Below are 57,671 nucleotides of genomic sequence, written 5' to 3'. Positions count from 1 at the left end.
GTCGTAACAGCAAATCACGTTATTTGTCGCACGGAACAGCATATGGATGTGGTCGGCCGTAGTCGATGTACCCAGCGAAGCGACGGCGTAGTTAATACCGTATTGCGCCAGGGCGACGACATCCATATAACCTTCGACAACCAGCAGGCGCTGGGGTTCCGCGCTATGCTGCTGGGCTTCATAAAGGCCATAAAGCTGACGACCCTTATGGAAAATATCGGTTTCCGGGGAGTTGAGGTATTTCGGCGTATCGTTACCTAATACGCGGCCACCAAATCCAATCACCCGGCCTCGTTTGTCGCGAATCGGGAACATCACGCGATTGCGGAAACGGTCGTACGTTCTTCCCTGGTCGTTGTTGACCAGCATTCCGGCATCGAGCAGCAGCTTTCTGTTGTCGACATTACCGCCGAAACGTTTTAAGGCGTTATCCCAGCCTGGGGGTGCAAAACCAATAGCAAAACGCTGGACAATCTCGGCGCTAAGGCCACGTTGCTCCAGGTACTGGCGTGCAGGCTCGGCGATGGGTTGCGTGAAGGATTGCTGATAAAAATCATTTAATCCTTCCATGAGTTGATAGAGATTCTGTCGTTGATGACGTTCTATCTGGCTCAGGCCTGTTCCGGCTTCATACGGCACTTCAAGATTGTGCATGGCCGCCAGTTCTTCAACGGTTTCAACAAACTCGAGCTTGTCGTAGTTCATCAAAAAGTCGATGGCGTTACCGTGCGCACCGCAGCCGAAGCAGTGATAAAACTGCTTATCACCGTTCACGGTGAAAGAGGGGGTTTTCTCGTTATGGAACGGACAGCACGCATGGTAATTCTTGCCCTGCTTTTTCAGCTTCACTCGGGCATCAATCAGATCGATGATGTCGGTGCGTGCCAGCAGGTCATTGATGAATACGCGTGGGATTCGTCCAGCCATAAGCCCCGTTTATTTACACTTCATCCTTCAAACTGTCTCTGCGTTGGCTGCGTTCGTTCACCCCTGTCACTTACTGATGTAAGCTCCGGGGATTCACTCGCTTGCCGCCTTGATACAGCATGAATGATTTTGTGTAAATGCTGATTTATAAACGAAAACAAGCCGCGCATTCCTTTCGGAAGCACGGCCTTGCAACTACAACTCGGTCTGACAATTGAGAGCCGATGCTCTCAAGAGATTAGTACAGACGAGTACGGCGTGCGTTTTCGCGAGCCAGTTTCTTCGCGTGACGTTTCACTGCAGAAGCTTTAGCGCGCTTACGTTCGGTAGTCGGTTTTTCATAGAACTCACGACGACGAACTTCCGCCAGAACACCTGCTTTTTCGCAGGAACGCTTGAAGCGACGCAGAGCTACGTCGAACGGCTCGTTTTCACGTACTTTAATTACCGGCATGTGCCTCTCACCTTTGATTAATTCGGTTTGCTGCTGGCATCAGCGCCAGCTTATTTCAAAATGGTGCGGAATTTTACTGCAACTACTGCTGCTTTGTAAAGCACCGGAGCCTTTTTTGAAATGAACTTTTTAAGGGTGAGGAGTATACACGAGGCTGCTTCCTGGGGCGAACAATGTTTTACAAGCCGGGATAGAAAACCTAAACTGCGCGGTATTGAAACGAGGTAAATATAGCCATGCGTGTACTGGGTATTGAAACATCCTGCGATGAAACCGGCATCGCAATTTATGATGATGAAAAAGGTCTGTTAGCCAACCAACTGTATAGTCAGGTGAAATTACATGCTGACTACGGCGGCGTGGTGCCTGAACTGGCCTCGCGCGATCACGTGCGTAAAACGGTGCCCCTGATTCAGGAAGCCTTAAAAGAGGCCAATCTGACGGCGAAAGATATCGACGCCGTTGCCTATACCGCAGGGCCGGGTCTGGTCGGTGCGCTGCTGGTTGGCGCAACCGTGGGGCGCTCGCTGGCGTTTGCCTGGAACGTGCCGGCCATTCCGGTACACCATATGGAAGGTCACCTTCTGGCGCCAATGCTGGAAGATAATCCGCCTGAATACCCGTTTGTGGCGCTGCTGGTCTCCGGCGGCCACACGCAGTTGATTAGCGTCACCGGCATTGGTGAGTACACCCTGCTCGGCGAGTCGATTGACGATGCAGCCGGTGAAGCCTTTGATAAGACCGCGAAGCTGCTCGGACTGGATTACCCAGGTGGCCCAATGCTGTCGAAGCTGGCCTCGCAGGGCACGGAAGGGCGCTTCGTCTTCCCACGTCCAATGACCGACCGCCCAGGGCTGGACTTCAGCTTCTCCGGCCTGAAAACCTTTGCCGCCAATACTATCCGCAATAACGACGCTGACGATCAAACCCGTGCCGATATCGCCCGTGCATTTGAAGATGCGGTGGTGGATACGTTGATGATCAAGTGCAAACGCGCGCTGGATCAAACCGGTTTCAAACGTCTGGTGATGGCAGGTGGCGTGAGCGCCAACCGTACGCTGCGCGCGAAGCTGGCGGAGATGATGCAAAAACGTCGCGGTGAAGTGTTCTACGCGCGTCCGGAATTCTGTACCGATAATGGTGCGATGATTTCCTATGCGGGGATGGTGCGCCTGAAAACCGGCGTGAATGAGTCGCTGGGTGTGACCGTTCGTCCGCGCTGGCCGCTGGCTGAACTGCCTGCCGCGTAAGATATGGCCCCGGGCGAGGCGTTTACGCTGAACCCGGGAGTGCCCCGGCGTCGCTTCGCTCGGCCGGGCTACGTCAATTCCTTTGTTACTCTTCTTCTTTCTTCTGCTTACGCTTTTTCAAACGCGTCCAGATTTTTGTCTCCTGACGTCGCCATAGGCGCTGAATATTGTCATGATGACGCAACAGAATCAGACATGAGAGCATCGATACCGGGAAAGTGTACTGGGGTTTAAACCACCAGACGTAGAACGGTGCGACTAGCGCGCTGACGATGGCGCCGAGAGACGAATAGCCGCTGAGCAAAATGGTCAGCAGCCAGGTTCCGGCCATGACGCCGGTGAGATCCCAGCCGATAGGCGCAATGGCGCCAAACGCGGTGGCAACGCCTTTACCGCCCTGGAAATGGAAAAATACTGGCCAGATGTGGCCCAGACAGGCGGCGATCGCCACCAGGCCTAACCAGAATGGGGAGAGGCCAAGGGCGTAAGCGCCCCAAACGGGCAGCATCCCTTTCAGGACATCGAAAATCAGAACGGCTGCGGCTGCGCCTTTTCCGCCGATGCGTAACACATTCGTGGCACCGGGGTTACCGGAACCACTGTCGCGAGGATCGGGTAACCCCGCGATGCGGCAGACCAGAATGGCGCTGGAAATTGAGCCGCAAAGGTAGGCAAGAAGGATCATGCCAGGCTCGATTGCACTCATAACGCTGTTCCATTTTGAAAATGTCGAAGTATTCTCTGCATCTGTGGATAATACGCATAATTCGCCGGGAGTGGTATCCGGTTTAGCCTAAAAACCAAGCAGGTCGTGATGGATATTGTATTTATAGAGCAACTTTCGGTAATCACCACTATCGGTGTTTATGATTGGGAACAAACCATTGAACAGAAGCTGGTGTTCGATATCGAATTAGGCTGGGATAACCGCAAAGCCGCCGCCAGTGACAACGTAGATGACTGCCTGAGCTATGCTGATATCAGCGAAGCGGTAGTTAATCACGTTGAGGGTAGTCGTTTTGCGCTGGTTGAGCGCGTAGCGGAAGAGTTGGCTGAACTGTTGATGTCTCGCTTTAACTCCCCGTGGGTGCGTATCAAAGTCAGCAAACCGGGGGCGGTTGCCCGTGCGGCCAACGTTGGCGTTATCATTGAGCGTGGCCATAATCCGAAATAAAAGTATCACTCGTCATATTATTTAAACCAAAATGATTTATACCGGTCTTAGAGCCGGGTTTATTTTATTGTTTACTTTTTAAGGGTTTATTAATGAGCGATATACACTCGCTGCTGGTCGCGGCAATTTTGGGTGTGGTCGAAGGATTGACGGAGTTTCTGCCCGTATCCAGTACCGGTCATATGATTATCGTGGGCCACCTGCTGGGGTTTGAAGGTGAGACTGCGGACACTTTTGAAGTGGTTATCCAGTTGGGCTCGATTCTGGCCGTGGTGGTGATGTTCTGGCGTCGCCTGTTTGGGCTGATTGGCATCAACTTTGGGCGTCCACCGGTTCACGAAGGTGAAGGCTCCGGGCGTTTATCGCTAATTCATATTCTGCTTGGCATGATCCCCGCCGTGGTGCTGGGACTGGTGCTGCACGATAAAATCAAATCGCTGTTCAACCCGGTTAACGTGATGTACGCCCTGATTGTGGGCGGCCTGCTGTTAATTGCAGCCGAGTTGCTGAAGCCGAAAAAGCCTAGCGCGGTGGGCATTGATGATATGAGCTATCGTCAGGCCTTCGCGATTGGCTGCTTCCAGTGTCTGGCGCTGTGGCCGGGCTTCTCCCGCTCCGGGGCGACGATTTCTGGTGGTATGCTGATGGGCGTGAGCCGCTACGCGGCCTCTGAGTTCTCGTTCCTGCTGGCGGTGCCAATGATGATGGGCGCGACGGTGCTGGATCTCTATAAGAGCTGGCACTTCCTGACCGCTGCCGATATTCCGATGTTCGCGGTGGGCTTCGTGATGGCTTTCCTGGTCGCCCTGGTGGCTATCAAAACCTTCCTGCAGCTGGTGAAACGAATTTCGTTTATTCCGTTCGCTATCTACCGCTTCATCGTGGCCGCCGCTGTCTACGTGGTCTTCTTCTGATGAACTGCCCTCAGTCTTTGGGCTGAGGGCAACGTTTTTCCTTCCAGTTCGCAACCGCCTGAATTCGCCGACGCGTCAGCTCTTCACGAATCTCCGGCCCTTTAAAGCCATCGTCGATAACCTCTTTGTTGCCCACCGCTTTCGCCACCTGCCAGGCTTCACGCAGCAGACGGCCCTGCGGATAGTCGCAGGCTTCGAAGTGGGTGCGACCGCGCACATCCGCTTCGCTGGTTAGCGCAATCTGCTCTACCCGCTGCGGCTTGCGCCAGGCATCGATGGAGTCAAACAGCTTCACCAGGGTTTTGGGCTGCAGGATCGGCAGGGTATGGATGAGGTCGTGGAACTCGGCAACCAGCTTCGCCAGGTCGCGCATTTCATTTGGTACCTTCAGGCGCTGGCAAAGCTGTTCAACCAGCTTCACGCCCGCCGGGCCGTGGCCGTGATGGCGAGGCCAGAACTCCTTTGGCGTTAAGCCTTTACCTAAATCGTGGCACAGCGTTGCAAAGCGCACATCAATCTCCGGGCTCAGCATTGCCGCCATGGTCACCGTCATTAGCGTATGGACGCCGGTATCAATTTCCGGGTGCCACTTTTCCGGCGCCGGGACGCCGTACAGCGCATCAATTTCCGGGAACAGGACTTTCAGCGCGCCGCAGTCGCGCAGCGTCTGGAAGAAAACCTGAGGATTGCGGGTGCCGAGCGCGTTTTCCGTCTCTTTCCACACGCGCTCCGCCGTGAGATGCGCCAGTTCACCGGCGTTGGTCATCTCACGCATCAGCGCCATCGTTTCATCGGCAATACGGAAGCTCAGATGGGCATAGCGCGCGGCAAAGCGCGCCACGCGCAGCACGCGCAGCGGGTCTTCACCGAAAGCAGGGGAGACGTGGCGCAGAATGCGCTGTTGAAGGTCGGCCTGACCGCCGTAAGGGTCAATAATAGTACCGTCGGCATCCTGAGCCAGGGCGTTGACGGTTAAATCACGGCGCAGCAAATCCTGCTCCAGCGTGACGTCCGGGGCGGCATAGCAGGTAAAACCGGTATAGCCCGAGCCTGATTTGCGCTCGGTTCGGGCCAGCGCATACTCTTCGTGGCTTTCAGGGTGCAGGAAAACAGGAAAATCGCGGCCTACCTGCTGGTAGCCCGCGTCGAGCATTTGCTGCGGCGTGGCGCCGACCACCACCCAATCTTTATCTTTGACCGGTAGCCCTAACAACCCGTCCCGAACTGCACCACCGACCAGATAACTCTTCACGCCACGCTTCTCCTCGTCTCTTATCTTTGATGATGATACGAAAGAAGCACAGAGAACGCGAATCAGGGTTAGTTCATCCAGCGATCTTTACGCTTACGGCTTGGAATGATGTGTGGCAGCACCAGACCGAGGAGCAGGCCAACACCCAGCACGCCGCCGCCGTACATAAACCACTGCATAATGATGGTGCGCTGCTTGTCATCCAGCTGCAGGTTGGCGGCATTCACTTTTTTCTGCGCGACGATAAGCTCATTTTTCAGCTTCTGGTTTTCATTTTTTAAACCATTAATCACGCTATCGCTCTCAGCGACCTTTTTCTGCATTTCTGCGGTGCGCTGGTTCCAGGTGGTGTCGATATTATTGAGCTTGTCGGTCAGGGTTTTGACCTGATTTTCCAGATCCGGCACGCGAATACGCAGGCTTGGCGTGGCGGTCAGTTCTTTCAGCGGGATCCACGCGGTGCGGCCGTTGCTGTCGCGTACCTGGCCGTACTGGGTCGTGTCATTAGTCTGCAGCAGGGTGACTTCTTCGCCCGCGTTCAGGGAGCCTGCCAGACGGTAGTTATCGCCCGGGCCGCTGCGGACCCAGGTGTTCAATTCGTCGGAAACGTAGCGCTTTTCATCAGCATGAGCAATGGTTGAAGCGGTAAGTGTCAGTAAAGTAATGGCAATTAAGCGTAATTTTGGCATCAGATCATCGTTTTTGTCATAAAAGTGGAACGATAGTAGTGGCAACAGTCTGACGACGCAAAGCATTCTGCGGCAATCAGAATCCTCCAGGAGGAAAAAACGCCATCAGCGATTAGCCCGACAAATTGCGCATTGCATGGCAATTTGTCGCAAAATACTATCTACTGACAAAAAGAATACCTGTAAGTTCGCCGCAAAGGTATTTCCGGGCAACGAAACCACAAGAATTCAATCATGGCTCAAGAAATCGAATTAAAATTTATCGTCGATAACGCTGGCGTCGAGACGCTGCGTAACCACCTTCAGACCCTCAACGCCGAGCACACACCACCGGCTCAACTGCTGAATATCTATTATGAAACCGCCGATAACTGGCTGCGTCGCCACGATATGGGGCTGCGTATTCGGGGCGATAACGGTCGCTATGAGATGACGATGAAAATCGCCGGGCGCACCGTGGGCGGTTTGCATCAACGTCCTGAATACAATATTGATATCAGCACGCCTGAACTGGCGCTTGACAAACTGCCTGCGGAAGTCTGGCCGAACGGCGAGATGCCGCAAGGGCCGGCGGAGCAGGTTCAGCCGCTGTTCAGCACCGACTTCTTCCGCGAGAAGTGGGTGATAGCGCAGGGGAAAAGCCGCATTGAGGTCGCGCTGGATCTCGGCGACGTCAAGGCCGGTGAGCATCAGGAAGCCATCTGCGAGCTGGAGCTTGAACTGCTGAGCGGTGAAACCGCTGACGTGCTGACGCTGGCGAAACAGTTGGCGGAAACCGGCCTGCTGCGCCAGGGCAGCCTGAGCAAAGCTGCGCGCGGATATCATCTCGCGCAGGGCAATGAAGACCGCGTTATCAAACCGCTGACCATTCTCTCACTGCCGCCGAAAGCGACGGTAGGCCAGGCGCTGGAAGCGGCGCTGGAAGAAGCGCTTGCCCACTGGCAGTACCACGAGGAGCTGTGGCTGCGCGGCAACAAAAAGGCAAAAGTTGAAGTGCTAAATGCCCAAGGTCTGGTTCGCCATATCCTGACGCTGTTCGGCGGCATTGTGCCGCGTAAGGCGAGCGCCGCGCTGCGAGATGGCCTGACCCAGGTTGATGCGCTGATGGCGAGCGATGCGTCCGCACACGATGCGGTGTTCAGCCGTGAAACCGCGCTGACGAAGCTTGCCTATACCGAATGGCTGGTGCTGCGCGGCTGGGAGGCGTTCCTCGATGCCAAAGCAGAGGCCAAACTGGCGGACTCCTTTAAACGCTTTGCCGATATTCATCTGTCTCGTCAGGCCGCAGAACTGCGCACCGTCTTTGCCTACCCGCTGGGCGACGCCTACGCAGATCAACTGCCGCGCCTGAAGCGTGATATTAATACCGTTCAGCTGCTGGCCGGCTATTACGATACCGAGCAGGCCGATCGCTGGCTGGCGAATTGGCAGGGGCTGCGCCACGCTATCGAAACCCGCCAGCACATTGAAATTGAACATTTCCGCAATGAAGCTCTGTCGGTTGAGCCGTTCTGGCTACACAGCGGAAAACGTTAATTAACTTCAGGGAACCCGCGTATGACGCCGCTTTCTTCGCAGTTACAGCAGCACTGGCAAACGCTCGTTGAGCGTGCCCCGGAGGATTTTCCTCTCGAGGCGCTCGGTAGTGAAGCACAGGCTGTTTTCACCTTTAGTGATTTTGTTCAGCAAAGTTTAACGGCGCATCCTGAGTGGCTGGCGTCGCTGGAAAGCGACCCGCCGCAGGCGGATGAGTGGCGGCAATATGCGGGTTGGCTCCAGGCGGAGCTGGCAGAAGTCTATGATGAAACGGCGCTAATGCGCGCCCTGCGGCTATTCCGCCGCCGGGTGATGGTGCGGATTGCCTGGGCGCAGGCGCTGTCGCAGGTATCTGAAGAAGATACGCTACAGCAGCTAAGCCACCTGGCAGAAACGCTGATCGTCAACGCGCGCAACTGGCTCTACGAGGCCTGCTGCCGCGATTGGGGTACACCGTGCAGTGCCGAAGGCGTACCGCAGCCGCTGCTGATCCTCGGGATGGGCAAGCTGGGCGGCGGAGAGCTTAATTTCTCCTCCGATATCGACCTGATCTTTGCCTGGCCAGAACATGGCTGCACCCAGGGCGGCCGTCGTGAACTCGATAACGCGCAGTTCTTTACCCGTCTCGGTCAGCGTCTGATTAAGGTGCTGGACCAGCCGACGCAGGATGGCTTCGTCTACCGCGTTGATATGCGCTTACGGCCGTTTGGTGACAGCGGCCCATTGGTGCTGAGCTTTGCGGCGCTGGAAGATTATTACCAGGAACAGGGGCGCGACTGGGAGCGCTATGCGATGGTCAAAGCGCGGATCATGGGCGATGACGATGGCGTATACACCAGCGAGTTGCGGGCGATGCTGCGACCGTTCGTCTTCCGCCGCTATATCGACTTCAGCGTGATCCAGTCTCTGCGTAATATGAAAGGGATGATCACCCGCGAAGTGCGTCGCCGTGGCCTGAAGGACAACATCAAGCTCGGTGCGGGCGGGATTCGCGAAATCGAGTTTATCGTCCAGGTCTTTCAACTAATCCGCGGCGGGCGAGAGCCGATGCTGCAAAGCCGCTCACTGCTGCCAACCCTTAAAGCCATTGAAACCCTGAATCTGCTATCGGAAACCGACGCGCAGGCGCTGCGTGAAGCGTATCTGTTTTTACGTCGCCTCGAAAACCTGCTGCAAAGTATCAACGACGAACAGACGCAGACGCTGCCCGGCGACGACCTCAACCGCGCCCGTCTGGCGTGGGGGATGCATTTTGCCGACTGGGCCACGATGACCGCGCGTCTGGATGCGCTGATGGCCGAAGTCCGCCGCGTCTTTAACGAACTGATCGGCGACGATGAAGAGCCGTCGCAGGAAGAGCAACTTTCGGAATCCTGGCGCGAGCTGTGGCAGGACACCCTGCAGGAAGATGATTCTCCGTCGGGGCTGGTACACCTCAGCAGCGATGACCGCCATCGCGTGTTGTCGCAGATTGCCGATTTCCGCAAAGAGCTGGATAAACGCACCATTGGCCCGCGCGGGCGCCAGGTACTGGACTCGCTGATGCCGCATCTGCTGAGCGAAGTGTGCTCGCGTGAAGATGCCACGGTGCTGCTCACGCGCATTACCCCGTTGCTGAGCGGCATTGTCACGCGTACTACCTACCTCGAATTATTAAGCGAATATCCCGGCACCCTAAAGCATCTTATCCGCCTGTGCGCAGCTTCACCGATGGTGGCAAGCCAACTGGCGCGCTACCCGCTGCTGCTGGATGAGCTGCTCGACCCCAACACGCTTTACCAGCCGACGGCGACCGATGCCTATCGTGACGAGCTGCGTCAATATCTGCTGCGTGTGCCGGAAGAGGATGAGGAGCAGCAGTTGGAAGCCTTGCGCCAGTTTAAGCAGGCGCAACTGCTGCACATTGCTGCCGCTGATATTGCTGGTACGTTGCCGGTGATGAAGGTCAGTGACCACTTAACCTGGCTTGCAGAAGCGATGATCGATGCCGTTGTCCAGCAGGCGTGGGTGCAGATGGTGGCGCGCTATGGCCAGCCAACGCACCTGCGAGAGCGCCATGGTCGCGGTTTTGCGGTCATTGGCTACGGCAAGCTTGGCGGCTGGGAACTGGGCTACAGTTCGGATCTGGATCTGGTGTTCTTGCATGATTGCCCAATGGATGCGATGACCGACGGCGAACGAGAAATCGACGGCCGTCAGTTCTATCTGCGTCTGGCGCAGCGCATTATGCACCTGTTCAGCACCCGAACTTCGTCCGGGATTTTGTATGAAGTTGATGCGCGTCTGCGTCCGTCCGGTGCGGCGGGTATGCTGGTGACCACCGCCGAATCATTTGCTGATTATCAGCAAAACGAAGCGTGGACCTGGGAGCATCAGGCGCTGGTGCGCGCCCGCGTGGTTTACGGTGACCCGCAGCTGCAGCAGCAGTTTGACGACATTCGCCGACAGATCCTGACTACCGCGCGGGAAGGCAGCGCGCTGCAAACCGAAGTGCGTGAGATGCGTGAAAAAATGCGTGCTCATCTCGGCGGAAAACAGCGCGATCGTTTTGATATCAAAACCGACGCGGGTGGGATCACCGATATTGAGTTTATTACCCAGTATCTGGTGCTGCGCTACGCCCACGAGAAGCCGAAGCTGACCCGCTGGTCGGATAACGTGCGTATTCTCGAACTACTGGCGCAAAACGACATTATGGACGAGCACGAAGCACAGGCGCTCACCCGCGCCTACACCACGTTGCGCGATGCGTTACATCACCTGGCGCTTCAGGAGTTGCCGGGAAATGTCGATTTATCAAGCTTCGTTCGGGAACGTGAACTGGTCAGCGCCAGCTGGCAGAAGTGGCTGGTTCAACCGTGAAATGTGCTATTATCGCGCCAAAATTTTGATTCTCCCAGGAGACAAGAATGAAAGTAACGCTGCCGGAATTTGAACGCGCAGGAGTGATGGTGGTTGGCGACGTCATGCTGGATCGCTATTGGTATGGCCCAACCAGCCGTATTTCCCCGGAAGCCCCGGTTCCCGTGGTGAAGGTGGAAACTATCGAAGAACGTCCTGGCGGCGCGGCAAACGTGGCGATGAATATTGCGTCCCTGGGGGCGGGTTCGCGTCTTGTTGGTTTGACCGGCATTGATGATGCGGCGCGCGCGCTGAATAAAGCGCTGGCCGACGTTAACGTGAAGTGTGATTTCGTTTCGGTACCGACGCACCCAACCATCACCAAGCTGCGCGTGCTGTCGCGCAACCAGCAGCTGATCCGTTTGGACTTTGAAGAAGGCTTTGCCGGCGTGGATCCACAGCCGCTGCACGATCGTATTCAAAGCGGTCTGCCGAGCGTTGGCGCGCTGGTGCTCTCCGACTACGCCAAAGGGGCGCTGGAAAGCGTACAGCAGATGATCCAGCTCGCGCGCAAAGCGAACGTGCCGGTGCTGATCGACCCGAAAGGCACCAACTTCGAACGCTATCGCGGCGCAACGTTGCTGACGCCAAACCTTTCTGAATTTGAAGCCGTAGTCGGTAAGTGCAAAGACGAAACCGAAATCGTTGAACGTGGCATGAAGCTGATTGCTGATTACGATCTCTCCGCGCTGCTGGTGACACGCTCCGAGCAGGGCATGACGCTGCTGCAGCCGGGCAAAGCGCCGCTGCATCAGCCGACGCAGGCGCAGGAAGTGTACGATGTGACCGGTGCGGGCGATACCGTTATCGGCGTGCTGGCGGCGACGCTGGCTTCCGGCAAAACCCTGGAAGAGGCGTGCTTCTTTGCCAACGCCGCGGCGGGCGTGGTGGTGGGTAAACTGGGTACGTCTACCGTTTCACCTATCGAACTGGAAAACGCCGTGCGCGGTCGCGCGGATACCGGTTTTGGTGTGATGAGCGAAGAAGAGCTGAAGCAGGCGGTTGCCGCTGCCCGTCGTCGCGGTGAGAAAGTGGTGATGACCAACGGCGTGTTCGACATTCTGCACGCGGGGCACGTCTCCTATCTGGCGAATGCACGCAAGCTGGGGGATCGTCTGATCGTCGCGGTGAACAGCGATGCGTCAACCAAGCGCCTGAAAGGCGAAACCCGCCCGGTTAACCCGTTGGATCAGCGCATGATCGTGCTGGGCGCGCTGGAGTCCGTCGACTGGGTGGTGTCGTTTGAAGAAGATACACCACAGCGCCTGATTGCCGGGATCCTGCCGGATCGTCTGGTCAAAGGCGGTGACTATAAGCCAGAGCAAATTGCCGGTAGCGAAGAAGTGTGGGCGAACGGTGGTGAAGTGCTGGTGCTGAACTTTGAAGATGGTTGTTCTACCACCAATATTATCAAGAAGATTCAGCAGGACAGCGATAAATCGTGAATGCGGGAGGCGCATCGAACATTCCGTTTTTCCGCGCTCCTCGTGGTTGACGCTGCTGTTTTTTCGACCTAAAGTAAAGGAATAAGGGTGAGAGGGGATTTCTCCCCCCTCTGATTGACTGTTAGTAAGCTGGGAAACTTATCAGTAACAGCACAACCAGTATGATGACGAGCTTCATCATAACCCTTTCCTTATTAAAGCCCCTTCTTCGGGAGGGGCTTTCCCGTTTCAGCTCCTTGCTGACAGCGCGATTGTTCGCGAACGTCCTGACTGGTACAAGAGTTGCCCCTCTCTATTTTTTTATTACTGAAGCGTCCGCGCAAAAACAGCGAATCTGTGGCGCTGAAAGGGCGCGTCTGGGATAAAAAATCCCCGGCTTTTAGGGCCAGGGATGAGGTGTGTAACGGCTTTGCGAGGACGCGACTAGGCTTCTTTTTCGTGCGCAGTCGGTGAATTTAACGGTGTGGTCAGATTATTAAGCGAACCGCCGGACAGGCCGATCTCGTTTAACAGCGAATCGATCAGCGGTGCCTGGGTACGATAAGAGAGGGCGGCAGACAGCGCCTGCTCTGCCAGGTTGCCACCGCTTACGCCATTGCCTGCGGTGACTTCACCCACCGCGCCGCCGCGATTCAGGCCATCAACCTGAATGATCTTAATGCCGTCGATAGACTTCATTGGCTCAACGGACTTCTCAATGACGGCAGGCAGAGACTGCAATAACGCCAGCTTGAATTTGAGGCTGGTTTGTTCGTTGGAAAGTACGTTGATAGCGTCGTTCAGCGCGCGCTGTGCTTCGGCTTCCGCCAGCCCTTTTTTACGCGTCGCCTCCGCCAGTTCGACAATTGCCGCCGCCTGCAATTCCGCAGCTTCCTTCTCGGCTTTTGCTTGTACGGTCAGTTCAACTGCCTTTGTTTCAGCATCCTGTGCGGCGGCAATCAGCGCAACCTGTTTGGCGCGATCCGCTTCTGCCGTCTGACGGGTGGTTTCTACATTCTGCTGAGCGCGAACCGCCTCGGCTAGCGCATCGTTGGCGCGTGCTTCTGCCTGAGACTGCTGTTCGGATTTCGCGGCGATGGCGATGGATTTCGTCTGATTAGCAATTTCCGTTACCTGCTGCTGTTCGATCTCTTTAATCCGAACTTCACGCTCGGCCTCAACTTTTCTCGAACGAACGGCCTGCTCGCGCTCAATTTCCGTTTCCTGGATCTGGCGTTCGGCAAGAATACGCGTCTGTTCCGCTTCGCGATGGCGCTCAGCTTCAAAGGCGGCAATTTTGGCGTTCTGCTCGGCAGTGCGGGTTTTCACCTGCTGTTCCTGCTCAAGCGTCATAAAGGCTTCCTGTTGTTCGATTTCCAGCTTGCGCGATAGCGCATCGCGGTTTTTCTCTCTTACCGCAACTTCCACGTCCTGCTCGACTTCGTTACGTTCGCGACGACGACGCTCTGTTTCCTGAGTCAGCTTTGTCAGACCTTCGGCGTCAAAGGCGTTGTTCGGGTTGAAATGCACTTTTTCCGTCTGGTTAAAGTTGGTTAACGAGACGCTCTCCAGCTCCAGGCCATTTTTTGACAGATCTTCCGCGACGGTATTCTGCACACCCTGAACGAAGTTTTCACGGGTATCCTGCAGCTCATGCATTGTCATCTGCGAGGCCGTGGCGCGTAAGGCATCAACGAACTTATCTTCGATCAACACGCGTAAATCTTCCGGAGACAGCGTGCGCTGACCCAGCGTTTGTGCGGCAGTGGCAATGCCTTCAACCGACGGTTTAACGCGGACGAAAAAGGCAACAACCACATCAACTCGCATACGATCTTTGGTGATCAGACTGTCGACGGTAGAACGACTAACCTCAAGTTTGAGGGTATTCATGTTGATGGGAATAATTTCGTGGAAGATTGGCATAACAATTGCGCCGCCGCTCATCACCACTTTCTGTCCGCCAAGCCCGGTTCGCACAAATGCTTGCTCTGCGGAGGCGCGACGATAAAGACGGGCAAAAATAATCCCGATAATCAATAAGACGACAACCGCGACAACGGCGGTAAACATCCATGAAGGTAGCATGCCAAAAATATCATCCATTATGTCGGTCTCTTAAGGTCAAAATACAATTACAAAATATTCGGCCAGGGATTACGTTCGGCCAAATAACGCGTTGCGGAAAGTCGGTCGAGAATCAGTACCTTGTCTCCTTTTTTAAACGCGTATCCTTTTTCAGGTTCTAACAATAGGTAATGAGTTTGTCCGAATTTATCGGTAAATTTGCCCTCGCAGGGTGTGCCGGCAATCGCGGAATGCCCGGTAATTATCGCCATGTAGCCGATATAATCATCCTCAGCGAGGGCGGAGCTTTCATCGCGGGGGAGCCACGGAGCAATGATTTTTCCGCTGTAATGCACGGCGAAGAGTGAAATAATAAAACATGCTGGGGTGAGTAGTAGGTTGCTGAGGGGCGCTCCCAGGAGCATGACCCAGCCATGCTGGAAAAGGATGCCGAAGAGCCCGAAAAAACCGGCCAATAAACAGAGCACAACTAATAACGGAATACGCCCAATATTCAGAAAATGAATCACCTGTCCGATATTACCAGATGACAAAGCATCATAATTATCGAGATGGGCATCGAGTGCGCCAGAGAGATAATGGCCAAAGGCCAATGAGATTATTTCAAGTACGCCGATAAGAAGAACAAATGTTAGTGCAAACAGGTAGGGACTATTATATTCCGTTAATAAAATCATGCTTCATTCCCCCTGCAATAGATTTCCCTGGGCGATGGTTTTTCTCTTGTTCTTATAGCGTGTCACGATAGCATATTCTGGCCGGATCGTTTAATCCGGAAAGGGATTTTTCCCCCTCAGATTTCGTGGGGAAGTACGTGCGTGGTGAGAGGGGAATGTGCATTATACACAGCTCCATAGTGCTTTCCGGAGCATACTGAAATCAGGAAATGTGTAAACGGGCCGTACGGCCCGCTTTAGTTTTACTTTGGCTCTACCGGAGCGGGGCTGACATTTTCAACGGACTGGCGGTTTTCCAGCTCGCTAATCCGCTGTTCCAGCAGCGCCAGCTTCTCACGCGTACGCAGCAGAACCTGAGTCTGCACGTCAAACTCTTCACGGCTGACCACATCAAGGCGCGTCAGCTGCGACTGGATCACCTGGCGAACTTTCTTCTCAATATCATCACCGAACTCACGCAGACCTTTCGGCATAGACTCGTGGACCTGGCGGGCGATTTGTTCAATTTTTTTCGGGTCGATCATCTCTTGTTCCCTGATTCTGTCGGCATGAAGGCTATTGTAGTGTCTTATCCCGGTGCGATAAACCAGAATTGTTCGAAGCTTATGCATTGCCGAAGATAGTCATTGGCGTTATAGTAAGTACGCTTATTCTCAGGGCGGGGCGAAATTCCCCACCGGCGGTAAATCAGCTACGGCTGAAAGCCCGCGAGCGCTTCCTATGAACATGGGAAGGTCAGCAGATCCGGTGTAATTCCGGGGCCGACGGTTAGAGTCCGGATGGGAGAGAGTAACGATTCAGTTGGGTTAAGCACCCGCTCGCGTTATCTATTTGCCGTTATATCGGCACTCCTAAGACTGCCCTGATTCTGGTAACCATAATATTAATGAGGTTTTTTTACCATGAATCAGACGCTACTTTCCTCTTTTGGTACTCCGTTCGAACGCGTTGAAAACGCGCTTGTTGCTCTGCGCGAAGGTCGCGGTGCGATGGTGTTGGACGACGAAGATCGCGAGAACGAAGGCGACATGATCTTTGCCGCCGAAAACATGACCGTTGAACAAATGGCGCTGACTATCCGTCACGGTAGCGGCATCGTTTGTCTGTGTCTCACCGACGAACGTCGTAAACAGCTGGAACTGCCAATGATGGTAGAAAACAACACCAGCGCTTACGGCACCGGCTTTACCGTCACTATCGAAGCGGCTCATGGCGTGACCACCGGCGTTTCTGCCGCTGACCGTCTGACCACCGTTCGCGCGGCGATTGCCGACAACGCGAAACCTTCCGATCTGAACCGTCCTGGCCACGTTTTCCCACTGCGCGCGCAGGCGGGTGGCGTGCTGACCCGTGGCGGTCACACCGAAGCGACTATCGATCTGGTGACGCTGGCAGGCTTCAAACCAGCAGGCGTGCTGTGTGAACTGACCAACGACGACGGTACCATGGCGCGCGCGCCAGAGTGCATCGAGTTTGCGAAGAAACATAACATGGCGCTGGTGACCATCGAAGATCTGGTAGCCTACCGTCGTGAGCACGAGCGTAAAGCCAGCTAATCTAGCGGCCTACGTGATGAAGCCCGGTTTGCGATATGCACCGGGCTTTTTTATTGCCTGACGTTAGCCAATGCCCATCGACTGTAACACCACCAGGCTCATCCCCATGACCGACATGCCGCACAGCACGCCGTAGCTGGGGTTGTTGTTAGGGTCAATCTCTTTGGCCAGCGGCATCAGTTCATCGACGGAAAGGGCGACCATAATCCCGGCGACCGCTGCCATAATCGAGGCCATCAGCACCGGCGACACCATGCTGCCAAGAATTGCCCACGCCAGCACGCCGCCCAATATTTCCGCCATGCCCGAAATTCCCGCCCAGAACACCGCTTTGCGCTTTGAGCCCGTGGCGGCGTAGACCGGCCCGGCAACCGCCAGCCCTTCAGGAATATTGTGCAGCGCCACGGCGAGCGCAATGCCGAAGCCCAGCTCAAGGTTGTTGCTGGCGGTGACGAAGGTGGCAATACCTTCCGGGAAGTTGTGCAGGCTGATGCCAAGGGTTAACAGCACGGCGGTGCGGCGAATGTTGCGCGGCAGCGGCTGGGTGTTTTTCTGCATCAGATCCTGCGGATGCGCATGCGGCAGGATGTGATCGAGTGCAAAATAACCAATGAGGCCGACGACAAACATCCCGTAACCCAGCACTGGCGACATTCCCGGCGTGCCGAGCGCGGCGGGCAGCATCTCCATTAATGAGATCAGCAGCATAATGCCGGCGGCGAAGCCGAGCGAGAAGGCGAGTACACGGTTGGACGGCTTTTGCCCGATCACCCCGAGTATGGCGCCGATAAAGGTGGCAGCCCCTGCCAGTAATGTCAGAATCAGCGGTACCGACATCGCTTACTCCTTATGATAATGATTATCATTCATGATATTGAAAATCGTCAGCCGTGGCGAGAGGCGACGCTATTCTTTACTTCATCCTTACATTCAAATTTTCTGAAGATCATCATCACGCTTATCTGAGTTTATCCTCACTCAAAACGGGTTAATGTGGTGTTATTAAATTATGCCCTCTGGAAGGATAACATCATGTCTCGTAGCCGAATGCCAGCACTGTTTTTAGGTCACGGTAGCCCGATGAACGTACTGGAAGATAACCTCTATACCCGTACCTGGCGGCATCTGGGTGAAACGTTGCCACGCCCAAAAGCTATTGTGGTGGTGTCCGCGCACTGGTTCACTCGCGGCACGGGCGTGACGGCGATGGAAACCCCGAAAACGATCCATGATTTCGGCGGCTTCCCGCAGGCGCTGTACGATACCCATTACCCGGCTCCGGGCTCCCCGGCGCTGGCGCAACAGTTGGTTGAACTGCTGGCTCCGGTTCCGGTCACGCTTGATAAAGAAGCCTGGGGCTTTGACCATGGCTCCTGGGGCGTGCTGATTAAGATGTACCCGAATGCGGACATCCCGATGGTGCAGTTGAGCATCGACAGTACCAAGCCAGCGGCATGGCACTTTGAGATCGGTCGTAAGCTGGCAAGCCTGCGCGATGAAGGCATTATGCTGGTGGCGAGCGGTAACGTGGTGCACAACCTGCGTACGGCGAAATGGCACGGCGATTCAACGCCTTACCCGTGGGCCACGTCGTTTAACGATTATGTGAAGGCTAATCTAAGCTGGAAAGGGCCGGTTGAACAGCATCCGCTGGTGAACTATCTGGCGCATGAGGGCGGTTCGCTGTCGAACCCAACGGCGGATCACTTCCTGCCGCTGCTTTATGTGCTGGGTGCCTGGGATGGCGAAGAGCCCATCACGATCCCGGTAGACGGTATCGAAATGGGCTCCTTGAGTATGCTGTCGGTGCTAATCGGTTAACGATTATTCGACGAAAATGTGGGGATAGAAGCGTGACAGATCCTGAGTGATCAGCGCTCTGTCCTCACGAATGCCAATCCCGGCAGGCTCGTCGTTAATCAGCCAACTGCCAATCAACATGTAGCTATCACCAAACTTCGGCAGCGGATGGAACTGCTGCACGATCATCCCTTCTTCGCCGTACGGCCCTTCCACCTGCTCGATGGTTTTACCGTTCTCGACGATCGAAATGTTGGCACCTTCGCGGGAGAAGATCGGCTTCACCACGAATTTGTCCATCTCTGGGTGATCATCTTCGGCAAAGTAGGCTGGCAGCAGGTTCGGGTGATTCGGGAACATCTCCCACAGCAGCGGCAGCAGCGCTTTGTTAGAGATGATGCTCTTCCAGGCCGGTTCCAGCCAGCGCACGCCAGCATCTTCGAGCTTGGTGGAGAACATCTCGCGCAGCATGTATTCCCACGGATAGAGTTTGAACAGGTTGCTGATTACCTGATCCTGCAGATCGGTAAACTGGCCTTTCTCACCCAGACCGATCTCATCAATATAGAGGAACTCGGTCGCTACGCCAGCTTCAGCGGCGCAGTCCTGCAGATACTGCACGGTACCGCGATCTTCGACGGTGTCCTGGCAGCAGGTCAGATGCAACAACTGGAAGCCGTGTTGTTCGCGCAGCACGTTGAAGCGCTCGATGATCTTTTCCTGCAGGCTGTTGAACTGATCGCTGCCTTCCGGCAGGTTGCCTGCGTTGATCTGATCTTCGAGCCAGATCCACTGGAAGAACGCCGCTTCGAACAGTGACGTTGGGGTATCGGCGTTATTTTCCAGCAGCTTCGGTTCACCGGTGCCGTCCCACGCCAGATCGAGGCGCGAGTAGAGCGACGGCTGCTGCGTTTGCCATGACTGGCGCACAAAGGTCCAGGTGTGCTTTGGAATGCGGAACTTCGCCATCAGCTCATCGCTGGCGATGACACGTTCAACCACTTTCAGACACAGCTGATGCAGTTCAGCGGTAACCTCTTCCAGCTTTTCAACCTGCGCCAACGTCAGCTTGTAGTAGGCCTCTTCACTCCAGTACGGCTCGCCGTACATGGTGTGAAAGTTGAAGCCGTACTCCGTTGCCTTTTCACGCCAGTCCGGGCGCTCAGTAATGCTGATTCTTTCCATGGTCATCAGCCGCCCATTGAACGGGTGGTGGTGCCCGATGCGCTACGCTGCATGGTGGACTGTTTCGCCACGGACTCACCGAAGCCGCCGCGAGTCACGGTGCTGGTGGTTGCCGGTTTTGGTGCCATCGCGGTTTTCGGTACGTTCATCGAACGGCCCGGCTGCGCTGCGCCGTAGTTTTTACCGCCGGCATCGGTGTATTTACCGTAGGCCGGGCTGGATGGGTTCTTCGAGGTGAAGACCGGCTGCTGCTGGTAGCCACCCATGCCGCCGCTCATCATACGGCCCATCATGTAGCCCGCCATCAGCGGCATCCAGAAACTGCCGCTGCTTTGCGCTTGCGCCTGGTTTTCACCGCTGGCAGGTGCCATACCGGCCTGCGCCGGTGCCTGCTGGCACTGGCCTTCGCCAAATTCAGCTACGCAGTCTTCACGGCTGGCGTACTTCGGCGCGGTACGTTCGGCTTCTTTCAGCGCGTTATCGAAGGTGGTTTTACACTCGGCGCTTTTGCCCGGATTCGCTGCAGAGCAGTCGTCCGCGTTCTGATAGAGCGTGACGGTTTCGTCAGTTTTTTCACAGCCTGCCAGCATGAATACCGCAGTAACAGCTAATGCGACCGGCGTGAGGTGACGCGCGCCCCAGCTTTTACGAAAGGCGGCGTGTTGAATATTGTTCGTCCGTTTCATTGTGTTCTTCCTGGACCCAGTAGAGTGGTATTGCAATAACGCTCAGGATAGTGGATGAGTGGTTGAAAATGAAGCGAAGAAGGGCGTAAAGCGGCGGATCTTTACGTTGCCTTACGTTAGCGCAAGAGAATGAAAAAAGGGCCCGCATAAAGCGGACCCTTTTCAGTACGGCGAGAGGCCTTAGCGCAGACGCGCTTTGCTGGTCGCCGGAGAGGTGTAGCCGTCCGCTGAAGCGTCCTGCTGCGGGTTCTGCGGCGCAACGCTGTCGGTAGAGGTCGCGACGGTTTTACCCAGCGCATTGTTCAGCGCAATCAGATCCTGCTCGTTGAGCGTACCCAGCGCATTTTTAATATTCAGCTGGTTGATCAGGTAGTTATAACGCGCGCTGGAGAGCTGCTGCTTCGCGTTGTACAGCGTGGTGGTGGCATCCAACACGTCAACGATAGTACGCGTACCCACGGAGTAACCCGCTTCCATCGCGTCTAATGAACTCTGTGCAGAGACCACGGCCTGTTTGTAGGCGTTGATGCTGCTGATAGAGGCGTTGATGTTGTTGAAGGAAGAACGCACGGTCTGAACAACGGAGCGGTGCGCGCTCTCCAGCTGCTCGCTGGCGCCGACGAAGTTGTACTGCGCCTGTTTCACCTGCGAGTTAACCATCCCGCCCTGGTACAGCGGCAGGGAGAAGCTCAGGCCAATTTTGTTCTGGCCGGCGTCGTTGTCGTCGTACTGGGAACTGTGGGTTTTAGAGCCGCTGTAGGAGGTGTTTGACACCCCGGTAGAGGCGTTCAAATCCAGCGTCGGCAGATGGCCGTCCTGCGCCTGGCGAATCTGCTCACGCGCCAGGTCCTGGTTCAGGCGAGCCTGCAACAGGGAGAGGTTACGGTTTTCCGCTTCTTTCAGCAGCGAGTTAACGCCCTGCGGTTTGTCTGTTTTAAAGCTGTCGACGTTCAAAGACGCCAGCTCTGGGTAGTAGTTACCGGTCACCTGACGCAGCGCTTCAACGGCGTTGTCGAGGTTGTTACGCGCGGTCACTTCATTCGCCAGTACGGTATCGTACTGTGAACGGGCGTTCTGCACGTCGGTAATCGCCACGAGGCCCACGTTAAAGCGCTGAGTGGTTTGATCCAACTGGCGGTAAATCGCCTGTTTCTGCGCTTCGGTGTAGGAGAGTGAGTCAATCGCGCTCAGCACGTTAAAGTACGCCGTGGCGGTATTCAGGATCAGCGTCTGCTGATCGGTCTGATAGGTCACGTCCTGGATGCCTGCCGCTTTTTCCTGCAGGGTCAGAGCACGCCATTTGGACATATCAAACAGGCTTTGCGTTAACGTCAGCGAGCCGCTGGTCGCGTTGGAGTTCACGCCGTTATTGTCGCGGAAGCCATTGGTATAGGTATAATCGGCACCCAAACCTAACTGCGGTAACAGCGGGCTACGCGCTTCGTTGATCTTTTCGAATGCGGCATCGCGGTCTGCTGCGGATTTACGGAGATCTGGGTTACTGGTACGTGCCTGCTGATAGACCTGTAACAGGTTCTCTGCCTGGCTCATTGTACTGAAACCCGTAAGGCTCAGACCAATAAGGATGGGGAGCAATTTCTTCATTTGCATTTGCATTCCTTGTTGTGAAGCTTAGCGCTGATCTAATTCACAGAAAAAATATTCGCCGATTGTACCAGAGTCTGCCACGTTAAAAAGTTGTCGTAATGTGCCATCTGGCGTTAATTTGCACCAATCTACCACAGAGAGAGTGGATCCTAAGATAAACGGATTTTAAATCCACAATTTCATCATAATTACAGCATAGGCAAGGCCATGACAAAATCACGTAACCCAGTGGTTACCCTCTCGAAAAACGATGTAGAAATTATTGCACGAGAAACGGTATATCGCGGTTTTTTTTCGATTGATGTGTACCGTTTTCGCCATCGTCTGTTCAACGGCGAGATGAGCGGTGAAGTCCGGCGCGAAATTTTTGAGCGCGGTCACGCTGCAGTCTTGCTACCCTTTGACCCAGTGCGTGACGAAGTGGTGCTGATTGAGCAAATTCGCATTGCGGCCTATGACACCAGCGAAACCCCTTATCTGCTGGAGATGGTGGCCGGCATGATTGAAGAGGGTGAAAGCGTATAGGATGTGGCGCGTCGCGAATCGCAGGAAGAGGCCGGGCTTGAACTCGGCCGGGTAAAAGAGTGTCTGAGTTATCTGGCAAGCCCTGGCGGCACCAGCGAGCGCCTGACCATTATGGTGGGCGAAGTGGATGCAACAACGGCCAAAGGTATTCATGGCCTGGCGGATGAACACGAAGATATCCGGGTTCATGTGGTAAGCCGGGAGTACGCTTATCAATGTGTAGAAGAGGGAAAAATTGACAACGCAGCCTCTGTCATCGCTTTGCAATGGCTACAGCTGCATTATCAGGACTTACGAAAAGAGTGGACCAAATGAAGCGTTACACACCTGACTTCCCAGAAATGATGCGCCTGTGCGAGACCAATTTCGCACAATTACGTCGCTTACTGCCGCGCGTTGATGAAGCCGGCGAAACGGTGAACTATCAGGTGGCCAATGCGCAATATCGGTTAACGATAACAGAATCAACCCGCTACACTACGCTGGTAACGGTTGAGCAGACGCACCCGGCGGTGAGCTACTGGAGCCTGCCGTCGATGAGTGTGCGGCTGTATCATGATGCGATGGTGGCTGAAGTGTGTTCAAGTCAGCAGATCTTTCGCTTCAAAGCGCGATATGATTATCCAAATAAAAAGTTGCATCAACGCGACGAAAAGCATCAAATTAATCAGTTTTTAGCTGATTGGCTAAGATACTGTTTAGCACATGGAGCGATGGCGATTCCGGTTTGTACATAGCACCTTTCAGGCTGTATCTGGGACGCTGCCAGCGATGACGCAGCATGAAAGGATGATGTGTATGTTTGCATCGTGAAACCTAAGGACACCATTTGGAAAGCCTTTTAAACCTTCCTCTGGCTGGTGGGGCCAGTGTCAGGGTACTGCAAATCACTGATACTCACCTGTTTGCGGAAAAAGATGAAACGCTGTTAGGCGTGAACACCTGGGCAAGCTATCACGCCGTCTTGCAGGCTATTCATGCCTCGGCGCGTGAAGTTGACCTGGTGGTGGCGACGGGCGATTTAGCGCAGGATCATTCATCCGCGGCCTATCAGCACTTTGCTGACGGCATCGCGAGTTTCGCTGCACCCTGCGTTTGGTTGCCGGGGAATCATGACTTCCAGCCATCCATGTACAGCACGCTTCAGGACGCGGGGATCTCCCCGGCCAAGCGCGTACTGGTGGGCGAAAACTGGCAGATCCTCCTGCTGGATAGTCAGGTGTTCGGCGTGCCGCACGGCGAGCTGAGCGAGTTCCAGCTTGAGTGGCTGGAAAAACGGCTGGCGGAAGCGCCGGACCGACATACGCTGCTGCTGCTGCACCATCATCCGCTGCCAGCGGGATGCAGCTGGCTCGATCAGCACAGCCTGCGTAACGCAGGGGCGCTGGATAATGTGCTGGTGCGCTACCCGCGCGTAAAAAACCTGCTTTGTGGCCACATTCATCAGGAACTGGACGTCGACTGGAACGGCCGCCGCATCATGGCGACGCCGTCAACCTGCGTACAGTTTAAACCGCACTGTGCCAACTTCACGCTGGATACCGTTTCCCCTGGGTGGCGCTGGCTTGAGCTGCATGACGATGGTTCATTAACCACCGAAGTCTGCCGCCTTGCCGGGTGCGAATTCCATCCTGATACCGCATCTGAAGGTTATTGATGTCGACGCTTCTTTATCTGCATGGATTCAACAGCTCACCGCTGTCAGCAAAGGCTACGGCGCTGAAGCAGTGGCTGGCGGAGTACTATCCCGACGTGAATATGCTGATCCCGCAACTGCCGGCCTATCCGGCGGAAGCGGCGGAGATGCTGGAAGCGCTGGTGCTGAAACACGGCGGTGAACCACTGGGCATCGTGGGGTCATCGCTGGGCGGCTATTATGCAACCTGGTTATCCCAATGTTTCATGCTGCCAGCGGTGGTGGTGAACCCGGCGATACGCCCGTTTGAGCTGCTGGTGAATTTCCTTGGGCCGAATGAGAATCCCTACACCGGGCAGCAATATGTGCTAGAGTCACGCCATATTTACGATCTCAAAGTCATGCAAATTGACCCACTGGAGGCACCGGATCTTATCTGGCTGCTTCAGCAGACCGGCGACGAAGTGCTTGATTACCGCCAGGCCGTGAACTATTTCGCCTCCTGCCGACAAACGGTAGAGGAGGGCGGTAATCACGCATTTATCGGCTTTGAAGATCACTTCACACAGATTATCGATTTTCTGGGGTTGCATTAAGCAGCGCCAACTACCTACGAATAGATCATGACGCAATCTTCTTATAACGCTGATGCCATTGAGGTACTCACCGGGCTTGAGCCGGTTCGCCGCCGCCCGGGGATGTACACAGATACCACACGTCCGAACCACCTTGGTCAGGAAGTGATTGATAACAGTGTGGATGAAGCGCTTGCCGGACACGCGAAGCGTGTTGAGGTTATTCTTCATGCCGATCAATCACTGGAAGTGATCGACGATGGTCGCGGCATGCCCGTCGATATCCACCCGGAAGAGGGCGTACCGGCCGTTGAGCTGATCCTCTGTCGCCTGCACGCGGGCGGTAAGTTCTCCAACAAAAACTATCAGTTCTCCGGCGGCCTGCACGGCGTGGGGATCTCGGTAGTTAACGCCCTGTCGAAGCGCGTTGAGGTCAACGTTCGTCGCGATGGTCAGGTCTACACCATCGCGTTTGAAAACGGCGACAAGGTGGAAGATCTGCACGTCACCGGTACCTGCGGCAAACGCAATACCGGGACCAGCGTCCACTTCTGGCCGGACGAAAGCTTCTTCGACAGCCCGCGTTTTTCCGTTTCCCGCTTAAGCCACCTGCTGAAAGCGAAAGCGGTACTCTGCCCCGGCGTTGAAATTGTCTTTAAAGACAAAGTGAACGACACCGAACAGACCTGGTGCTACGCCGACGGTCTGAACGACTATCTTTGCGAAGCCGTGAACGGCTTGCCGCTGCTGCCGGAAAAACCGTTTGTCGGTAACTTCTCCGGCGAAACCGAAGCGGTGGACTGGGCGCTGCTATGGCTGCCGGAAGGCGGCGAGCTGCTGACCGAAAGCTACGTCAACCTGATCCCGACCATGCAGGGCGGAACGCACGTTAACGGTCTGCGCCAGGGCCTGCTTGACGCGATGCGCGAGTTCTGCGAATACCGCAACATTCTGCCGCGCGGCGTGAAGCTGTCGGCGGAAGATATCTGGGACCGCTGCGCCTACGTGCTGTCGGTGAAGATGCAGGATCCGCAGTTCGCCGGGCAGACGAAAGAGCGTCTCTCTTCCCGTCAGTGCGCGGCGTTTGTCTCTGGCGTGGTGAAAGATGCCTTCAGCCTGTGGCTGAACCAGAACGTCCAGGCGGCAGAGCTGCTGGCCGAAATGGCGATTTCCAGCGCCCAGCGTCGCCTACGCGCGGCGAAAAAAGTGGTGCGTAAAAAGCTCACCAGCGGCCCGGCGCTGCCGGGTAAACTGGCCGACTGTACCGCGCAGGATCTCGCTCGCACCGAACTGTTCCTCGTCGAAGGTGACTCCGCAGGCGGCTCTGCCAAACAGGCGCGCGATCGTGAATATCAGGCGATCATGCCGCTCAAAGGTAAGATCCTCAATACCTGGGAAGTCTCTTCTGACGAAGTGCTGGCCTCGCAGGAAGTCCACGATATTTCCGTGGCGATCGGTATCGATCCAGACAGTTCGGATCTGAGCCAGCTGCGCTACGGCAAGATCTGTATCCTCGCGGATGCGGACTCTGATGGTCTGCACATCGCAACGCTGCTGTGTGCACTGTTCGTGAAGCACTTCCGCGCGCTGGTGAAAGAAGGTCACGTTTATGTGGCGCTGCCGCCGCTGTACCGTATCGATCTGGGCAAAGAGGTTTACTATGCCCTGACCGAAGAGGAAAAAGCGGGCGTGCTGGAGCAGCTCAAGCGTAAAAAAGGCAAACCGAACGTACAGCGCTTTAAAGGTCTGGGTGAGATGAACCCGATGCAGCTGCGCGAAACCACGCTCGATCCGAACACCCGCCGCCTGGTGCAGCTGTACATCACCGATGAAGATGAACAGCAAACCGATGCCACCATGGATATGCTGCTGGCCAAGAAGCGTTCGGAAGATCGCCGTAACTGGCTGCAGGAGAAAGGCGATATGGCGGAGCTGGAAGCCTAACACCTTGCCGGATGGCGCTTCGCTTACCCGGCCTACAGACTCGCTTGTAGCCCGGACGAGGTGCGTTAGCACCGACTCCGGGATTTCCCCGGCGTCACACAGTGAAGCCGGCCTACGATTGAAAAGGAGACGCTTGCGTCTCCTTTTTTATTGCCACAACCGCCGCTTAATTAATCGATTCAATTCTAATTTCTACGCTTTCTGAAATGCCATTTTAAAATTTGGTATGACAGGTCACAGTTTAGTTGTATGACTTCTACCATATTCTTGCGCTGGATATAAAACATACTTCTGAACATGGACGTCAATCTGTGCTGGCAATTGATTCGCATGGTGAATTTTATCTTTAATCAAAAGAGAATCGTCTATGTTAAGAAGAAAACTGGCAGTAAGCGTTTTATCTTTCTCGTTACTGATGGGGTCTGCGGCGGCGATGGCAAAAACGGTGTTCATCGCTTCAGATGTACACCCGGCTGACTATCCGACCACGGCGGCGGTGATTCACATGGGTGAAAAACTCAGCCAACAAACCGACGGGCGACTGTCCATCCGCATGTTCCCAAGCGGGCAGATGGGCGATGAGAGCACCACGCTCGAGAAAACCCGTGCGGGCGCTATTGATATCCTGCGTGTTTCGATGGCCCCGGTCGGCGGTATCCTTCCTCAGGTGAGCGTCTTCAACATGCCGTTTGTGTTCCGCGATACCGACCATCAGCACAAGGTGCTGGATGGCGATATTGGTAACACGCTGGCCAAAGAGATCTCCGACAGCAACCTCGGCCTGGTCTTCCTTGGCTGGATGGATGCGGGCTCGCGTAGTCTGATCACTAAAAAACCGATCACCAGCCTCGACGATCTGAAAGGGGTGAAGATCCGTCTGCAAAATAACCCGATCGGCCTCGATACCTTTAAAGCACTGGGGGCGAACCCGATCGTCCTGCCGGTGGGCGATGTCTTTGCCAGCCTGCAAACCGGGGTGATCGATGCGGCGGAAAACAACGAGCCGACTTTTGATACTGAAAACTACGTGGTGGCCGGGACCAAATATTTCGATCTCACCGAACACTTTATGATCCCGGAAGTGCTCGCTTTCTCGAAGCGTAAATGGAGCAAGCTCTCGGCGGACGATCAGGCGCTGATCATGAAGCTGGCGAAAGAAGCACAGGCTGAAGAGCGCGTGCTGTGGGCGGACTACGTGGAGAAATCCAAGCAGCGCCTGCAAAGCCAGGGCGTCAAATTCCTTCCGGTCGACAAAAAGCCGTTTGTCGACGCCACTGCACCGGTTCGTGAGAAATACGGTAAGCAGTTCAGCGACTTAATGCAGCAAATTCAGGACACCAAATAATCCACTTCGCGGCAGGCCAGCGTGGGCTGGCCCGCCCGTTTTGATCTGGGGATAATAATGAAAAATTTCTATGTCCTGGTCATGGATGGCGTGTATCGGATCTGTATTTGGCTGTCAGGGATCAGCCTGTTATTTATGACGTTTATCTATCTGGTGGGGATCTACGCTCGCTTTCGTCCCGATCTTCCTGCCTGGCTGGACTTTCTGCCGCACGCGTCGACCAGTTGGCCGGAACCGCTGTCGCAGATCTGTATGATCACCTTCTCCTTTGTGGGGGCGGCGGCGGCCTATCGGGCAGGCAGCCATATTGCGATCACCATGCTGGTCGATCATATCAACCCGACAATGAAAAAGGGGCTGGCGGTGTTTGTCGATCTGGCGATGCTCGCCACCTGCCTGTTTATCATTCACTGGGGGATCATTGGCTGTATGGATGCCTGGGAGGACGTGGTGCCGTCGCTGCCGTTCCTGACCTCGGGGATCACCCACCTGCCGATTCCGCTGGGATCGTTCTTTACGCTGCTGTTCGTGGTCGAAAAAATGCTGTGCGGCCCACAAACGCACCGTGAACTGGTGCAGTTTGGCTCGCCGAAAGTCGGTCACTAAGGAGCGAACGCAATGGACTTAACGCTGATTATTTTTGTCGTCACTTTCGTGACGCTGATGGCGATTGGTATGCCAGTGGCCTATGCTGTCGGCCTGACCGCCGTGGTGGTCACCGCCTTCGCCGACTTCTCCCTCGACGGGCTTATTATCACCATTTTCCACAGTACCGATAACGTCAACCTGCTGACCATTCCGTTCTTTGTCTTTGCCGGGGCGATTATGGCGGAAGGGGGGATGGCGCGACGGCTGGTGGATTTCGCCGGGCTGTTTGTTGGCTGGATCCGTGGCGGCCTGTCGCTGGTGAACATTCTCGCTTCGACGCTGTTTGGTGCGATTTCTGGATCGTCGGTGGCGGATACTGCGTCGATCGGATCGGTGCTGATCCCGGAAATGGAGCGCAAAGGCTACCCGCGCTCATTCGGTGCGGTGCTGACCGCCAGCGCCTCGGTGCAGGCGATCCTCGTGCCGCCGAGCCATAACTCTGTGCTGTTTGCTATCGTGGCGAACACCGCGGCGGTGACTATTCCGGCGATGTTCCTCGCCGGGATCATCCCGACGCTGGTGCTGTGCGTGACGCTTATCGTGATGTGCCTGATTGCCGCGCGTAAAAACAACTACCCGAAAGAGGAACGCGTCGAACTTAAGCGCAAGATAAAGATTGCCTCAGACGCCATCTGGGGGCTGATTACTATTGTGATCATCTCCGGCGGTATTCTCTCCGGCTTCTTCACGCCAACGGAGTCCGGGGCAATTGCCTGCGTGTGGGCGATGTTTGTCACCTTCTTTGTCTACCGCGAATACAAGCTTAAGGACTTCCCGAAGCTGATTCACCGTACCATCAAAACCGTCACCATGGTGATGGTGCTGATTGCCTTCGCCGCCGCGTTTGGCTCGGTGATGACGCTGGTGGGACTACCGCAGGAGATCTCCGCCGCGTTGCTGTCGCTGTCGGATAACAAGTACGTTATCCTGTTGATTATCAACATTATGCTGCTGCTGTTGGGCTGTCTGATGGACATGGCACCGCTGATTCTGATCCTGACGCCGATTCTGCTGCCGGTGGTGGTTGAGCTAGGTATCGACCCGGTACACTTCGGTATCATCATGATGATGAACCTGGGGATTGGCCTTATCACGCCGCCGGTGGGTTCGGTGCTGTTCGTGGCGAGCGCCGTGAGTGGGCAGAAAATTGAGACGGTGGTGAAGGCCATGATCCCGTTCTACTGCGTGCTGTTCCTGGTGCTGATTATTATCACCTATGTTCCGATGATTTCTTTGTGGCTACCAGGGCGCTTCCATTAGGCCTGAACCACGTGATTTTTGCGATACCGTAAGGGGGTCTCACCGATCCCCTTTTTAAATGAGCTAATAAAGTAAGTCACCTCAGAAAACCCCACCTGGCTGGCAATCTCGCTTACCGGCAGCGCGCTATGCAGCAGCAGTTCGCAGGCGCGGCGTAGCCGAATAGTATTGAGATAATCGTGAATATTCTCGCCCGTCTCGGCGTGAAAGCGGCGCGACAGATAGCTACGTGATTTCCCTAATTCCCGCGCTAGCGCGTCGAGGCTGAATTTCTGCCGATAGTTCTCTTCAATCCAGAACATCACTGAACTGGCGATACCGCGCCCGGCTTCCGGCATCTTTTCCTGGGTGGGCGGCAGCATATTGAACAGCGTCATCAGCATGCAGGTTATCTGCTCGGTGCTGAGGCCGGAGGCGTTGGACATACGGGCATACAGGCCGAACAGGTGATCAATATGCGCGTGCTGGTCGGCTAAATCCGCCACAAATGCTGGGCGGCCACGGGCTGAAAGTGCCTGTAAGCGCTGATGATTTTCCGGGAAGTGGCGCAGCAACGTCGCGATGGCGTGCTGATCGACATGGATAATCGTCCGCCGATAACTATCCTGCGCTTTTTCATCGACCATGATTTTATGCAGCGTGAACGGGGGGAAGAAAAAGAGCCTGCCGGGGCGCATGGTGTACTGGCGATTATCGACGATCACTACGCCAAACCCCTCTTCGACATAGAGAATTTCCAGACACTGATGCCAGTGCTGGTAGCGCACGGTATTGGCAAAAAGGCGGCTAAACGACGCCACGGCGTCATTCAGGGTGATCAGCTCCAGATGCTCGGCATTCCAGGACGAAGTCATGTGCAATAAATTTAAATTTTTACCGGGTTAATCTTACTACTAAACCACTGTTTTAAATTTTATCAAGCGGCGGTTCATCGAATGATATCAGTTGTGACCGGGTTAACATTTCTCAGCCACCCCGATTCTCTATGCTTTAGCCACTTTCGAGGATGGGTAAATCAGGGGGCAGGACAGTGGCGGAAATATCAAAAATATTGTCATCACGACAGGACGTAGCGCAGACGCTGACGGCAATGCTGAGCGCTCTCGATAAACAGTTTCCCGACAACGTCGCGCAGTTCTCGCTGGGTAAAACCTGCGCCCACTACAGCACGGATATTGCGGAAATGGAGGGCTTATCGAGAGCGCTTTGGGGTCTGTTCCCGCTGCTGGCGGGTGGGGAAGCGGTGCCGTTTAGCGACAAATATCTCACCGCGATTAAGCTGGGTACTGACCCGCAAAGCCCATCCTATTGGGGCGAAACCGGGCCCTACGATCAGCGTCTGGTTGAGATGGCGGCTTATGGCCTCGGGTTTGCGCTGCTGCAGGACAAGCTGACCAATCATTTCAGCGCTGCCGAACAGGAAAACCTGCATCGCTGGCTGAATCAAATCACCGATGCCCAGATGCCGGACAGCAACTGGAATTACTTTGCGATTATCGTACAGCTGGGCTTTAAGCGCGCTGGGCTGCCGTATGACCAGGCCGCTATCGACCGCCGCTTCACGATGATGGAAGCCTACTATCTTGGCGGCGGCTGGTACTCCGATGGCCCGGGCCGCCCGAAAGATTACTACATCTCGATGGCGTTCCACTTTTACGGCCTGATTTACGCCACGCTGAACGCGGACGACGACCCAACGCGCGCCGCGACGCTGCGTGAACGTGCCTCCCTGTTTGCCAAAGACTTTATCTACCTTTCCGCCGCCGACGGGGCGTCGGTGCCGTTTGGCCGCAGCCTGACCTACCGCTTTGCGATGGTGGCATTCTGGAGCGGCGTGGCCTTCGCCGGGCTGGACGTCTTCTCGCCGGGCGTAGTGAAAGGCATTATCCTGCGCCACCTGCGCTGGTGGCTGGATCAGCCGATTTTCGATCGCGACGGTATTCTGACGTTGGGGTTCGCCTATCCGAACCTGGCGATGTGCGAAGACTACAACTCGCCGGGCTCACCGTACTGGGCGCTGAAGGTGTTTTTGATCATGGCGCTGCCGGAGACTCATGCCTTCTGGCAGGCGGAAGAGATGCCGCTGCCGAGCCTGGCACCGGTACATGCGATTGTTCCCGCTCAGCAGATCCTACAGCACAGCGAAAACTCGCAGCACGTGGTGATGCTCACCTCCGGCCAGCTCGAGCTGAACAACTACGTGAACACCGAGGCCAAGTACACCAAATTTGCCTACTCCACGCGCTTTGGTTTCACCATTGAGCGAGGGCGCTACGGCATTAAGCACGCGGCCTGTGACTCGATGCTGCTGCTGTCGGATAACGACAATTACTGGCGCGGCCGCCGTGAATGCGAGAGCGTTGAGATGCTGGACGGCGCTATCTACTCGCGCTGGCTGCCGTGGCACGACGTGCAGGTCGATACCTGGCTTATCCCATGCGGCGACTGGCACGTGCGCGTGCACCGGGTGAATACGGCGTGTCGCTTGCAGACGGTGGAGGGCGGCTTTGCGGTGATGAAAGCCGATGCGCAACTGACCGTGCGCCAGAGTCGGGTGAATGCTGCCAACGGGATGAGCGCGGTAGTGGATCTCTCGCCTCACGCCGTGCGTCTTGCCGACAGTGTGATTACCCCGCCGAACAGCAGCGTGATGTTTGCCGAGTGCGCGGCGATTCCGACGCTAGCGGGCGAGATAGCGCCTGGCGAACACTGGCTGTGCTGCGCGGTAGTGGCAAGCGGTCACCACAACGCAACCTTGCCAGCATTACCCACGCTGCACATTGAAAATAATACGCTGAACGTGACGGATAACGTCAGCGGGAAAATAACAACGCTGAATTTTTAACTATCCGGATATAACCATAAACCGGAATACCTCCTGACAGACTCTGCATCATTATGTTGCAGAGTCTGTACCCCTACATCGTTTTGTCGAGGACCGTATGGAAAAAATATCGTCTACAAACAGACTGGAATATTACAAAATAAGCTCGTTTATATTTTTGTATTTTTTTACCTGGTCAGCCAGTATTGGCTTATTTGCGATTTGGCTTGGGCAAAAAGCAGAACTCAGCGGCGCGGTGATTGGCACCGTGTTTGCCGTCAACGGCATATTCTCCGTTATTCTCAAGCCTATTTACGGTTATATTCTCGATAAAATTGGCATGAGTAAATATCTGCTCTATTTTGTGGTGGTGATGTCCGCTCTGATGGCGCCGTTCTTTATTTATGTTTACCAGCCGCTGCTGCTCTCCTACACCACCGTGGGGATTATTGTTGGTGCTATTTATCTGAGCTTCGCGTGGTATGCCGGCGTGGCGGCCTGTGAATCCTATGCCGATCGCTACAGTCGCCTGAACAGCATGGAGTTTGGTCAGATTCGTATGTGGGGCTCGCTCGGTTGGGCGGTGGCGTCGTCCTTCTCCGGCCTGCTGTTTAATATCTCTCCGGCCTACAACTTTATCCTCGGCAGCGTGGCATCGCTGGTCATGCTGGCGGTGTTAATCAGCCTGAAAGTAGATACTGCAACCAGCAACGCCAGCGCGGTTATTTCAAAGGATAAGATTGTACTGAAAGACGTTTTCGACCTGCTGAAAAGCAGCAAGTTCTGGGCATTCTGCCTGTATGTGGCTGGCGTGGCGTGGATGATGTTTGTCGCTGAGCAGCAGTTCTCGCGCTATTTCGTCACCTTCTTTAGCGATGTGCACGAAGGTAACACCCTCTTTGGCCTGCTGGGTACCGTGCAGTCCGGCACCGAGTTTGTGATGTATATCTTTATGCCGATGTTCGTCAACTATATCGGTGCGAAACGCGGTCTGATTATTGTGGGTGTATTGGTGGGCGCACGACTGGTTATTTCCGGCCTGTGCGAGTCGCATCTGCTGATTTCTGTGATTAAACCGCTGTACGGCCTGGAGATTTGTCTGCTGCTGGTCTCGGTCTTTAAATATATTGCTGAGCATTTCGATAAACGCGTCAACGCTACCATGTATTTATTGGGTTACCAGGCCATGTTGTATATCGGTAATGTCGTGGTCTCTTCACCAGCAGGTTTATTATATGACCGCATTGGATTCGAAAAGACCTATATCATTATGGGTGGAATTGCGCTGTTCTTTACGCTGATTTCAGCATTCACGTTATCCGCCTGTAAACGTCAGAATCATCGCCAGCCTGCACTTGATGTCGCTGAAAATGGTATTTCTAAATAAGCCTTACTGAATGAAGGAACCGAATATGTTAAACCCTATCGTTGAGGAAACCCTGCGCGAATTTCCGGGTGCTCCCGTTAATCTTCAGACGTTTAACGATGAGCTGTGCTCGGCGCGTAGCCATGTCCTTAAGCTGATTAGCCGTCATTTAACGGATTTCGGTGATAAATTTCCAGGCGAAGCCTGCGTGGACGGCTACTATCCGCTGACCGAAAACGTTGAATGGACGACCAGCTTCTGGACCGGGCAGCTGTGGCTGGCCTGGGAGATGACCGGCGAGGAGAAATACCGGGCGCTGGCAGAGCAGCACGTGCGCTCGTTCGGCCTGCGTATTGCCGGGCGCTGTGACACCAATACTCATGACCTGGGCTTCCTGTACACGCTCTCCTGCGTGTCGGCCTGGCGTTTGACCGGTAATCGCGATGCGCGCGGCTTCTCTTTGCAGGCGGCGGAAGCCCTGCTGGAACGCTTCCATCGTAAAGCGGAAATTATTCAGGCCTGGGGTGTGCTGACCGACCCGGAGCAAGCAGGGCGCATGATTATCGACTGCACCATGAACCTGCCGCTGCTCTATTGGGCGACGGAACAGACCGGCGATCCGCGATTTGCCGATGCCGCGCGCGCCCACGTGCGCCAGTCGGCGAAATATCTGGTGCGTGAAGACGCCTCGACCTACCACACCTATTACATGGACGTGCAGACCGGCGCGCCGCGCTTTGGTAAAACCCAGCAGGGCTATGCCGACGACTCCTGCTGGTCGCGCGGGCAGGCGTGGGGCATTTACGGCTTTATGCTGAGCTTCTTGTATACCGGCGACAAGGAGCTGATTAGCTTGTCGAAAAAGCTGGCGAACTACTTCCTCAACCGCCTGCCGGAAGACTATGTCTGTCATTGGGATCTGGCGCTGGTCGGCACCGATGCGCTGCGTGATTCATCCTCAGCGGCGATTGCGGTGTGCGGCCTGCTGGAACTGGTGAAGCATCTGCCGACCACCGATCCGGACCGTGAGCGCTATCAGCAGTGGGCGATGGGGATGATGTCGTCGCTGTCGAAGCACTATCTGATGGGCGTGGACGAACCGGGTACCGGCGTGCTGAAACATTCGGTGTATCACTTCGCGAGCGATAAGGGCGTGGATGAATGCTGTAGCTGGGGGGATTATTTCTATGTGGAAGCGCTGGTGCGCATGACGCAGAGCTGGAAGCTGTACTGGTAAATCGGTAACTACCTTTAACACGTAGCCTGGACGAGGTGCGTAAACACCGACGCCGGGGATTCCCCGGCGTCACTGCGTTCGGCCGGGCTACGTTCATGCGTCAGTCTTAAACGCCTGACTCCAGAATACGAATGGTCGTATCCAGCACATCGGCTTTCACCGCTTCGCTCCAGGCTTTCATGTGCGGCGTCTGCAGGTGCGCTTCAAGGTGCGCCACGCTTTCCCACACTTCAACCATCACGATAGAGTCCGGTGCGGTGGTCTGGAAGCTCACGTTTGCAGCGTGATCAACCATCGGCGCGTAGCCGTGGCAGCCGTCTTCTTTCAGCACGGTTGGGATAATTTTGGTGAACTGATCCAGCACCGCCTGACGGTGATGTTGTCCTGGACGAGTACGGATTTCAGCAATAATGGTCAACATGATTAACTCCTTCTAATTCCAGGCTAACAGTTAAGCAAAAATCTTCCCAAGATGCTCGCGGTATTCTGCAACATAACGTGGAACGTCAGGCATTTTAATCACGTCATTGGTGATAAAGGTCGGCAGCGCTTCCATTCCCAGGAACTGGTTGGCTTTGTGGAACGGCAGGTAAACGCCGTCAACGCCCACGCCGTGGAAGAACTGATCTTTATCGGTAAAGGCTTCCATTGGGGCATTCCAGGTCAGGGACAGCATATAGGTTTTACCCTGAATCAGGCCGCCGGAACCATATTTTTTGCTGGCGTCGGAGCGGGTACGACCATCGCTGGCGTACAGAGAACCGTGACCTTCGGTGAATACGTCATCGATATATTTTTTCACGGTCCATGGTGCCCCCATCCACCAACCTGGCATCTGCCAGATAACGGTGTCGGCCCACAGGAAGTTTTGTACTTCGGCTTTGACGTCATAGTCGCCGTCCGCGCGAACCACTTTAACATCATGCCCGAGGTCGCGCAGGTAGGTCTCCGCGACTTCAGTCAGGGTGTTGTTCAGCTGGCCGTTAGAATGGCCGAATTTTTTCGCACCGTTAACAATCAGAATGTTGCTCATTATAAATCCTCAAAAGTTGGCTTTTGAGGGGCATGATACTCGCCTTGCTGTAACGATTAAATGTGCAAAATGTGCAAAGTCTTTTGCTGAATTAGCAATAATCAGCTACCCACGAAGGGTCACTTCAAAGCCGCCGTCGGGGGCGTTAGCAAACGTCGCCGTCATGCCGTGCAGCGTCGCAATGCGCTGCACGATCGACAACCCAAGACCGCTGCCGGTTTCATCCTGCCCCGGCGGGCGATAGAAGCGCTCGCCGATGCGCGCCAGCGCTTCCGGGCTGATGCCCGGCCCGTTATCGCGGACGTTGAAACCGTGGTTGTCGAGCGTCACGTCCACCACGCTGCCCGAAGGGCTGTAGCGCACGGCGTTATCCAGCAGATTACGCACCAGCAGGCTCATCAGCAGCGGCTGGGCGGTGCGGGTGACCTGCTGAGCGTTCAGGTGCAGGCGAATCTCTATGCCGGCTTTTTGCGCGGTGTGGTAGATATCCATCACCGAGGATTGCAGCAGATCGCCGAGATTCACCGGCTGCACGTCAGCTAACTGTTCCAGCGAATCGAGGCGGGAGAGGGTCAGCAGTTGCTCAACCAGGCGCGTGGCGCGGTCGATGCCCGCATGCAGCTGCATCAGCGCCTTTTGCTGGCTTTCCGGATCGTCCTGCGACAGCTGTGCCACTTCGGCCTGCACCCGCAGTGCGGTGAGCGGGCTGCGCAGCTCATGGGCGGCATCGGAGGTGAAGCGGCGCTCGCGAGTCAGCATATCGTGGATGCGGCGGAACAGCAGGTTGAGCGCGTCCAGCATCGGGCGTACTTCGTTTGGCACGCCGTGCGTATCCAGCGGCTCGCCGGAGTCTGGGTGGCGCTGGCGCAGGGTGCGGGTTATTTTTTTCAGCGGCGCCAGCTCGCGGCTAATCAACAGAATCAACAGCAAAAAGGTGACCGGCAGGGCAATCAGCCACGGCGTCAGCTGACTGGTGATGATATCCAGCGCCATCTCCTTGCGGTAATCCCACTCCTGGCCGACCACGATGCGGTATTTTTTATCGGCGGTGGTCAGCCATAAAAAGCGCCAGCTATCGTCATCGTTGCTCAGCGGGCCATCGTCAAAACCTTCGCGGCGATAGTTATAGGGGATGTACGGCCCGTTCTCACCGTCGTGCAGCACCATCTTGCCGTCGACGGTGTAGATGGCGAACGCCAGCGCGTCATCATCAAGATGCCCGTGTTTGACCTTCTTCGGCGCGCGAATCCACTGGCGTGAGGCGGGCAGGTCGGCGAAGTCCATCGCGCTGATGCGTTTGGCAAACAGCATTTGCTGAGTGTCGAACAGCTTATCCAGCTTGTCGGTGGTCTGCTTCCAGGCGATGACGCTGGCAAAACACCAGGCCACGGCGGAGAGCAGCATAAACAGCAGCGTCAGGCGAACGCGCAGGCTCAGGCGGCGGAACAGGTTCATTGGTCACCCAACGTGTAGCCGATACCGTGGACGGTACGGATAAAGTGGCTGCCGAGCTTGCGGCGCAGATGGTGGACGTGCACTTCAATGGCGTTGCTGGTGACCTCTTCATCCCAGCTATAGAGCTTCTCTTCAATCAGCTTGCGCGGCAACACGCGCCCGGCGTTGCGCAGCAACAGCTCCAGCAGGGCAAACTCTTTCGGCTTCAGTATGAGCGGTTCGTTGTTCAAGGTGGCGGTCAGGCGATTGGGATCCAGTTCCACCTCGCCGTGGCGCAGTACGCTGCTCGGCTGGCCGTGGGCGCGGCGAATCAGCGCCTCCAGCCGGGCGGCGACTTCAATCAGTGCGAACGGTTTGCAGAGATAGTCGTCAGCGCCTAAGCGCAGCCCTTCGACGCGCTGGCTCAGCGCATCACGGGCGGTCAGGATGAGCACCGGTTCGCGGCGGGACTTTTCGCGCCACTCGCGCAGAATATCCAGCCCGTCGATGCCGGGCAGCGTCAGGTCAAGGATCACCGCGTCGTAGGGGGCGCTGTAAAGCGCGATTTTGCCCTCTTCACCGCGGGTAAACCAGTCGATGCTGAAGCCCATTTTGCCGAGCCCGGTTTTGATGCCGTCGCCGATAAGCTTGTCATCTTCCACTAATAAAATTCGCATCTGCTGCTCCTTGCCTGCTGCTCTGTCTACCAAGTAAAGCGCGCCTGTACTGCCTATGTACAGCAATAATAAATCTTTTTTTGCCTTAAGAAGTTGTTAAGAAATGGCGGGTGTAATAGTGCTCATACACCACAAAAGGGAGAACAAATCATGAAGAAACTTGCTGCTATCGCCGCTATCCTGGCTCTGGCTTCTGCACCAGCATTTGCCGCCACTCAGGGCGGATTTTCCGGCCCGTCTACCACCACGACGACGCAAACCGGCGGCTTCGTTGGCCCTAACGGCACCGTGACTACCGCGGCGAACGCCAAAACCATGCGTGATGACACCTGGGTAACACTGCGTGGCAACATCATTGAGCGCGTATCCGACGATCTGTATATTTTTAAAGATGCCAGCGGCACCGTGAATGTGGATATTGATCACAAGCGCTGGAACGGCCAGACCATCACCCCGCAGGATGTGGTTGAAATCCAGGGCGAAGTGGATAAAGACTGGAACTCCGTTGAAATCGACGTGAAGCAGATCCGCAAAGTGAATCCATAATCCCTTAAGACTGCGCAAGATCGGTCAGGATTCACTGCGGCCAGGTGGGCAGAATGTCCCGCAAGGAGGCAGTGATGAGTGACTTATTAAGCGCGGCTTATTCCGAACGCCTGCGGCGCGTTTGCGACCACATTGAGCGTCATCTGGATGAGCCTCTCTCGCTCGAGGCGTTAAGCCGGATGGCGCACAGTTCGCCCTTTCATTTCCATCGGCAATTTACCGCCTGGAGCGGCCTGCCGCTGTATCGCTATATCCAGTGGTTACGCCTGCGCCGCGCCTCGTGGCGGCTGGCGTTTAACCCGCAGGATAAGGTTATCGATATTGCGCTGGATGCCGGGTTTCAGAACCCGGAGTCGTTCACTCGTGCCTTTAAAACCGCGTTTGGCCAAAGCCCACGCCAGTTCCGACAAACCCCGGACTGGGCGGCCTGGCACCAGCGCGTTCCTAAACTGGCTTTACAGGAGCAGCACGTAATGGACGTGAAAATCGTTGAATTTCCGCAAACCAACGTCGCCATGTTGACCCATCAAGGGCATCCGGATCGGGTGAACGACAGCGCGGCAACCTTTATTGAGTGGCGACGCAGCACCGGGCTTTCGCCGGTGGCGAGCAGCCAGACCTACGGCATTGCCTGGCATGACCCGCAGACCACGCCACCGGAGCAGTTTCGCTTTGATATCTGCGGCAGCGTGTCTGGACCGATACCGGAGAACGCGTTTGGCGTGGTCAACGCTGAGATTCCCGGCGGGCGCTGCGCGGTCTTACGTCATCAGGGCTCGCTGGATTCGCTGTCTGATAGCGTCTGGGCTCTGTTTCGCGAGTGGCTGCCGGGCAGCGGCGAGACGCCACGCGACTTCCCGGTCTTTTTCCAGTACCTCAACTTTGTCCATGAGGTGCCGGAACATGCGCTGCTGACGGATATTTATTTACCGCTTCGTTAACCCGCTCCCAACCTATCTCACGGTTTGTGACTCAGACCGTGAGATAGGGTATTATCTGCGGCAATATTGCCGTCCGAACGGTCAGCATGCAGATTGAGGATCCACTGTTAATGAGCGATATGGCAGAGCGCCTTGCGCTACATGAATTTACGGAAAACGCCTACTTAAACTACTCCATGTACGTCATCATGGATCGCGCGTTGCCGTTTATTGGCGATGGCCTGAAACCGGTGCAGCGCCGCATTGTTTACGCAATGTCGGAACTGGGGTTGAACGCCACCGCAAAATTTAAAAAATCCGCCCGTACCGTCGGTGACGTACTGGGTAAGTACCATCCGCACGGCGATATCGCCTGTTACGAAGCGATGGTGCTGATGGCGCAGCCGTTCTCCTATCGTTACCCGCTGGTCGATGGCCAGGGGAACTGGGGGGCACCGGACGATCCGAAATCGTTCGCAGCGATGCGTTATACTGAATCCCGCCTGTCGAAATATTCCGAGCTGCTATTAAGCGAGCTGGGGCAGGGCACGGCTGATTGGGTGCCGAACTTTGACGGCACCATGCAGGAGCCGAAAATGCTGCCTGCGCGCCTGCCTAACATCCTGCTGAACGGCACCACCGGCATTGCCGTCGGTATGGCGACGGACATTCCGCCGCACAACCTGCGCGAAGTGGCAAAAGCTGCGATTACCCTGATTGAAAAACCGCAGACCACGCTCGACGAGGTGCTGGATATCGTTCAGGGCCCGGACTACCCGACCGAGGCGGAAATCATCACCTCGCGCGCGGAAATCCGCAAAATTTACCAGAACGGCCGTGGTTCCGTGCGCATGCGCGCGGTGTGGAATAAAGAAGACGGTGCGGTAGTGATTACCGCGCTGCCGCATCAGGTTTCCGGCGCCAAAGTACTGGAACAGATCGCGGCCCAGATGCGTAACAAAAAGCTGCCGATGGTCGATGACCTGCGCGACGAATCCGACCACGAGAACCCGACCCGTCTGGTTATCGTGCCGCGTTCCAACCGCGTGGATATGGATCAGGTGATGAACCACCTGTTCGCCACCACCGATCTGGAAAAGAGCTACCGCATCAACCTGAACATGATCGGGCTGGATGGTCGTCCGGCGGTGAAAAACCTGCTGGAGATCCTCACCGAATGGCTGGCGTTCCGCCGCGACACCGTCCGTCGTCGCCTGAACTACCGCCTCGAGAAAGTGCTTAAACGCCTGCATATCCTCGAAGGTTTGCTGGTGGCGTTCCTCAACATCGATGAAGTGATCGAGATAATCCGTCACGAAGATGAGCCGAAGCCGGCGCTGATGTCGCGCTTTGGCATTAGCGAAACCCAGGCGGAAGCGATCCTCGAGCTGAAATTGCGCCACCTGGCGAAGCTCGAAGAGATGAAGATCCGCGGCGAGCAGGATGATTTAGCTAAAGAGCGCGATCATCTGCAGGCGATCCTGGCGTCCGAACGCAAGATGAGTAACCTGCTGAAGAAAGAGCTGCAGGCCGATGCCGAAGCCTTTGGCGACGATCGTCGTTCTCCGCTGCGCGAGCGCGAAGAAGCGAAAGCGATGAGCGACCATGACATGCTGCCGTCCGAACCGGTGACCATCGTGCTGTCGCAGATGGGCTGGGTACGTAGCGCGAAAGGCCATGACATTGACGCTCAGGGGCTGAACTATAAGTCCGGCGATAGCTGGAAATCGTCGGTGAAAGGCAAGAGCAACCAACCGGTGGTGTTTGTCGATACCACCGGCCGCAGCTACGCCATCGACCCGATTACGCTGCCGTCTGCCCGTGGGCAGGGCGAGCCGCTGACCGGCAAGCTGACGCTGCCGCCGGGTGCGACCGTCGAGCACATGCTGATGGAAGGCGACGATACCAAGCTGCTGATGGCTTCCGACGCGGGCTACGGTTTCCTGTGTACCTTCAACGACCTGGTCGCACGTAACCGTGCCGGTAAGGCGCTGATTTCACTGCCGGATAACGCACACGTGATGCCGCCTGTGGTGATTGAAGACGAGAGCGACATGCTGCTGGCGATCACCTCCGCAGGCCGCATGCTGATGTTCCCGCTGAGCGATCTACCGCAGCTGTCGAAAGGTAAGGGCAACAAGATTATCAACATCCCGGCAGCGGAAGCCGCCAGCGGTGTCGATAGCCTGGCGCACCTTTACGTACTGCCACCGCAGAGCACGCTGACCTTCCACGTGGGCAAACGTAAGATCAAACTGCGCCCGGAAGAGCTGCAAAAAGTGACGGGTGAACGCGGTCGTCGCGGCACCCTGATGCGCGGCCTGCAAAAAATCGATCGCGTTGAGATTGATTCACCGCAGCGCGCCTCGGCGGGTGACAGCGAAGAGTAATATATTTCCCCCGTCGTCAGGCGGGGGAAAAATTACCGTGAAACCGTTGTTAATTCAGCCGTTGCGATTAACAATACCCCTTTGCAGGGGTCTGCAAGTAACAAAGCCCTGTCCGGTCTATATATCCTGTCAGCACCCGTCTGATCGGTATCATTCTAAGTGGTTCAGGGTTCAGAGGACGCTATGCTATTTATTTTACGTGTCATTATTGTCGTCATTTATTGCATCCTGGTATGCATCTTTGGCTGCATCTATTGCCTGTTCAGTCCGCGTAACCCAAAACACGTCGCCACCTTTGGCCATATGTTTGGCCGTATGGCGCCGGTGTTCGGTTTAAAGGTTGAAACCCGCAAACCGGCTGACGCGGAGCGCTATGGCAACGCGATTTATATCGCCAACCACCAGAACAACTACGATATGGTGACAGCGGCGAATATCGTTCAGCCGCCAACCGTGACGGTCGGTAAAAAGAGCCTGGTGTGGGTGCCGTTCTTTGGTCTGCTGTACTGGCTGACCGGCAACCTGCTGATCGACCGTAACAACCGAGCGAAAGCGCACAGTACCATTGCCGAAGTGGCAGATGCCTTTAAGAAACGCAGAATTTCCATCTGGATGTTCCCGGAAGGTACCCGCAGCCGCGGCCGTGGCCTGCTGCCGTTTAAAACCGGTGCGTTTCACGCGGCTATCGCCGCCGGTGTGCCAATTATCCCGGTGTGTGTGTCGAATACTTCCAATAAGATTAAACTCAACCGCTGGAATAATGGTCTGGTGATTGTGGAAATGCTGGAGCCTATCGACACCAGCGCGTGGGGTAAAGATCAGGTTCGCGACCTGGCAAAACACTGCCGTGAAGTCATGAAGGCCAAAATAGACGAACTGGACCAGGAAGTGGCCCAGCGTGAGTCTGCGGGTAAAGCGTAATTTCTGCTGACGGCGTGGGTGAATGCCCGCGTCGCGGCTGTATTGCTGTTGGGAAAATGATTTCCCGCGTTTGATTTGTCAGTTTTGATGGAGCTTATATGTCACTCAGTCGGCGTCAGTTTATTCAGGCTTCGGGCGTTGCGCTTTGTGCCGGCACCGTGCCGCTGAGGGCACAGGCCGCAGGGAAGCAACCCGCATTGCCGGTGCCTCCTCTGCTGGAGTCTCGCCGTGGGCAACCGCTATTCTTAACGCTGCAGCGTGCGCACTGGTCGTTTACCCAGGGCACGCGCGCCTCCGTCTGGGGCGTCAACGGCCGCTATCTTGGGCCGACGATCCGCGTCTGGAAGGGTGACGATGTCAAACTCATCTACAGCAACCGTCTGACGGAAAACGTCGCCATGACCGTGCGCGGTTTGCAGGTGCCGGGGCCGTTGATTGGCGGCGCGGCGCGCATGATGACGCCAAACGCCGACTGGGCGCCGGTGCTGCCTATTCGCCAGAACGCGTCAACGCTGTGGTATCAGGCCAATACGCCAAACCACATGGCCCAGCAGGTATATAACGGCCTGGCGGGAATGTGGCTGGTTGAGGATGAAGTTAGTAAGTCCTTACCATTCCCTAACCACTACGGCGTCGACGACTTCCCGGTCATTATCCAGGATAAGCGTCTGGATAACTTTGGCGCGCCGGTATACGACGAACCGGGCAGCGGTGGCTTTGTTGGCGATACGCTGCTGGTCAACGGTGTCCAGGGGCCCTATGTTGAAGTATCGCGCGGCTGGGTGCGTCTGCGCCTGCTGAACGCCTCTAACTCTCGCCGTTACTCGCTGCGGATGAGCGATGGCCGCGCGCTGCACGTGATTTCCAGCGATCAGGGCTTCCTGCCTGCGCCGGTCTCCACCACGCAAATCTCGCTGGCGCCGGGTGAGCGTCGCGAAGTGCTGGTGGATATGACCAACGGCGATGAAGTGTCGATGACCTGCGGTGAGTCCGCCAGCATCATGGAGCGTATTCGCGGCTTCTTCGAACCATCGAGCATTTTGATCTCCACGCTGGTGCTGACCCTGCGCCCAACGGGGCTGCTGCCGTTAGTGACCGATAACTTACCGATGCGCATACTGCCAACGGAAGTGCTGAGCGGCACGCCGATTCGCAGCCGCGACATTCTGCTCGGCGACGATCCGGGTATCAACGGCCAGCTGTGGGACCCGCAGCGCATTGATATCACCGCGCAACAGGGCACCTGGGAGCGCTGGACGGTTCGTGCCGATGCGCCGCAGTCGTTCCATATTGAAGGGGTGATGTTCCAGGTTCGCAACGTCAACGGTGCGACGCCGCTGCCGGAAGATCGGGGCTGGAAAGATACGGTCTGGATTGACGGTCAGGTTGAGCTGCTGGTCTATTACTCACAGCCGTCATGGCCGCACTTCCCGTTCCAGTTCTCCAGCCAAACGCTGGAGCTTGCCGACCGTGGTTCTATCGGACAGATTCTGGTGAACCCGGCGCCGTAATCAAGAACCCCCGGCCGAGCACAGCGACGCCGGGGCACAAACCGCGCTAAAAATTCCCACTTCATTAGTAAGGCGAACGGGCTTATAATCCCCGGCCTTTGTCTATTTTTTTGCCAATTTTTTTCGGAAGCAATATGAGCGCTATCTCCCTGATCCAACCGGATCGCGACCTTTTCTCCTGGCCGCAGTACTGGGCCGCCTGCTTTGGGCCGGCTCCGTTTTTGCCAATGTCACGTGAAGAGATGGATCAACTTGGCTGGGATAGCTGCGACATCATTCTGGTCACCGGCGACGCCTATGTTGACCACCCGAGCTTCGGGATGGCGATTTGTGGTCGTATGCTGGAAGCACAGGGCTTCCGCGTGGGGATCATTGCCCAGCCTGACTGGAACAGCAAAGACGACTTTATGCGTCTGGGAAAACCGAACCTGTTCTTCGGCGTCACCGCCGGTAACATGGACTCGATGATCAACCGTTATACCGCAGACCGCAAGCTGCGCCATGACGATGCCTATACCCCAGACAACGTCGCGGGCAAACGCCCTGACCGCGCGACGCTGGTTTATACCCAGCGCTGTAAAGAAGCGTGGAAAGATGTGCCGGTTATCCTCGGTGGCATCGAAGCCAGCCTGCGTCGTACCGCGCACTATGACTATTGGTCCGATACCGTGCGCCGCTCGGTGCTGATTGACGCCAAGGCCGACATGCTGATGTTCGGTAACGGCGAGCGTCCGCTGGTTGAAGTGGCGCACCGTTTGGCGGCAGGCGAGCCAATCGCGCAGATCCGCGACGTGCGTAACACCGCCATCATCGTCAAAGAAGCGCTGCCGGGCTGGTCTGGCGTCGACTCAACCCGCATCGACACCCCGGGGAAAATCGACCCGATTCCGCATCCGTATGGTGAAGACTTGCCGTGTGCCGATAACAAACCGGTGGCACCGAAAAAGCAGGAAGCCAAAGTCGTTACCGTACAGCCGCCGCGCCCTAAGCCGTGGGATAAAACCTACGTCTTGCTGCCGTCCTTTGAAAAGGTCAAAGGCGACAAGGTGCTGTATGCCCACGCTTCCCGTATTCTGCACCATGAAACCAACCCGGGCAGCGCCCGTGCGCTGATGCAGAAGCAGGGCGACCGCTATATCTGGATTAACCCGCCAGCGATCCCGCTCTCCACCGAAGAGATGGACAGCGTGTTCGCGCTGCCGTACCAGCGTATCCCGCACCCGTCATACGGCAAGGCGCGTATCCCGGCGTATGAGATGATTCGTTTCTCTATCAATATCATGCGCGGCTGCTTCGGCGGCTGTTCCTTCTGCTCTATCACCGAGCACGAAGGTCGTATTATTCAAAGCCGCTCCGAAGACTCGATCATCAACGAAATCGAAGCCATTCGTGACACGGTACCGGGCTTTACCGGCATTATCTCTGACCTGGGTGGCCCTACGGCCAACATGTACATGCTGCGCTGTAAGTCGCCGCGTGCCGAGCAGACCTGCCGTCGTCTCTCCTGCGTGTACCCGGAAATCTGCCCGCATATGGATACCGACCACACGCCGACGATTAACCTCTATCGCCGCGCCCGCGACCTGAAAGGTATCAAGAAGATCCTGATTGCCTCCGGCGTCCGTTACGACCTGGCGGTGGAAGACCCGCGCTATATCAAAGAGCTGGCAACCCACCACGTGGGCGGCTATCTGAAGATTGCGCCTGAACACACTGAAGAAGGGCCGCTGTCGAAGATGATGAAGCCGGGGATGGGCAGCTATCACCGCTTTAAAGAGCTGTTCGACACCTATTCGAAGCAGGCCGGTAAAGAGCAGTATCTGATTCCGTACTTTATCTCCGCCCACCCAGGCACGCGCGATGAAGATATGGTGAACCTGGCGCTGTGGCTGAAACAGCACCGTTTCCGTCTGGACCAGGTGCAGAACTTCTATCCGTCGCCGCTGGCGAACTCGACCACCATGTATTACACCGGCAAGAACCCGCTGGGTAAAATTGGCTATAAGAGTGAAGATGTGGTGATCCCGAAAGGCGATAAGCAGCGTCGTCTGCACAAAGCGCTGCTGCGCTATCACGATCCGGCTAACTGGCCGCTGATCCGTACGGCGCTGGAGACGATGGGTAAAAAACATCTGATCGGCAGCCGTCGTGACTGCCTGGTGCCTGCACCAACGCTGGATGAGATGCGCGAAGCGCGTCGTCAGAACCGCAACACCCGCCCGGCGCTGACCAAGCACACGCCGGTGGCGCACCAGCGTCAGACGCCAAACGGCATCAAAAAGCGTCCTAAACCCGCGTCCCGCTGAATTTAACAGGGCTACATTGGGTGGTAGCCCGGCCGAGCGCAGCGACGCCGGGACAGCACTTAAGCCATAAAAAAGCCCGGCGATTCGCCGGGCTTTTGACATTCATACTGCTTCACTTAACCGCCAAACTGGTCCGGATCCGGGCCTAAACGCTTACCCTGATCCAGCTTCGCAATCTCGCTCAGCTCATCTTTATCCAGGCGGAAGTCCCAGACGGCAAAGTTTTCGGCAATGCGCGACGGCGTGACCGATTTCGGGATCACCACCAGGCCGCTGTCGAGGTGCCAGCGAATCACGATTTGCGCTGGCGTCTTACCGTATTTATCCGCCAGAGCACGGATAATTTTCTGGTCAAACACCCCTTCACCACCCTGTGCCAGCGGGCTCCAGGACTCGGTCTGGATTTTATGTGTGGCGTTCCAGGCGTTCAGCTGACGCTGCTGCATCAGCGGATGCAGCTCAATCTGGTTGATGACCGGTGCGACGCCGGTTTCATCAATCAGTCGCTGCAGGTGAGGCACCTGGAAGTTACACACGCCGATGCTCTTAATCAGCCCCTGTTTTTGCAGTTCAATCAGGCTCTTCCACGCATCGATATAGTGATCGGTTGCGGGAACCGGCCAGTGAATCAGATACAGGTCGAGATAGTCTAGCTGCAGGTGCTCCAGGCTCTCCTGTAGGGCATCCGCCGCGCGGAGATGGGAGTCATTCCACAGCTTGGTGGTGATGAACAGATCCTCACGAGCAACGCCCGCGCTCTTAATCGCTTTACCGACTCCCGACTCATTTTTATAAGCGGCGGCGGTATCAATGGAACGGTAGCCCACCTCGAGCGCTTTATGAATCGCGGTGACGACTTCCTCATTCGTGGCCTGCCATACCCCGAGGCCGAGCTGCGGCATTACATTGCCATCGTGCAGTTTAATCACGGTTGGATGTGTCATGCATTTCTCCTTTTTACGAGCTTATCGGGGCAATGCCCCGATAAGGTTTGTAGGATTAAGTCTGGTCGAAATATGCAAAAACGAAAGCTTGCTCGTCGTCTTTCAAGCCGCAGATGCGTTGTCTGCGCCAGCTCACCCCAGTCACTTACTGATGTAAGCTCCTGGGGATTCGCTGTCTTGACGCCTTTCTGCAGCTCGAAATCCTTAGCGCAAGAAACGGAGGGCTCTTAGCGTGCCGCTTCGTAAATACGGCGGCTCACGTCCAGGGTAATATCCTGATTTTCACCCAGTTTGGTCATACCGTGTTCTTCGAGTTTTTTCAGCAGCGCAGGGATAGAGCTGCCGTCCAGACCGTAGTCGGACAGGCGAGTTGGCACGCCCATTTGTTCGAAGAAGCTGCGGGTCGCGGCGATAGCGGCATCGATGCGCGCATCGTCAGAACCTTCGGTAATGTTCCAGACGCGTTCTGCGTACTGCAGCAGTTTGGCGCGTTTGGTATCACGTTTTTCATTCCACAGAGCAGGCAGCACGATAGCCAGCGTTTGTGCGTGATCCAAACCGTGCATTGCGGTCAGTTCGTGGCCCAGCATATGAGTTGCCCAGTCCTGCGGCACGCCCGCACCAATCAGGCCGTTCAGCGCCTGAGTTGCTGCCCACATGATGTTGGCACGAACGGCGTAGTTTTCCGGCTCCTGCAGCGCTTTCGGGCCATCTTCAACCAGCGTCAGCAGAATGCCTTCCGCGAAGCGGTCCTGAATTTTGCCGTCAACCGGGTAGGTGACGTACTGCTCTACGGTGTGAACGAATGCATCCACAACGCCGTTAGCAACCTGACGCGGCGGCAGGGTGTAGGTGTAAACCGGATCCAGAATTGCAAACAGCGGCTGAACGTGTGGGGACATAAAGGCGCGTTTGTCACCGGTGGTTTTACGGGAGATAACGGCACCTTTGTTGGACTCGGAACCGGTCGCAGGCAGCGTCAGTACGGAACCCATTGGGATAGCGCTGGTGACGTTACTGCCGTAGGTTTCCAGAATTTCCCACGGGTCGATGCTGGTATCGTAGTGTGCGGCGGCAGCGATAAACTTGGTGCCGTCCAGTACGGAACCGCCGCCAACGGCCAGCAGGAAGGTGACTTTCTCTTCGTGGGCGATTTTCACCGCGTTCATCAGCGTTTCATAAGATGGGTTTGGCTCAATACCGCCGAACTCCAGCACGTCCAGACCTTGCAGTGCGCTCAGCACCTGGTCCAGCACGCCGGTTTTTTTCACGCTGCCGCCGCCGTAGGTAATCAGTACGCGAGCGTCAGCGGGGATCTGAGCGCGCAGGTTTTCGATAGCACCTTTACCGAACAGAATGCGGGTTGGGGTATGAAGATCAAAATTAAACATTGCTCGTTCCCTATAGTGTGGGTGGAAAAAAAGGGCGGTGAGGGGTCATCGCCGAATGACATCATTGTGGTCTTCGTCGTCGTACCTCTCAATGCACATTTCTGCGATTGTCTTGCCCATTTCTCCATAGCTCTGGAGAAATACGTTAAACAAAGCCACAATGACAGCGTTGGAAAAGGTACCTGGAGCCCTTGTTGATGAACCGTGAAGAGATCTGTGCGCTGCTGACAGAAAAGATTAAGCAGCTGAAAAATAACGAACAAAACCTGAGAACCTTGCTGCCGGATATTCAGCTTATCTATGGTACTCAGCCAAACGGGCGCACGCCGGTGATGTATCGCCCGGGCATCGTGTTTCTCTTTTCCGGCTATAAGATTGGCTATATCAACGAGCGCACCTTCCGTTACGATGCCAACGAATATCTGCTGCTGACAGTACCTTTACCCTTCGAATGTGAAACTTTTGCGACCGAGGACGCGCCGCTGGCCGGATTACGCCTGGATGTTGATATTCTGCAGCTACAGGAGCTGCTGATGGATATCGGCGAAGACCCTCTGTTCCACCCATCGTCGATGGCGGAAAGCGGGATTAACTCGGCCACGCTCTCCGAAGAGATTCTCTGCGCCTCGGAACGCCTTCTGGACGTGATGGAGCGCCCGCTGGACGCCCGCATTCTGGGGAAACAGATTATCCGTGAGATGCTCTACCACGTGCTGACCGGGCCGCGAGGCGGTGCATTAATGGCGCTGGTTAGCCGCCAGACTCATTTCAGCCAGATTAGTCGGGTGCTCAAGCGTATCGAGAGTCAGTACACCGAAACGCTCAGCGTGGATCAGCTCGCTGCCGAGGCCAATATGAGTCTGTCGGCGTTTCACCACAACTTTAAGTCGGTGACCAGCACCTCGCCGCTACAGTATCTGAAGACCTACCGTTTGCATAAAGCGCGGATGATGATGGTGCACGATGGGCTGAAGGCCAGCGCCGCGGCGATGCAGGTGGGATACGAAAGCGCGTCGCAGTTTAGCCGGGAGTTTAAGCGCTATTTCGGCATGACGCCGGGAGAGGATGCGGCAAGGCTGCGGGGAATGTAATTTGTAGCTCGGGCGAGGCGTTTACGCCGACCCCGGGGTAGCCTGGAGGCCATTCCCGGCGTCGCGTTGCTCGGCCGGGCTACGAAATATTATGCGTCGCAATACTTCTTCTTAATCACCACTATCACCGTGCCCAGAAGCCCGGCAACCAGCAGGAAGATTGGCAGGATCATCAGGAAAGTCATTACCTGATCTTCATGACGTTTTACAAACGGGATCATGCTAATGGCATAGCCTAAGCTCGTCACCACGCCTACCCACAGCAGCGCGCTCAGCCAGTTAAACACCTGGAAACGGCGATTCGACAGGCCGGAGATACCCGCCATCGTTGGCAGCAGGGTACGCACAAACGCCAGGAAACGCCCCGCCAGCAGCGCTAGCAGACCGTGGCGGTCAAACATACAGGTTGCGCGCTGGTGGTACTTATCCGGCAACTGCGCCAGCCAACCTTTCACCACGCGGGTATTACCCAACCAACGACCCTGAATATAGCTCAGCCAGCAGCCGAGGCTGGCGGCCGCGGTCAGAATGGCAATGGTAGGGACGTAGCCCATCACGCCCTTTGCAATGAGCGCGCCCGCCAATAGCAGAAGGCTATCGCCGGGTAAGAATGAAGCGGGGAGCAGGCCATTTTCCAGAAACAGTGTGGCAAACATGACCAGATAAACGACCCCCACGACGTGCGGATTCGCCAGAGCAGCAAAATCGTGCTGCCAAAGCGCGGCGACAATATCTTGAATAACGACCATGAACATTCCTGTGGAACAGCGTTTTCGCTTATTGTACGCCCGAAAGATTAAGAACACCTTGATCGCGTGCGCAACAAATGAAGCCGCGCTGTCCTGATTTACTGACAACAACGCGGAAACGGTTTACGCCGACGGTGGTAAATCACTTCGGGGACCGACTGTTCTCAACATCGATGACGCGCCTGACCGACGCATCAAAAACAGTACTAACCCACCCGATAGCCTGGGCTACCGGGCTGAGGCCATGTTACACGATGCGGGCAAATCCTGCCGCTAAATCCGCAATCAGATCGTCAACGTTTTCTAAACCGATGTGGACGCGTACCAGCGTACCGGTGAAATCGATTTTTCCTTCCGGACGAATGCTGGCGAGTTCGGACGGCTGATTCGCCAGAATCAGCGACTCAAATCCACCCCAGGAGTAGGCCATGCTGAACAGCGAGAAGTTATCGAGATAGTTTGCCAGCTCTTCATCATTGAGGTGTTTTTTGAGCACAAACGAGAACAGGCCACTGCTGCCGGTAAAATCACGCTTCCAGAATTCATGCCCTTTACTGCCCGGCAGTGCAGGGTGGTTAACGCGCTCAACCTGCGGTTGCTGTGCCAACCATTTGGCAACCTTCAGGCTGCTTTCATGATGCTGACGTAAACGCACGCCCAGCGTACGCAGGCCACGGCTGGTCATATAAGCGGTATCGGCGTCGAGCATCTGGCCCATCAGGTAGGCGTTTTCGCGCAGTTGCGCCCAGCAGCGTTCGTTAGATACCGCAGTACCGACCATCGCATCCGAATGGCCAATCAGGTATTTGGTGCCAGCCTGAATAGAAATATCGATACCGAAATCGAGCGCTTTAAACAGAACCCCCGCCGCCCAGGTATTGTCGATCATGATGATCGCTTCAGGCGCAACGCGGCGCACGGCGGCAACGATGGCAGGAATATCATGCACTTCCATGGTGATAGAACCAGGGGATTCCAGGAACACAATTTTGGTGTTGGGCTTGATCAACGCGGCAATCCCTTCGCCGATCATCGGGTCGAACCAACTGGTGGTGACGCCCAGCTTACCGAGAATTTTGGTGCAGAAGTCCTGGCTTGGCTCATAGGCGGTGTTGGTCATCAGCACGTTATCGCCCTGTTCCACAAACGCCAGAATGGTGTTGGCGACCGCTGCCGCGCCGCATGGGAAAAGCGCGCAGCCAGCGCCGCCTTCCAGCTCACACATCGCTTCCTGCAATGAGAAGTGGGTGAGGGTGCCGCGACGGCCGTAGAACAGTTCGCCGTTAGCGCGGTTGTGGGTCGCATGTTTTTTGGCGGCGACGGTGTCGAACACCAGCGAGGAGGCGCGCTGAATGACGCTGTTCACCGATCCCTGAGTGTATTTTTTGCTGCGTCCGGCGTTAACCAGCGCGGTATCGAGGTGCTTGTCTGCCATTTTTTATCTGCCTATTTTTATACGTCTGGATGGCTAAATTAACACGATTGCGCGTGGGATCTACCGTTACCTGCGCGAACAGCAGAAAATTTTGCCAAAAAACCGGCTGAAAACTTTTTTACTGCGTAAGCGCAAGGAAAATAAGTGTGATTTGGGTCAATATGTAAATACTAATGAGAACTACTATCAATTCGACGATGTTTTGATATTATTGTGCTCAGAATTTGTGATTTATGTCCTGGAGATACACAGTGGGTAATAATTTGATGCAGGCGGATCTCTCCGTTTGGGGTATGTATCATCATGCCGACATCGTGGTTAAAGTGGTCATGATTGGCTTGATACTGGCATCCGTCGTCACCTGGGCTATTTTCTTCAGCAAGGGGGCTGAGCTTCTTTCCCATAAGCGCCGCCTCAAGCGCGAACAGAAACTGTTAGGCGAAGCGCGTTCCCTGAATCAGGCGAATGAAATTGCGGCTGCATTCGATGCCCGCAGCCTGAGCACGCAGTTAATCAACGAAGCTGAGAACGAGCTGGAGCTCTCTGCGGGTTCGGAAGATAACGAAGGCATTAAAGAACGTACCGGCTTCCGCCTGGAACGTCGTGTGGCGGCCGTGGGTCGTCATATGGGTCGTGGTAACGGCTTCCTGGCAACCATCGGTGCTATCTCCCCGTTCGTCGGTCTGTTTGGTACCGTATGGGGTATCATGAACAGCTTCATCGGCATCGCCCAGACCCAGACCACTAACCTGGCGGTTGTGGCGCCGGGTATCGCAGAAGCGCTGTTGGCGACCGCGATTGGCCTGTTCGCCGCGATTCCTGCGGTGGTCATCTATAACATCTTTGCGCGTCTGATTGGCGGCTTTAAAGCCAACCTGAGCGACGTTGCGGCGCAGGTTCTGCTGCTGCAAAGCCGTGACCTGGACCTCAGCGCCAGCGGCGTTCATCCGGTGCGTACCGCCCAGAAATTACGAGTAGGTTAATGCCCCATGGCAATGCGTCTTAATGAAAATCTGGACGATAATGGCGAAATGCATGATATCAACGTGACGCCGTTTATCGATGTCATGTTGGTACTGCTGATTATCTTTATGGTTGCCGCGCCGCTGGCGACCGTCGATGTCAAAGTGAATCTGCCAGCTTCGTCCAGCCAACCGCAGCCTCGCCCGGATAAACCGGTCTATCTGTCGGTGAAAGCGGACAAATCGATGTTCCTCGGCAATGACCCGGTCACCGACGATAATATGGTGACGGCGATTGATACGCTTACGGAAGGCAAGAAAGATACCACCATCTTCTTCCGCGCGGATAAAACCGTCGACTACGAAACGATGATGAAGGTCATGGATACCCTGCACCAGGCGGGCTATCTGAAGATTGGCCTCGTTGGCGAAGAAACCGTCGCGAAAAAATAAGCATCCCGGATGGCGCGTTCTGCGCCATTCGTTATTATTCCCCCAGTAATATAATATTTCCCTTAAGTCTTATATATTCCAACTCGCTGTTAAATAAAATTAAGTACAACTTAATCCTAGCGATATATTTTTAACAATATAGTGGCTAGCAAGAAATAACCCCTCTACGCTTAATCCTGAACGCTAACAATAATATGACGTGAAATGACACCTGCGCGGGCGGAATATATCATGGCAATAATGACGTTTTGGCAGCCCAACGGGCTGTCTCAGGATCTGTTCTCTTTATCCTCAATTCGCCGCAGAGCTGACCGCCTGCTGATGGCGCTGGCCTGGGTGATGTGGGGCGTTTCATTAGGAGTCGGGGCGATGAACGATAACCTCAGCCTGGCGCTGCTGGCGGCTACGCTGCTTTCGGTGCTGGGCACATTGATGACGCTCCTTTTTCCCGGCAGATTAATTACCCGACTGGTCTACGCCTTTATTATGATGGCCTATTCCGCGTTGCTTATTCAGCTGGGCGGCGGCGAAACTGAATACCACTTCTCGGTGTTTGTACTGCTTTCCGCATTGCTGGCATGGCGAGACTGGCGGCCATTAATTATGGGCGCGGCCGTTATTGCCGTACATCATCTGGTGTTTAATTATTTACAGGAATATGGCCTGTTTAATATTACCGTATTCATGCATACCGGGCTGGAAATGGTGGTGATGCACGGGCTGTATGTGGTCGCGCAGACGATATTTCTGGTGCTGCTGGCGGTGCGGATGGAGCAGGATGCCCGCTCGGCCAGCGAAGTGGCGAAACTGGCCTCGGTGATTAACCGCGAGTCGGGCTTCCTGACGCTTGAGCGTGATAGCAAAACTAGTCGCTCTCCGTTTGCCCGTACCTTTAGCCTGACGTTGGATGCGATGCGAAATACCCTTGAGCAGGTTAGCGGCAACGTATCTGAACTGCTGGAGGCCTCCCAAACGCTACTCCAGCGCAACACTGCGCTCTCTGAGCGTACGGACAACCAGGCGCGTTCGCTAGCGGTCACCGCCTGCGCCATGGAACAACTCGCCGGGGCGGCGTCGCTCACCAGCGAGAAGGCCAGCGAAGCGCGGACGCTGGCGGAGCAGGCAAGCGGCGTAGCGCAGGAGGGCGGGGAGAATATTCGCTCGGCGATGGCGTCAATGGCGCATATCCGCGACGAATCGCTGAAAATCAACGGCATTCTTGAGCTTATCGACGGTATTGCCTTCCAGACCAATATTCTCTCGCTGAACGCCTCCGTTGAGGCGGCGCGGGCGGGGGCGCACGGCAAAGGCTTTGCGGTAGTTGCTGCCGAAGTGCGTACGCTGGCGCTGCGATGCGAAGAGGCGGCCCGCGATATCCGCCAGATGATTGCCACCTCCGTCGAGCGCACCCATCAGGGGGCGGAGCAGGTTGAACGGGCGGGGAAAACGATGGCGTCGATTATCAGCAATATCGACAGCCTGCAGTCCTGCGTCGATGTGCTGTTCTCAATGAGCGACCAGCAGAAAACCAGCGTGCTACAGATGAAAGGCAGTATTGCCACCATCGATGCCAGCGTGCAGGAAAATATCCAGCACGTGGCCCAGACTATTCAGGTGGCGCATCAGCAGCAGCGTCATACCGGCGAATTGAAGTCGGCAATTTCCGTTTTCCGCCTGGTGTAAGGTCACAAAAATGAAAGTGGTATGATAAATCATCCAGTTATGTGACAACTTCCGCAGTTGCCAGAAAACGTAATACCAGTACGAAAAATGACAATATGATTGTCTTAGGCATCCTCCTACATTGAAGCCTCTTCAATTCCGGAGGATATTCTCGTGGCAAATGACAGCAAATTGTCTATCGCAGAAAAGCTGGGATATGGCATGGGCGACGCCGCTTGCGGCATCGTCTACTCTTCTGTAACGATGTTTTTGACCTGGTTTTACACGGATATTTACGGCCTCTCCGCTGCGGCGGTAGGGGTGATGTTCCTGGTGACCCGCGTGCTGGACGCCATCACCGACCCGCTGACCGGCATCGTCGCCGACCGGGTTAAAACCCGCTGGGGCCACTTCCGCCCGTGGCTTATCTGGTTTGCTATTCCCTACGCGGTGCTGGCGGTGATGACCTTCACCACGCCCGCTTTTGGCGCTTCGGGTAAGCTGGTTTACGCCTACCTGACCTACACCTTATTGATGCTGTGCTACACCTTTATCAATATTCCTTACTGCGCGCTGGGCGGGGTGATCACCCGCGATGAAAAAGATCGTCTGTCGGCGCAGTCTTACCGCTTCACTATCTCTTCAATTGCCGGGCTGATGGTCTCGGTGGCAACGTTGTTCCTGGTCGATTATCTGGGCAAAGAGGACAAGCAGTTCGGCTTCCAGGCCACTATGGGGATTATGGGATTGATTGCCATCGTGATGCTGGCATTCTGCTTCTTCTCCACCAAAGAGCGCGTGGCGCCTGCGGTTGAGCAGCAGGGGAGCATTCGTGAAGATCTGCGTTCGCTGCTGGCCAACGATCAGTGGCGGATCGTGGCGATCATTACCTTCTTCTCCAGTATGGCGGGCGTGATGCGCAGCGCCGCCACGCTCTACTACGCTACCTACCTGATGATGGGCGGCGTGGAGTCCGCGGCAGGTACGGCGATGAAGTCGGCCTTTGTCTCAACAAGCGTCGTCGGCACCATTATCGGCAGCATTGCCGCCGGTTGGCTGGCGAAGCGGTATCGTGCGGTTTCGCTGTTCAAAAATATCAACCTGCTGCTGGTGGCGGTGGGCGTGGTGATGTTCTTTGTGCCGCCAACCTGGCTGCCGGTGGTGTTCCCGCTCTATTTCCTCGTCGGCTTCTTCCACCAGATGTATCAACCGTTTAAGTGGAACATGATGGCCAACGCCGCCGACTACGGCGAGTGGAAATTTGGTCGCCGCATTACCGGTCTTTCCTATTCCGGCAATCTGTTTGCGTTGAAAATGGGCATGGCGGTAGCCGGTGCGGTAGTGGGTTTCTCGCTGGGGCTGTTTGGCTATCAGGCGGGCGTCAGCGAACAAACGCCGATGGCGACGATGGGCATCGTTGGATTGCTGACGCTCGGGCCATCGCTCTCTTACCTGGTGCTGTGGTGGCTGTCCCGCTTCTATAAGCTCGACGACCAGAAAATGGCGATGATTCAACGTGACCTCTCCGCTCGCCAGCAGGCAGGTTCCCCGGCGACAGTCGCAGAGCCGCAAGCGGTTGACGGCGAATTGAGTAAAGCCTGAGGAGGGTGAGATGACGCAATCTGAATATCAGAACCCGATTCTGTGCGCAGATTATTCGGACCCGGATATCGTCCGGGTCGGGGATGACTTCTTTATGGTCTCCTCCAGTTTTAACCATATGCCCGCGTTGCCAATTCTGCATTCGACGGATCTGGTCAACTGG

52 protein-coding genes, 1 pseudogene and 1 riboswitch (2 of these 54 only partly in view) are annotated in these 57,671 nt (G+C 55.7%); of the genes and pseudogenes, 31 read left to right on the top strand and 22 right to left on the bottom strand.

Features of this window, described 5'->3' with window-relative positions:
- Together dnaG and rpsU are read right to left on the bottom strand one after the other, a co-directional pair.
- Nucleotides 1-927: the 5' portion of a DNA primase gene (gene dnaG, locus HII27_RS13780; protein ID WP_185668406.1), read on the bottom strand. Its footprint begins 816 nt before the window's first position; the window shows 927 of its 1,743 coding nt (coding positions 1-927); it begins with the start codon at nt 925-927; its stop codon lies off the left edge, out of view.
- A 238-nt stretch (nt 928-1,165) separates the two neighbouring features.
- Nucleotides 1,166-1,381, bottom strand: a complete 216-nt coding sequence (rpsU, locus tag HII27_RS13775) for a 30S ribosomal protein S21 (RefSeq protein WP_001144069.1) — start codon at nt 1,379-1,381, stop codon at nt 1,166-1,168.
- A gap of 236 nt (nt 1,382-1,617) precedes the next feature.
- Here rpsU and tsaD point away from each other — a divergent pair, with 236 nt between their 5' ends.
- Nucleotides 1,618-2,631, top strand: coding sequence for a tRNA (adenosine(37)-N6)-threonylcarbamoyltransferase complex transferase subunit TsaD (gene tsaD, locus HII27_RS13770; protein ID WP_185668405.1), 1,014 nt, complete (start codon nt 1,618-1,620; stop codon nt 2,629-2,631).
- Nucleotides 2,632-2,716: 85 nt separating this feature from the next.
- Here tsaD and plsY read toward each other — a convergent pair whose 3' ends face one another.
- Complete coding sequence (gene plsY, locus HII27_RS13765; RefSeq protein ID WP_185668404.1) at nt 2,717-3,337, bottom strand: glycerol-3-phosphate 1-O-acyltransferase PlsY; 621 nt, start codon at nt 3,335-3,337, stop codon at nt 2,717-2,719.
- Between the two features lie 108 nt (nt 3,338-3,445).
- Between plsY and folB the strand changes: the two genes are divergently transcribed.
- Entirely contained in the window at nt 3,446-3,805 is a 360-nt protein-coding gene (gene folB, locus HII27_RS13760) for a bifunctional dihydroneopterin aldolase/7,8-dihydroneopterin epimerase (protein ID WP_185668403.1), read from the top strand.
- Nucleotides 3,806-3,897: 92 nt separating this feature from the next.
- Nucleotides 3,898-4,719 (top strand): undecaprenyl-diphosphate phosphatase, encoded by an 822-nt coding sequence (gene bacA, locus HII27_RS13755; RefSeq protein ID WP_035893692.1) that lies wholly within the window; start codon nt 3,898-3,900, stop codon nt 4,717-4,719.
- A 10-nt stretch (nt 4,720-4,729) separates the two neighbouring features.
- Here bacA and HII27_RS13750 read toward each other — a convergent pair whose 3' ends face one another.
- A complete protein-coding gene (locus HII27_RS13750; RefSeq protein ID WP_185668402.1) occupies nt 4,730-5,971 on the bottom strand; it encodes a multifunctional CCA addition/repair protein in 1,242 nt (413 codons plus the stop codon).
- A 68-nt stretch (nt 5,972-6,039) separates the two neighbouring features.
- On the bottom strand, nt 6,040-6,660 hold the full coding sequence (locus tag HII27_RS13745; RefSeq protein WP_185668401.1) for a TIGR04211 family SH3 domain-containing protein: 621 nt from the start codon (nt 6,658-6,660) through the stop codon (nt 6,040-6,042).
- 234 nt (nt 6,661-6,894) lie between these two features.
- Between HII27_RS13745 and HII27_RS13740 the strand changes: the two genes are divergently transcribed.
- The 3 genes from HII27_RS13740 to hldE are packed head-to-tail and all read left to right on the top strand — an operon-like array spanning nt 6,895 to nt 12,542.
- On the top strand, nt 6,895-8,196 hold the full coding sequence (locus HII27_RS13740) for a CYTH domain-containing protein (RefSeq protein WP_185668400.1): 1,302 nt from the start codon (nt 6,895-6,897) through the stop codon (nt 8,194-8,196).
- A 21-nt stretch (nt 8,197-8,217) separates the two neighbouring features.
- Nucleotides 8,218-11,058, top strand: coding sequence for a bifunctional [glutamate--ammonia ligase]-adenylyl-L-tyrosine phosphorylase/[glutamate--ammonia-ligase] adenylyltransferase (gene glnE / locus HII27_RS13735; protein WP_185668399.1), 2,841 nt, complete (start codon nt 8,218-8,220; stop codon nt 11,056-11,058).
- A 47-nt stretch (nt 11,059-11,105) separates the two neighbouring features.
- Nucleotides 11,106-12,542: a bifunctional D-glycero-beta-D-manno-heptose-7-phosphate kinase/D-glycero-beta-D-manno-heptose 1-phosphate adenylyltransferase HldE gene (gene hldE, locus HII27_RS13730; protein WP_185668398.1), complete on the top strand. Its 1,437-nt coding sequence runs from the start codon at nt 11,106-11,108 to the stop codon at nt 12,540-12,542.
- Between the two features lie 121 nt (nt 12,543-12,663).
- On the opposite strand, the gene HII27_RS13725 is transcribed toward hldE, so the two are convergent.
- The 4 genes from HII27_RS13725 to ubiK all read right to left on the bottom strand — a co-directional run bounded on the left by HII27_RS13725 (nt 12,664) and on the right by ubiK (nt 15,810).
- Entirely contained in the window at nt 12,664-12,723 is a 60-nt protein-coding gene (locus HII27_RS13725) for a type I toxin-antitoxin system Ibs family toxin (RefSeq protein ID WP_185668420.1), read from the bottom strand.
- 242 nt (nt 12,724-12,965) lie between these two features.
- Nucleotides 12,966-14,627 carry a flotillin family protein gene (locus HII27_RS13720; protein ID WP_185668397.1) on the bottom strand — a complete coding sequence of 554 codons (1,662 nt, stop codon included), beginning with the start codon at nt 14,625-14,627 and terminating at the stop codon, nt 12,966-12,968.
- A gap of 29 nt (nt 14,628-14,656) precedes the next feature.
- A complete protein-coding gene (locus HII27_RS13715; RefSeq protein WP_185668396.1) occupies nt 14,657-15,286 on the bottom strand; it encodes an OB-fold-containig protein in 630 nt (209 codons plus the stop codon).
- A 242-nt stretch (nt 15,287-15,528) separates the two neighbouring features.
- A complete protein-coding gene (ubiK, locus tag HII27_RS13710) occupies nt 15,529-15,810 on the bottom strand; it encodes a ubiquinone biosynthesis accessory factor UbiK (protein ID WP_185668395.1) in 282 nt (93 codons plus the stop codon).
- 121 nt (nt 15,811-15,931) lie between these two features.
- Nucleotides 15,932-16,081, top strand: a riboswitch (FMN riboswitch).
- 107 nt (nt 16,082-16,188) lie between these two features.
- Here ubiK and ribB point away from each other — a divergent pair.
- Entirely contained in the window at nt 16,189-16,842 is a 654-nt protein-coding gene (ribB, locus tag HII27_RS13705; protein WP_185668394.1) for a 3,4-dihydroxy-2-butanone-4-phosphate synthase, read from the top strand.
- Nucleotides 16,843-16,905: 63 nt separating this feature from the next.
- Here the strand turns inward: ribB and zupT are convergent, their stop codons facing one another.
- Nucleotides 16,906-17,679, bottom strand: coding sequence for a zinc transporter ZupT (zupT, locus tag HII27_RS13700; protein WP_185668393.1), 774 nt, complete (start codon nt 17,677-17,679; stop codon nt 16,906-16,908).
- Between the two features lie 195 nt (nt 17,680-17,874).
- On the opposite strand from zupT, the gene ygiD reads away from it, so the two are divergent.
- A complete protein-coding gene (gene ygiD, locus HII27_RS13695; protein ID WP_185668392.1) occupies nt 17,875-18,663 on the top strand; it encodes a 4,5-DOPA-extradiol-dioxygenase in 789 nt (262 codons plus the stop codon).
- Between the two features lie 3 nt (nt 18,664-18,666).
- On the opposite strand, the gene HII27_RS13690 is transcribed toward ygiD, so the two are convergent.
- From HII27_RS13690 to tolC, 3 genes are all read right to left on the bottom strand, one after another.
- Nucleotides 18,667-19,827, bottom strand: coding sequence for a glutathionylspermidine synthase family protein (locus tag HII27_RS13690; RefSeq protein ID WP_185668419.1), 1,161 nt, complete (start codon nt 19,825-19,827; stop codon nt 18,667-18,669).
- 5 nt (nt 19,828-19,832) lie between these two features.
- Entirely contained in the window at nt 19,833-20,513 is a 681-nt protein-coding gene (locus HII27_RS13685; RefSeq protein WP_185668391.1) for a DUF1190 family protein, read from the bottom strand.
- A 180-nt stretch (nt 20,514-20,693) separates the two neighbouring features.
- Complete coding sequence (tolC, locus tag HII27_RS13680; protein ID WP_185668390.1) at nt 20,694-22,118, bottom strand: outer membrane channel protein TolC; 1,425 nt, start codon at nt 22,116-22,118, stop codon at nt 20,694-20,696.
- A gap of 210 nt (nt 22,119-22,328) precedes the next feature.
- On the opposite strand from tolC, the pseudogene nudF reads away from it, so the two are divergent.
- From nudF to HII27_RS13640, 8 genes and pseudogenes are all read left to right on the top strand, one after another.
- Nucleotides 22,329-22,961, top strand: a pseudogene (gene nudF / locus HII27_RS13675) (ADP-ribose diphosphatase).
- Nucleotides 22,958-23,383, top strand: a complete 426-nt coding sequence (locus HII27_RS13670; protein ID WP_185668389.1) for a DUF1249 family protein — start codon at nt 22,958-22,960, stop codon at nt 23,381-23,383. Before nudF ends, HII27_RS13670 begins: the two are co-directional and overlap by 4 nt.
- 92 nt (nt 23,384-23,475) lie before the next feature.
- A complete protein-coding gene (gene cpdA / locus HII27_RS13665) occupies nt 23,476-24,303 on the top strand; it encodes a 3',5'-cyclic-AMP phosphodiesterase (RefSeq protein WP_185668388.1) in 828 nt (275 codons plus the stop codon).
- Nucleotides 24,303-24,878 (top strand): esterase YqiA, encoded by a 576-nt coding sequence (gene yqiA / locus HII27_RS13660; protein ID WP_185668387.1) that lies wholly within the window; start codon nt 24,303-24,305, stop codon nt 24,876-24,878. The genes cpdA and yqiA overlap by 1 nt, the downstream gene beginning before the upstream one ends.
- 27 nt (nt 24,879-24,905) lie before the next feature.
- Complete coding sequence (gene parE, locus HII27_RS13655; protein WP_185668386.1) at nt 24,906-26,801, top strand: DNA topoisomerase IV subunit B; 1,896 nt, start codon at nt 24,906-24,908, stop codon at nt 26,799-26,801.
- Nucleotides 26,802-27,168: 367 nt separating this feature from the next.
- Nucleotides 27,169-28,146 (top strand): TRAP transporter substrate-binding protein, encoded by a 978-nt coding sequence (locus HII27_RS13650; protein ID WP_185668385.1) that lies wholly within the window; start codon nt 27,169-27,171, stop codon nt 28,144-28,146.
- A gap of 57 nt (nt 28,147-28,203) precedes the next feature.
- Nucleotides 28,204-28,752 carry a TRAP transporter small permease gene (locus HII27_RS13645; protein WP_185668384.1) on the top strand — a complete coding sequence of 183 codons (549 nt, stop codon included), beginning with the start codon at nt 28,204-28,206 and terminating at the stop codon, nt 28,750-28,752.
- A gap of 12 nt (nt 28,753-28,764) precedes the next feature.
- Nucleotides 28,765-30,054, top strand: a complete 1,290-nt coding sequence (locus HII27_RS13640; RefSeq protein ID WP_185668383.1) for a TRAP transporter large permease — start codon at nt 28,765-28,767, stop codon at nt 30,052-30,054.
- On the opposite strand, the gene HII27_RS13635 is transcribed toward HII27_RS13640, so the two are convergent.
- Nucleotides 30,051-30,908, bottom strand: a complete 858-nt coding sequence (locus HII27_RS13635; protein WP_185668382.1) for a helix-turn-helix transcriptional regulator — start codon at nt 30,906-30,908, stop codon at nt 30,051-30,053. The two genes, HII27_RS13640 and HII27_RS13635, sit on opposite strands and share 4 nt — an antisense overlap.
- Before the next feature lie 152 nt (nt 30,909-31,060).
- Here HII27_RS13635 and HII27_RS13630 point away from each other — a divergent pair, with 152 nt between their 5' ends.
- The 3 genes from HII27_RS13630 (at nt 31,061) to HII27_RS13620 (ending at nt 35,481) form a co-directional block, all read left to right on the top strand.
- On the top strand, nt 31,061-32,899 hold the full coding sequence (locus HII27_RS13630) for a DUF2264 domain-containing protein (protein WP_185668381.1): 1,839 nt from the start codon (nt 31,061-31,063) through the stop codon (nt 32,897-32,899).
- A gap of 97 nt (nt 32,900-32,996) precedes the next feature.
- Nucleotides 32,997-34,265 carry an oligosaccharide MFS transporter gene (locus tag HII27_RS13625; protein WP_185668380.1) on the top strand — a complete coding sequence of 423 codons (1,269 nt, stop codon included), beginning with the start codon at nt 32,997-32,999 and terminating at the stop codon, nt 34,263-34,265.
- A gap of 25 nt (nt 34,266-34,290) precedes the next feature.
- The gene (locus HII27_RS13620; RefSeq protein ID WP_185668379.1) at nt 34,291-35,481 is read left to right on the top strand and encodes a glycoside hydrolase family 88 protein; all 1,191 of its coding nucleotides are present in this window, start codon (nt 34,291-34,293) and stop codon (nt 35,479-35,481) included.
- Nucleotides 35,482-35,587: 106 nt separating this feature from the next.
- Here the strand turns inward: HII27_RS13620 and HII27_RS13615 are convergent, their stop codons facing one another.
- From HII27_RS13615 to qseB, 4 genes are all read right to left on the bottom strand, one after another.
- Nucleotides 35,588-35,902, bottom strand: a complete 315-nt coding sequence (locus tag HII27_RS13615; RefSeq protein WP_185668378.1) for a putative quinol monooxygenase — start codon at nt 35,900-35,902, stop codon at nt 35,588-35,590.
- Between the two features lie 30 nt (nt 35,903-35,932).
- On the bottom strand, nt 35,933-36,514 hold the full coding sequence (locus HII27_RS13610; protein ID WP_185668377.1) for an NAD(P)H-dependent oxidoreductase: 582 nt from the start codon (nt 36,512-36,514) through the stop codon (nt 35,933-35,935).
- Nucleotides 36,515-36,619: 105 nt separating this feature from the next.
- Nucleotides 36,620-37,969, bottom strand: a complete 1,350-nt coding sequence (gene qseC, locus HII27_RS13605; RefSeq protein WP_185668376.1) for a quorum sensing histidine kinase QseC — start codon at nt 37,967-37,969, stop codon at nt 36,620-36,622.
- Nucleotides 37,966-38,625 (bottom strand): quorum sensing response regulator transcription factor QseB, encoded by a 660-nt coding sequence (gene qseB / locus HII27_RS13600; protein WP_185668375.1) that lies wholly within the window; start codon nt 38,623-38,625, stop codon nt 37,966-37,968. Before qseB ends, qseC begins: the two co-directional genes overlap by 4 nt.
- A 150-nt stretch (nt 38,626-38,775) precedes the next feature.
- Between qseB and HII27_RS13595 the strand changes: the two genes are divergently transcribed.
- The 6 genes from HII27_RS13595 to HII27_RS13570 all read left to right on the top strand — a co-directional run bounded on the left by HII27_RS13595 (nt 38,776) and on the right by HII27_RS13570 (nt 47,219).
- Nucleotides 38,776-39,171 carry a YgiW/YdeI family stress tolerance OB fold protein gene (locus HII27_RS13595; RefSeq protein ID WP_185668374.1) on the top strand — a complete coding sequence of 132 codons (396 nt, stop codon included), beginning with the start codon at nt 38,776-38,778 and terminating at the stop codon, nt 39,169-39,171.
- Nucleotides 39,172-39,245: 74 nt separating this feature from the next.
- Nucleotides 39,246-40,112 carry an AraC family transcriptional regulator gene (locus tag HII27_RS13590; RefSeq protein WP_185668373.1) on the top strand — a complete coding sequence of 289 codons (867 nt, stop codon included), beginning with the start codon at nt 39,246-39,248 and terminating at the stop codon, nt 40,110-40,112.
- A gap of 110 nt (nt 40,113-40,222) precedes the next feature.
- On the top strand, nt 40,223-42,481 hold the full coding sequence (gene parC, locus HII27_RS13585; RefSeq protein WP_185668372.1) for a DNA topoisomerase IV subunit A: 2,259 nt from the start codon (nt 40,223-40,225) through the stop codon (nt 42,479-42,481).
- A 183-nt stretch (nt 42,482-42,664) separates the two neighbouring features.
- Complete coding sequence (gene plsC, locus HII27_RS13580; RefSeq protein ID WP_185668371.1) at nt 42,665-43,402, top strand: 1-acylglycerol-3-phosphate O-acyltransferase; 738 nt, start codon at nt 42,665-42,667, stop codon at nt 43,400-43,402.
- 98 nt (nt 43,403-43,500) lie between these two features.
- The gene (gene ftsP / locus HII27_RS13575) at nt 43,501-44,913 is read left to right on the top strand and encodes a cell division protein FtsP (protein WP_185668370.1); all 1,413 of its coding nucleotides are present in this window, start codon (nt 43,501-43,503) and stop codon (nt 44,911-44,913) included.
- A gap of 134 nt (nt 44,914-45,047) precedes the next feature.
- Complete coding sequence (locus tag HII27_RS13570) at nt 45,048-47,219, top strand: YgiQ family radical SAM protein (protein WP_185668369.1); 2,172 nt, start codon at nt 45,048-45,050, stop codon at nt 47,217-47,219.
- A gap of 116 nt (nt 47,220-47,335) precedes the next feature.
- Here HII27_RS13570 and dkgA read toward each other — a convergent pair whose 3' ends face one another.
- Nucleotides 47,336-48,163, bottom strand: coding sequence for a 2,5-didehydrogluconate reductase DkgA (dkgA, locus tag HII27_RS13565; RefSeq protein WP_185668368.1), 828 nt, complete (start codon nt 48,161-48,163; stop codon nt 47,336-47,338).
- Nucleotides 48,164-48,390: 227 nt separating this feature from the next.
- Nucleotides 48,391-49,554 (bottom strand): alcohol dehydrogenase, encoded by a 1,164-nt coding sequence (gene yqhD / locus HII27_RS13560; RefSeq protein ID WP_185668367.1) that lies wholly within the window; start codon nt 49,552-49,554, stop codon nt 48,391-48,393.
- A gap of 197 nt (nt 49,555-49,751) precedes the next feature.
- Here yqhD and HII27_RS13555 point away from each other — a divergent pair, with 197 nt between their 5' ends.
- A complete protein-coding gene (locus HII27_RS13555; RefSeq protein WP_185668366.1) occupies nt 49,752-50,645 on the top strand; it encodes an AraC family transcriptional regulator in 894 nt (297 codons plus the stop codon).
- A gap of 89 nt (nt 50,646-50,734) precedes the next feature.
- Here HII27_RS13555 and yghB read toward each other — a convergent pair whose 3' ends face one another.
- Both yghB and metC read right to left on the bottom strand, forming a co-directional pair.
- Nucleotides 50,735-51,394 (bottom strand): DedA family general envelope maintenance protein YghB, encoded by a 660-nt coding sequence (gene yghB, locus HII27_RS13550; protein ID WP_185668365.1) that lies wholly within the window; start codon nt 51,392-51,394, stop codon nt 50,735-50,737.
- 247 nt (nt 51,395-51,641) lie between these two features.
- A complete protein-coding gene (gene metC / locus HII27_RS13545; protein ID WP_185668364.1) occupies nt 51,642-52,829 on the bottom strand; it encodes a cystathionine beta-lyase in 1,188 nt (395 codons plus the stop codon).
- Between the two features lie 251 nt (nt 52,830-53,080).
- Between metC and exbB the strand changes: the two genes are divergently transcribed.
- From exbB to HII27_RS13520, 5 genes are all read left to right on the top strand, one after another.
- Entirely contained in the window at nt 53,081-53,812 is a 732-nt protein-coding gene (gene exbB, locus HII27_RS13540; protein WP_185668363.1) for a tol-pal system-associated acyl-CoA thioesterase, read from the top strand.
- A gap of 6 nt (nt 53,813-53,818) precedes the next feature.
- A complete protein-coding gene (gene exbD / locus HII27_RS13535; protein WP_185668362.1) occupies nt 53,819-54,244 on the top strand; it encodes a TonB system transport protein ExbD in 426 nt (141 codons plus the stop codon).
- Between the two features lie 231 nt (nt 54,245-54,475).
- The gene (locus tag HII27_RS13530) at nt 54,476-55,927 is read left to right on the top strand and encodes a methyl-accepting chemotaxis protein (protein WP_185668361.1); all 1,452 of its coding nucleotides are present in this window, start codon (nt 54,476-54,478) and stop codon (nt 55,925-55,927) included.
- A gap of 201 nt (nt 55,928-56,128) precedes the next feature.
- Nucleotides 56,129-57,508, top strand: a complete 1,380-nt coding sequence (locus HII27_RS13525; RefSeq protein WP_191092091.1) for a glycoside-pentoside-hexuronide (GPH):cation symporter — start codon at nt 56,129-56,131, stop codon at nt 57,506-57,508.
- A 10-nt stretch (nt 57,509-57,518) separates the two neighbouring features.
- Nucleotides 57,519-57,671: the start of a glycoside hydrolase family 43 protein gene (locus HII27_RS13520; RefSeq protein WP_185668359.1), read on the top strand. The gene runs 1,380 nt beyond the window's last position; 153 of the gene's 1,533 nt are visible here — the first part of the coding sequence; its start codon is at nt 57,519-57,521; its stop codon lies off the right edge, out of view.

It is taken from the genome of Kluyvera sichuanensis (assembly GCF_014218705.1).
Taxonomy (GTDB): Bacteria; Pseudomonadota; Gammaproteobacteria; order Enterobacterales; family Enterobacteriaceae; genus Kluyvera; species Kluyvera sichuanensis.
Note: the sequence above shows the minus strand (reverse complement) of the source record. Positions and strands in the feature narration are given on the sequence as shown.

Excerpts from the sequence above, each read along its gene's own strand:
- rpsU (WP_001144069.1), bottom strand. The coding sequence starts at position 1,381 with ATGCCGGTAATTAAAGTACGTGAAAACGAGCCGTTCGACGTAGCTCTG.
- tsaD (WP_185668405.1), top strand. The coding sequence starts at position 1,618 with ATGCGTGTACTGGGTATTGAAACATCCTGCGATGAAACCGGCATCGCA.
- plsY (WP_185668404.1), bottom strand. The coding sequence starts at position 3,337 with ATGAGTGCAATCGAGCCTGGCATGATCCTTCTTGCCTACCTTTGCGGC.
- folB (WP_185668403.1), top strand. The coding sequence starts at position 3,446 with ATGGATATTGTATTTATAGAGCAACTTTCGGTAATCACCACTATCGGT.
- bacA (WP_035893692.1), top strand. The coding sequence starts at position 3,898 with ATGAGCGATATACACTCGCTGCTGGTCGCGGCAATTTTGGGTGTGGTC.
- HII27_RS13745 (WP_185668401.1), bottom strand. The coding sequence starts at position 6,660 with ATGCCAAAATTACGCTTAATTGCCATTACTTTACTGACACTTACCGCT.
- HII27_RS13740 (WP_185668400.1), top strand. The coding sequence starts at position 6,895 with ATGGCTCAAGAAATCGAATTAAAATTTATCGTCGATAACGCTGGCGTC.
- glnE (WP_185668399.1), top strand. The coding sequence starts at position 8,218 with ATGACGCCGCTTTCTTCGCAGTTACAGCAGCACTGGCAAACGCTCGTT.
- hldE (WP_185668398.1), top strand. The coding sequence starts at position 11,106 with ATGAAAGTAACGCTGCCGGAATTTGAACGCGCAGGAGTGATGGTGGTT.
- HII27_RS13720 (WP_185668397.1), bottom strand. The coding sequence starts at position 14,627 with ATGGATGATATTTTTGGCATGCTACCTTCATGGATGTTTACCGCCGTT.
- HII27_RS13715 (WP_185668396.1), bottom strand. The coding sequence starts at position 15,286 with ATGATTTTATTAACGGAATATAATAGTCCCTACCTGTTTGCACTAACA.
- ubiK (WP_185668395.1), bottom strand. The coding sequence starts at position 15,810 with ATGATCGACCCGAAAAAAATTGAACAAATCGCCCGCCAGGTCCACGAG.
- ribB (WP_185668394.1), top strand. The coding sequence starts at position 16,189 with ATGAATCAGACGCTACTTTCCTCTTTTGGTACTCCGTTCGAACGCGTT.
- zupT (WP_185668393.1), bottom strand. The coding sequence starts at position 17,679 with ATGTCGGTACCGCTGATTCTGACATTACTGGCAGGGGCTGCCACCTTT.
- ygiD (WP_185668392.1), top strand. The coding sequence starts at position 17,875 with ATGTCTCGTAGCCGAATGCCAGCACTGTTTTTAGGTCACGGTAGCCCG.
- HII27_RS13690 (WP_185668419.1), bottom strand. The coding sequence starts at position 19,827 with ATGGAAAGAATCAGCATTACTGAGCGCCCGGACTGGCGTGAAAAGGCA.
- HII27_RS13685 (WP_185668391.1), bottom strand. The coding sequence starts at position 20,513 with ATGAAACGGACGAACAATATTCAACACGCCGCCTTTCGTAAAAGCTGG.
- tolC (WP_185668390.1), bottom strand. The coding sequence starts at position 22,118 with ATGAAGAAATTGCTCCCCATCCTTATTGGTCTGAGCCTTACGGGTTTC.
- HII27_RS13670 (WP_185668389.1), top strand. The coding sequence starts at position 22,958 with ATGAAGCGTTACACACCTGACTTCCCAGAAATGATGCGCCTGTGCGAG.
- yqiA (WP_185668387.1), top strand. The coding sequence starts at position 24,303 with ATGTCGACGCTTCTTTATCTGCATGGATTCAACAGCTCACCGCTGTCA.
- parE (WP_185668386.1), top strand. The coding sequence starts at position 24,906 with ATGACGCAATCTTCTTATAACGCTGATGCCATTGAGGTACTCACCGGG.
- HII27_RS13650 (WP_185668385.1), top strand. The coding sequence starts at position 27,169 with ATGTTAAGAAGAAAACTGGCAGTAAGCGTTTTATCTTTCTCGTTACTG.
- HII27_RS13645 (WP_185668384.1), top strand. The coding sequence starts at position 28,204 with ATGAAAAATTTCTATGTCCTGGTCATGGATGGCGTGTATCGGATCTGT.
- HII27_RS13640 (WP_185668383.1), top strand. The coding sequence starts at position 28,765 with ATGGACTTAACGCTGATTATTTTTGTCGTCACTTTCGTGACGCTGATG.
- HII27_RS13635 (WP_185668382.1), bottom strand. The coding sequence starts at position 30,908 with ATGACTTCGTCCTGGAATGCCGAGCATCTGGAGCTGATCACCCTGAAT.
- HII27_RS13630 (WP_185668381.1), top strand. The coding sequence starts at position 31,061 with ATGGGTAAATCAGGGGGCAGGACAGTGGCGGAAATATCAAAAATATTG.
- HII27_RS13625 (WP_185668380.1), top strand. The coding sequence starts at position 32,997 with ATGGAAAAAATATCGTCTACAAACAGACTGGAATATTACAAAATAAGC.
- HII27_RS13620 (WP_185668379.1), top strand. The coding sequence starts at position 34,291 with ATGTTAAACCCTATCGTTGAGGAAACCCTGCGCGAATTTCCGGGTGCT.
- HII27_RS13615 (WP_185668378.1), bottom strand. The coding sequence starts at position 35,902 with ATGTTGACCATTATTGCTGAAATCCGTACTCGTCCAGGACAACATCAC.
- HII27_RS13610 (WP_185668377.1), bottom strand. The coding sequence starts at position 36,514 with ATGAGCAACATTCTGATTGTTAACGGTGCGAAAAAATTCGGCCATTCT.
- qseC (WP_185668376.1), bottom strand. The coding sequence starts at position 37,969 with ATGAACCTGTTCCGCCGCCTGAGCCTGCGCGTTCGCCTGACGCTGCTG.
- qseB (WP_185668375.1), bottom strand. The coding sequence starts at position 38,625 with ATGCGAATTTTATTAGTGGAAGATGACAAGCTTATCGGCGACGGCATC.
- HII27_RS13595 (WP_185668374.1), top strand. The coding sequence starts at position 38,776 with ATGAAGAAACTTGCTGCTATCGCCGCTATCCTGGCTCTGGCTTCTGCA.
- HII27_RS13590 (WP_185668373.1), top strand. The coding sequence starts at position 39,246 with ATGAGTGACTTATTAAGCGCGGCTTATTCCGAACGCCTGCGGCGCGTT.
- parC (WP_185668372.1), top strand. The coding sequence starts at position 40,223 with ATGAGCGATATGGCAGAGCGCCTTGCGCTACATGAATTTACGGAAAAC.
- plsC (WP_185668371.1), top strand. The coding sequence starts at position 42,665 with ATGCTATTTATTTTACGTGTCATTATTGTCGTCATTTATTGCATCCTG.
- ftsP (WP_185668370.1), top strand. The coding sequence starts at position 43,501 with ATGTCACTCAGTCGGCGTCAGTTTATTCAGGCTTCGGGCGTTGCGCTT.
- HII27_RS13570 (WP_185668369.1), top strand. The coding sequence starts at position 45,048 with ATGAGCGCTATCTCCCTGATCCAACCGGATCGCGACCTTTTCTCCTGG.
- dkgA (WP_185668368.1), bottom strand. The coding sequence starts at position 48,163 with ATGACACATCCAACCGTGATTAAACTGCACGATGGCAATGTAATGCCG.
- yqhD (WP_185668367.1), bottom strand. The coding sequence starts at position 49,554 with ATGTTTAATTTTGATCTTCATACCCCAACCCGCATTCTGTTCGGTAAA.
- HII27_RS13555 (WP_185668366.1), top strand. The coding sequence starts at position 49,752 with ATGAACCGTGAAGAGATCTGTGCGCTGCTGACAGAAAAGATTAAGCAG.
- yghB (WP_185668365.1), bottom strand. The coding sequence starts at position 51,394 with ATGGTCGTTATTCAAGATATTGTCGCCGCGCTTTGGCAGCACGATTTT.
- metC (WP_185668364.1), bottom strand. The coding sequence starts at position 52,829 with ATGGCAGACAAGCACCTCGATACCGCGCTGGTTAACGCCGGACGCAGC.
- exbD (WP_185668362.1), top strand. The coding sequence starts at position 53,819 with ATGGCAATGCGTCTTAATGAAAATCTGGACGATAATGGCGAAATGCAT.
- HII27_RS13530 (WP_185668361.1), top strand. The coding sequence starts at position 54,476 with ATGGCAATAATGACGTTTTGGCAGCCCAACGGGCTGTCTCAGGATCTG.
- HII27_RS13525 (WP_191092091.1), top strand. The coding sequence starts at position 56,129 with ATGGGCGACGCCGCTTGCGGCATCGTCTACTCTTCTGTAACGATGTTT.